The 57,671-nt window shown below is 37.2% G+C and carries 45 protein-coding genes (2 of these 45 cut by a window edge); 12 read left to right on the forward strand and 33 right to left on the reverse strand.

Translation table 11 applies throughout. The features are described 5' to 3' along the window. From ACSSV9_RS00570 to ACSSV9_RS00605, 8 genes are all read right to left on the reverse strand, one after another. On the reverse strand, window positions 1–1,046 hold the 5' portion of the coding sequence (locus tag ACSSV9_RS00570; protein ID WP_437345288.1) for a UDP-glucose--hexose-1-phosphate uridylyltransferase. 4 nt of this gene lie to the left of the window's left edge; 1,046 of the gene's 1,050 nt are visible here — the first part of the coding sequence; the start codon lies at window positions 1,044–1,046; the stop codon falls past the left edge of the window. Then, window positions 1,043–2,194 (reverse strand): galactokinase, encoded by a 1,152-nt coding sequence (locus ACSSV9_RS00575; protein WP_437345289.1) that lies wholly within the window; start codon window positions 2,192–2,194, stop codon window positions 1,043–1,045. The genes ACSSV9_RS00570 and ACSSV9_RS00575 overlap by 4 nt, the downstream gene beginning before the upstream one ends. 2 nt (window positions 2,195–2,196) lie before the next feature. Beyond that, window positions 2,197–2,397: a hypothetical protein gene (locus ACSSV9_RS00580; protein WP_437345290.1), complete on the reverse strand. Its 201-nt coding sequence runs from the start codon at window positions 2,395–2,397 to the stop codon at window positions 2,197–2,199. 18 nt (window positions 2,398–2,415) lie between these two features. Further along, a complete protein-coding gene (locus ACSSV9_RS00585; RefSeq protein ID WP_437345291.1) occupies window positions 2,416–4,077 on the reverse strand; it encodes a sodium:solute symporter family protein in 1,662 nt (553 codons plus the stop codon). Between the two features lie 129 nt (window positions 4,078–4,206). Beyond that, complete coding sequence (locus ACSSV9_RS00590) at window positions 4,207–5,214, reverse strand: LacI family DNA-binding transcriptional regulator (RefSeq protein ID WP_437345292.1); 1,008 nt, start codon at window positions 5,212–5,214, stop codon at window positions 4,207–4,209. A gap of 116 nt (window positions 5,215–5,330) precedes the next feature. Beyond that, the gene (locus ACSSV9_RS00595) at window positions 5,331–6,452 is read right to left on the reverse strand and encodes a C-GCAxxG-C-C family (seleno)protein (protein WP_437345293.1); all 1,122 of its coding nucleotides are present in this window, start codon (window positions 6,450–6,452) and stop codon (window positions 5,331–5,333) included. Window positions 6,453–6,464: 12 nt separating this feature from the next. Beyond that, window positions 6,465–6,905 carry a tetratricopeptide repeat protein gene (locus tag ACSSV9_RS00600; protein ID WP_437345294.1) on the reverse strand — a complete coding sequence of 147 codons (441 nt, stop codon included), beginning with the start codon at window positions 6,903–6,905 and terminating at the stop codon, window positions 6,465–6,467. A 163-nt stretch (window positions 6,906–7,068) separates the two neighbouring features. After that, window positions 7,069–8,367 (reverse strand): sigma-54 interaction domain-containing protein, encoded by a 1,299-nt coding sequence (locus ACSSV9_RS00605; protein ID WP_437345295.1) that lies wholly within the window; start codon window positions 8,365–8,367, stop codon window positions 7,069–7,071. 191 nt (window positions 8,368–8,558) lie between these two features. On the opposite strand from ACSSV9_RS00605, the gene ACSSV9_RS00610 reads away from it, so the two are divergent. The 4 genes from ACSSV9_RS00610 to ACSSV9_RS00625 all read left to right on the forward strand — a co-directional run bounded on the left by ACSSV9_RS00610 (window position 8,559) and on the right by ACSSV9_RS00625 (window position 16,851). Beyond that, on the forward strand, window positions 8,559–10,961 hold the full coding sequence (locus tag ACSSV9_RS00610; RefSeq protein ID WP_437345296.1) for a TonB-dependent receptor: 2,403 nt from the start codon (window positions 8,559–8,561) through the stop codon (window positions 10,959–10,961). Window positions 10,962–11,999: 1,038 nt separating this feature from the next. Beyond that, window positions 12,000–12,695: a rhomboid family intramembrane serine protease gene (locus tag ACSSV9_RS00615; RefSeq protein WP_437345297.1), complete on the forward strand. Its 696-nt coding sequence runs from the start codon at window positions 12,000–12,002 to the stop codon at window positions 12,693–12,695. Window positions 12,696–12,708: 13 nt separating this feature from the next. Beyond that, window positions 12,709–13,533, forward strand: coding sequence for an SDH family Clp fold serine proteinase (locus ACSSV9_RS00620; RefSeq protein WP_437345298.1), 825 nt, complete (start codon window positions 12,709–12,711; stop codon window positions 13,531–13,533). A gap of 66 nt (window positions 13,534–13,599) precedes the next feature. Further along, window positions 13,600–16,851 (forward strand): S41 family peptidase, encoded by a 3,252-nt coding sequence (locus ACSSV9_RS00625; protein ID WP_437345299.1) that lies wholly within the window; start codon window positions 13,600–13,602, stop codon window positions 16,849–16,851. A 16-nt stretch (window positions 16,852–16,867) separates the two neighbouring features. Here the strand turns inward: ACSSV9_RS00625 and ACSSV9_RS00630 are convergent, their stop codons facing one another. From ACSSV9_RS00630 to ACSSV9_RS00640, 3 genes are read right to left on the reverse strand one after another with little or no spacing between them, the layout of a single operon-like run. Then, window positions 16,868–19,969, reverse strand: a complete 3,102-nt coding sequence (locus ACSSV9_RS00630) for an efflux RND transporter permease subunit (RefSeq protein WP_437345300.1) — start codon at window positions 19,967–19,969, stop codon at window positions 16,868–16,870. Window positions 19,970–19,978: 9 nt separating this feature from the next. Next, on the reverse strand, window positions 19,979–21,085 hold the full coding sequence (locus tag ACSSV9_RS00635; RefSeq protein ID WP_437345301.1) for an efflux RND transporter periplasmic adaptor subunit: 1,107 nt from the start codon (window positions 21,083–21,085) through the stop codon (window positions 19,979–19,981). 12 nt (window positions 21,086–21,097) lie between these two features. Beyond that, window positions 21,098–22,447, reverse strand: a complete 1,350-nt coding sequence (locus ACSSV9_RS00640; protein WP_437345302.1) for a TolC family protein — start codon at window positions 22,445–22,447, stop codon at window positions 21,098–21,100. A 395-nt stretch (window positions 22,448–22,842) separates the two neighbouring features. Between ACSSV9_RS00640 and ACSSV9_RS00645 the strand changes: the two genes are divergently transcribed. After that, window positions 22,843–23,445: a TetR/AcrR family transcriptional regulator gene (locus ACSSV9_RS00645; RefSeq protein ID WP_437345303.1), complete on the forward strand. Its 603-nt coding sequence runs from the start codon at window positions 22,843–22,845 to the stop codon at window positions 23,443–23,445. On the opposite strand, the gene ACSSV9_RS00650 is transcribed toward ACSSV9_RS00645, so the two are convergent. From ACSSV9_RS00650 to ACSSV9_RS00670, 5 genes are read right to left on the reverse strand one after another with little or no spacing between them, the layout of a single operon-like run. Next, window positions 23,442–23,747, reverse strand: coding sequence for a thioredoxin family protein (locus tag ACSSV9_RS00650; RefSeq protein WP_437345304.1), 306 nt, complete (start codon window positions 23,745–23,747; stop codon window positions 23,442–23,444). The two genes, ACSSV9_RS00645 and ACSSV9_RS00650, sit on opposite strands and share 4 nt — an antisense overlap. 18 nt (window positions 23,748–23,765) lie before the next feature. Then, the gene (locus tag ACSSV9_RS00655) at window positions 23,766–24,248 is read right to left on the reverse strand and encodes a hypothetical protein (protein WP_437345305.1); all 483 of its coding nucleotides are present in this window, start codon (window positions 24,246–24,248) and stop codon (window positions 23,766–23,768) included. A 31-nt stretch (window positions 24,249–24,279) separates the two neighbouring features. Continuing rightward, window positions 24,280–24,729, reverse strand: coding sequence for an alanyl-tRNA editing protein (locus tag ACSSV9_RS00660; RefSeq protein ID WP_437345306.1), 450 nt, complete (start codon window positions 24,727–24,729; stop codon window positions 24,280–24,282). Between the two features lie 14 nt (window positions 24,730–24,743). Then, window positions 24,744–26,909, reverse strand: coding sequence for a S9 family peptidase (locus ACSSV9_RS00665; protein WP_437345307.1), 2,166 nt, complete (start codon window positions 26,907–26,909; stop codon window positions 24,744–24,746). Window positions 26,910–26,936: 27 nt separating this feature from the next. Further along, the gene (locus tag ACSSV9_RS00670) at window positions 26,937–27,908 is read right to left on the reverse strand and encodes an aldo/keto reductase (protein WP_437345308.1); all 972 of its coding nucleotides are present in this window, start codon (window positions 27,906–27,908) and stop codon (window positions 26,937–26,939) included. Between the two features lie 103 nt (window positions 27,909–28,011). Between ACSSV9_RS00670 and ACSSV9_RS00675 the strand changes: the two genes are divergently transcribed. From ACSSV9_RS00675 to ACSSV9_RS00695, 5 genes are all read left to right on the forward strand, one after another. Further along, window positions 28,012–28,200: a hypothetical protein gene (locus ACSSV9_RS00675; RefSeq protein ID WP_437345309.1), complete on the forward strand. Its 189-nt coding sequence runs from the start codon at window positions 28,012–28,014 to the stop codon at window positions 28,198–28,200. A 445-nt stretch (window positions 28,201–28,645) separates the two neighbouring features. Then, window positions 28,646–29,077 (forward strand): DUF5362 family protein, encoded by a 432-nt coding sequence (locus tag ACSSV9_RS00680; protein ID WP_437345310.1) that lies wholly within the window; start codon window positions 28,646–28,648, stop codon window positions 29,075–29,077. A gap of 53 nt (window positions 29,078–29,130) precedes the next feature. Continuing rightward, the gene (locus tag ACSSV9_RS00685; protein ID WP_437345311.1) at window positions 29,131–29,754 is read left to right on the forward strand and encodes a cation diffusion facilitator family transporter; all 624 of its coding nucleotides are present in this window, start codon (window positions 29,131–29,133) and stop codon (window positions 29,752–29,754) included. A 48-nt stretch (window positions 29,755–29,802) separates the two neighbouring features. Continuing rightward, on the forward strand, window positions 29,803–30,315 hold the full coding sequence (locus ACSSV9_RS00690; protein WP_437345312.1) for a hypothetical protein: 513 nt from the start codon (window positions 29,803–29,805) through the stop codon (window positions 30,313–30,315). 12 nt (window positions 30,316–30,327) lie between these two features. Next, window positions 30,328–32,493 (forward strand): TonB-dependent receptor, encoded by a 2,166-nt coding sequence (locus ACSSV9_RS00695; RefSeq protein ID WP_437345313.1) that lies wholly within the window; start codon window positions 30,328–30,330, stop codon window positions 32,491–32,493. Window positions 32,494–32,496: 3 nt separating this feature from the next. Here ACSSV9_RS00695 and ACSSV9_RS00700 read toward each other — a convergent pair whose 3' ends face one another. The 8 genes from ACSSV9_RS00700 to ACSSV9_RS00735 form a co-directional block, all read right to left on the reverse strand. Beyond that, window positions 32,497–32,889 (reverse strand): NifB/NifX family molybdenum-iron cluster-binding protein, encoded by a 393-nt coding sequence (locus tag ACSSV9_RS00700; protein WP_437345314.1) that lies wholly within the window; start codon window positions 32,887–32,889, stop codon window positions 32,497–32,499. Between the two features lies 1 nt (window position 32,890). Continuing rightward, window positions 32,891–33,193 (reverse strand): DUF134 domain-containing protein, encoded by a 303-nt coding sequence (locus ACSSV9_RS00705; protein ID WP_437345315.1) that lies wholly within the window; start codon window positions 33,191–33,193, stop codon window positions 32,891–32,893. Window positions 33,194–33,307: 114 nt separating this feature from the next. Further along, a complete protein-coding gene (locus ACSSV9_RS00710) occupies window positions 33,308–33,559 on the reverse strand; it encodes a DUF4342 domain-containing protein (RefSeq protein ID WP_437345316.1) in 252 nt (83 codons plus the stop codon). 54 nt (window positions 33,560–33,613) lie between these two features. After that, window positions 33,614–35,068, reverse strand: a complete 1,455-nt coding sequence (locus tag ACSSV9_RS00715) for a sigma-54-dependent transcriptional regulator (RefSeq protein ID WP_437345317.1) — start codon at window positions 35,066–35,068, stop codon at window positions 33,614–33,616. 12 nt (window positions 35,069–35,080) lie between these two features. Then, on the reverse strand, window positions 35,081–36,562 hold the full coding sequence (locus tag ACSSV9_RS00720; protein ID WP_437345318.1) for a sensor histidine kinase: 1,482 nt from the start codon (window positions 36,560–36,562) through the stop codon (window positions 35,081–35,083). A gap of 9 nt (window positions 36,563–36,571) precedes the next feature. Then, complete coding sequence (locus ACSSV9_RS00725) at window positions 36,572–37,879, reverse strand: extracellular solute-binding protein (RefSeq protein ID WP_437345319.1); 1,308 nt, start codon at window positions 37,877–37,879, stop codon at window positions 36,572–36,574. 59 nt (window positions 37,880–37,938) lie between these two features. Further along, window positions 37,939–38,997: a glycoside hydrolase family 5 protein gene (locus ACSSV9_RS00730; RefSeq protein WP_437345320.1), complete on the reverse strand. Its 1,059-nt coding sequence runs from the start codon at window positions 38,995–38,997 to the stop codon at window positions 37,939–37,941. A gap of 15 nt (window positions 38,998–39,012) precedes the next feature. Continuing rightward, entirely contained in the window at window positions 39,013–41,022 is a 2,010-nt protein-coding gene (locus ACSSV9_RS00735; RefSeq protein ID WP_437345321.1) for a sialate O-acetylesterase, read from the reverse strand. Between the two features lie 259 nt (window positions 41,023–41,281). On the opposite strand from ACSSV9_RS00735, the gene ACSSV9_RS00740 reads away from it, so the two are divergent. After that, window positions 41,282–42,664, forward strand: coding sequence for an AGE family epimerase/isomerase (locus tag ACSSV9_RS00740; protein WP_437345322.1), 1,383 nt, complete (start codon window positions 41,282–41,284; stop codon window positions 42,662–42,664). Between the two features lie 63 nt (window positions 42,665–42,727). On the opposite strand, the gene ACSSV9_RS00745 is transcribed toward ACSSV9_RS00740, so the two are convergent. From ACSSV9_RS00745 to ACSSV9_RS00765, 5 genes are all read right to left on the reverse strand, one after another. Next, complete coding sequence (locus ACSSV9_RS00745; RefSeq protein WP_437345323.1) at window positions 42,728–43,921, reverse strand: glycoside hydrolase family 130 protein; 1,194 nt, start codon at window positions 43,919–43,921, stop codon at window positions 42,728–42,730. Next, window positions 43,918–45,330 carry an MFS transporter gene (locus tag ACSSV9_RS00750; RefSeq protein WP_437345324.1) on the reverse strand — a complete coding sequence of 471 codons (1,413 nt, stop codon included), beginning with the start codon at window positions 45,328–45,330 and terminating at the stop codon, window positions 43,918–43,920. The genes ACSSV9_RS00745 and ACSSV9_RS00750 overlap by 4 nt, the downstream gene beginning before the upstream one ends. Before the next feature lie 15 nt (window positions 45,331–45,345). Next, the gene (locus ACSSV9_RS00755) at window positions 45,346–47,190 is read right to left on the reverse strand and encodes a sodium:solute symporter family protein (RefSeq protein WP_437345325.1); all 1,845 of its coding nucleotides are present in this window, start codon (window positions 47,188–47,190) and stop codon (window positions 45,346–45,348) included. A gap of 76 nt (window positions 47,191–47,266) precedes the next feature. After that, window positions 47,267–48,478, reverse strand: a complete 1,212-nt coding sequence (locus tag ACSSV9_RS00760) for a glycoside hydrolase family 26 protein (protein ID WP_437345326.1) — start codon at window positions 48,476–48,478, stop codon at window positions 47,267–47,269. A gap of 11 nt (window positions 48,479–48,489) precedes the next feature. Next, window positions 48,490–49,827, reverse strand: coding sequence for a glycoside hydrolase 5 family protein (locus ACSSV9_RS00765; RefSeq protein ID WP_437345327.1), 1,338 nt, complete (start codon window positions 49,825–49,827; stop codon window positions 48,490–48,492). Window positions 49,828–50,058: 231 nt separating this feature from the next. Between ACSSV9_RS00765 and ACSSV9_RS00770 the strand changes: the two genes are divergently transcribed. After that, window positions 50,059–51,369 carry an MptA/MptB family glycosyltransferase gene (locus tag ACSSV9_RS00770; protein ID WP_437345328.1) on the forward strand — a complete coding sequence of 437 codons (1,311 nt, stop codon included), beginning with the start codon at window positions 50,059–50,061 and terminating at the stop codon, window positions 51,367–51,369. On the opposite strand, the gene ACSSV9_RS00775 is transcribed toward ACSSV9_RS00770, so the two are convergent. The 4 genes from ACSSV9_RS00775 to ACSSV9_RS00790 all read right to left on the reverse strand — a co-directional run. Then, window positions 51,328–53,388, reverse strand: a complete 2,061-nt coding sequence (locus ACSSV9_RS00775; RefSeq protein ID WP_437345329.1) for a sensor histidine kinase — start codon at window positions 53,386–53,388, stop codon at window positions 51,328–51,330. The genes ACSSV9_RS00770 and ACSSV9_RS00775 overlap by 42 nt on opposite strands. Beyond that, window positions 53,388–54,239 carry an HDOD domain-containing protein gene (locus ACSSV9_RS00780; RefSeq protein WP_437345330.1) on the reverse strand — a complete coding sequence of 284 codons (852 nt, stop codon included), beginning with the start codon at window positions 54,237–54,239 and terminating at the stop codon, window positions 53,388–53,390. Before ACSSV9_RS00780 ends, ACSSV9_RS00775 begins: the two co-directional genes overlap by 1 nt. Beyond that, window positions 54,214–54,552, reverse strand: coding sequence for a hypothetical protein (locus ACSSV9_RS00785; RefSeq protein WP_437345331.1), 339 nt, complete (start codon window positions 54,550–54,552; stop codon window positions 54,214–54,216). Before ACSSV9_RS00785 ends, ACSSV9_RS00780 begins: the two co-directional genes overlap by 26 nt. 1,698 nt (window positions 54,553–56,250) lie before the next feature. Further along, window positions 56,251–57,671: the 3' portion of a putative Ig domain-containing protein gene (locus ACSSV9_RS00790; protein ID WP_437345332.1), read on the reverse strand. It continues 187 nt past the right edge of the window; 1,421 of the gene's 1,608 nt are visible here — the last part of the coding sequence; its start codon lies off the right edge, out of view; its stop codon occupies window positions 56,251–56,253.

A 57,671-nucleotide genomic window follows, 5' to 3' on the forward strand; every position in this document is an offset into this window, starting at 1 on the left:
TGTATTTCCTTGTAATGTTTCACCGGCAAATTACGTAAAATTTCTGAGCTATACTCAGGCGTAATATCTCTTTGTGGTTCTGCAAGCATTTCGTAACCTACCATAAATTTTTTGACCGTTGCTGACCTCAATAATGGTGGATAAAAGTGCATGTGAAAATGCCATTCTTTATGGTCTTTACCATCTGTCTGCGCCTGATGTAATCCTGCCGAATACGGGAACGATATCTTAAATAAGTTATCATACTTGGTTGTAATTGTTTTTAGAATATCGGCAAAGTCTTTTTTTTCCTTTTTTCTGAATTGCAAAATATTTGCAATTGGTCGGCGTGATACAATCAAAGTTTCGTACGGCCATACAGCCCAAAAAGGGACAAGCGCTACGAAGGATTCGTTGCTATAAACCAAACGTTCCTTTTTGCGTAACTCAAGTTTTATATAATCCTGGAGTAAAGTTCTTTTATTTTTATGAAAATACTTCTTGAATTGTTTTAATTCTTTGAGAGGTTCATTGGGAATTTCTTCCTGCGCCCAAATCTGGCAATGAGGATGTGGATTACTATTCCCCATAATTTTCCCTTTGTTTTCGAATATTTGAACGTATTTAATAAAAGGTTTACTTCCAAGAAGTTCAAATTCATTCTGCCAGACAGTTATAACATTTTCAATTTCTTCAATATTCATCTCCGCCAGAGTTAAATCGTGTCGTGGAGAAAAATTAACCACTCTACAAATTCCCTTCTGGCCTCTGGCTACGAGTAAATCTTTTTCATTGAAATTGAATTCAGGAGTTTCTTCAAGGAGTGCAGAAAAATCGTTAGTGAATACAAAAGTTGTTTTATAATCAGGATTTCGCTCGCCATTGGCTCTTACATTACCGGGGCATAGATAACATTCTGGATCATATTCGGGTCTTTTTTCCTCCTGTGTTTCTGATTGTTCACCCTGCCAGGGTCTTTTTGTCCTGTGAGGAGAGCAAAGCACCCATTCACCAGTTAAAATATTCAATCTTCTGTGCGGGTAATCCGTTAAATTTGAATTCTTCATAACTCGACAATTTCCGTTCCGTTGTTTATTGATGTTACATAAACTTCGACGTCAATACCGAATTTTTTTCTATAATTTTCTTTTACCTTTTGAGCGACCGAATCAACATATTTATTTTCTATCAAATTAATAGTGCAACCACCGAAACCGCCGCCCATCATCCTTGCACCGTAGACACCGTTCTGATCTGAAACCAGCTCGACAAGATAATCGAGTTCAGGACAACTTACTTCATATTCTTCACTAAGACCTTTATGAGAATAATACATATACTTGCCGAATTCCTGAAGATTATTTTCACTTAATGCACTGCATGCATTTAACAGCCGTTCGTTTTCTTCAATTACATATTTACATCTCTTATAGATTACACCATCAAGTTTATCGCGGCAATCTTCAAGCATATCGAGAGTAACGTCTCTGAGCGAATTAACATTTTCATATTTTTGTTTAATTATATCGACGCCGGTCGTACATTCTTTCCTTCTTTGATTATACTCGGAAGAGGCCAAAGAGTGTGAAACGTTTGAATTAAAAAGCACAACTGAAACATTGTCAAATTCGAAAGGGAAATAGTCGTAGTCGAGACTTCGACAATCGATTCTCAATACATTTCCTTTTTTGCCGAAAATGTTGATATACTGATCCATGATTCCGCATTGAACTCCGACGAATTGATTTTCAGCTCTTTGCGCCAGTTTAACCAATTCGATTTTTTCGAATCCAAGATTAAATAATTTATCCAGTGCAAAAGCCAGTCCTGCTTCTATTGCAGCCGAAGACGAAAGTCCCGCTCCGATCGGTATATCCCCCCCAAATACACAATCGAATCCCTTAATTTCTTTGCCAGCTTTTTTAATCTGGTCGACAACGCCGATTAAATAGTTTGCCCAACTTTTTTCCGATTTATTTATATCATCCACACTAAATTTCCATTCATCATTTAAATCGTAAGCAAATAGGTTTATCCTTTTATCATTTCTCGGCTTAATTGCGAAATAAATTGCTTTGTCGATAGCTGCAGGGAGTACATATCCCAAGTTATAATCCGTATGCTCGCCAATAAGATTAACTCTGCCGGGCGATCTAATTATGACGGGTTCACCCTTAAAAAGCTCGCTGAATTTTTCTTTAATCGACTCGATCATTTTCAGACACTCTGATTTTTAGTTTTGAAAAACATAACAGCGCCGAATATAATCATCACTGCACCCCACCACAAAGACGGATGAGTTTCTTTCAAAACCGTCTTTACACTTTCCGGATGAAGAGCTTGATAGATGCCGTTTAGAAAAATAATCCCACCCATTATTAATAGTATTAGTCCTACAAAATACCATATCGGTTTCATAATCTTTCTCCTTGGTTTTTACCAAAAGATTACATTTAGAATAATTAAAACGATTAATGAAATGACGGCATAAAACTCAGGTTTTTTTGTAAGAGGAATATTCTGCTCGATTTTTTCATTAGTCAGTCCCTTAACCAAGCCGACTAGTTGTTCTTTTGGTTTCTTTTTTGTAAATAAACTAATAATTACCGTAAGCACTGCGCAAATAAGCCATGCCCACCAGGCTCTCCAGAAATTTGCAGCCATATCGCTCTGAACACTTGACATTGTAATAATACTTTCATTAAACCAATCGAATTTCACTCCCATATACATGAAAAATGAAGAGAGCATTCCGACTACAAGCCCCCAGAATGCACCGTTTGGAGTAATCCACCAGATAAACATGCCGAGCAGCATTGTTGCAAACAGAGGCGCATTGACCCATGAGAAGATTGCCTGCATATAATCCATAATGCTCGGAAAACTTTTTGCCCAATAAGCAGTTCCTAAAGAAATTATCACTCCAACAACGGTAGATACTCTACCCATCCAGAGGAGGTGATTTTCGGAAGCATTTTTGTTAAGTACTGATTTATAAATATCGTAAGTCCATACGGTATTAAAAGCACTGATATTGCCCGCCTGACCAGCCATAAAACCAGCAAGCAAAGCCGTAACTCCAAGTCCCACCAGGCCACTCGGATAGTATCTGGCAATTAAAAGTGGCAGTGCCGAGTCATAGTTTACCTGACCACCGTCTTCAAGCAATTTAAATCCACTTGCTGGATCATTCGACAATGCGATGGCTACAAGTCCAGCTAAAATGACTATGAATGGAAGAGCCATTTTGAAGAATGATGCAAGAATTGGTGTCATACGAGCTGATCTTAAATCTTTAGCCGAAAATGCACGCTGTATAACAAGAAAGTCTGTAGTCCAGTAACCAAACGAAAGGACAAAACCAAGTCCCAAGACAATACCGGCCCAGTGAATAAGCATCCCATTTTGTGTTGGATCACTTGAAGTTGACCAGAGTGTATTCATCGATTCGGGGAGTCTGTTTAAAATGTCGTTCACACTGCCGATTTCAATTATACCCATAACTGAAACAAGGAACAGGCCGAACCAGATTAAGAAGAATTGGATAATCTCCGTGAAGATAGCGGACATTAATCCGCTCAAAGTTACATAAGCTGCCACTGTTGCAGCCGAAGCCCACATACTAACATCCCAATTCCATCCTAAAAATGTATGAAGTACAAGAGCCATTGCGTAGAGATTAATTCCGGAGACAAGGAGAGTCATAATTGCAAAAGAGATGCCGTTAAGAACTCTCGTTTTTTCATCGAAGCGTAATTTAAGATAACCCGGGATCGATTTAATTTTACTACTATAGTAGAAAGGCATCATATAAATACCGAGGAAAAGCATTGCTGGAATTGCACCAATCCAGTAAAAATGAGCGACATACATTCCGTATTTGAAAGTATTTCCAGTCATGCCCATCAATTCGAGAGCGCCAAGATTTGCCGATAAGAAGGCCAGGCCGGCAACCCAGGAAGAATTTTTTCGTCCTGCAAGGAAGAAATCCTCTTCACTCGTGGTAAATTTTTTCAGGTAGAAACCGATACCGATAACAAAGAGGAAATAGATAAGGATAATAAGCCAGTCGATAAAGGAGAGACCAATAGCTTCCATATTATTACCTTTTATTTATTCAATTATTAAATGTAGGTACAGCAAAATATGGAGAAAGAACAAATTCACAAGTCAAAATAAAGTAATAAAATCGAATTATGCAAACGTTTGCAGAAAATGATAAAAATTTTATGTCGATTTTCTCACTATTAATTCGGCATCAAGAACTACTACCGAAGGTTTAATCTCTTTTTCTGGATTTTCGATCAAATCAATCAGTATCTCCGTTGCTTTCTTCCCCATTTCAAAGGAAGGCTGGTCAACCGTTGTCAACGGCGGGTCCACCAGTGTGGTTATTTTGTTGTTCGAAAATCCAACAATCCCAACCTCTTCAGGAATTTTCATTCCCGCCTCTTTAATCCTTTGAAATGCTCCAACTGCCACAGGATCATTGACTGCAAATATTGCATCTGGTACAGTACCTTTTTTTATTAGTTTATCCATCGATGCATAACCGTCATTTTCGTGCATTCCACCGTACATTACAAAATCTTCTTTGAAAGGAATTCCTGCATAAGTTAACGCCTCTTTATATCCTTCCAGACGAGCTTTACAAATCTCAAGAGTTCTGGGCCCTGCCAGATGAGCTATGTTCCTGTAACCCCTCTCGATTAAATGCATAACAGCTTTAAATGCACTCTGTTTGTCATCGATTATAACTTTAAATACATTTAACTCATTTATTACGCGATCGAAAAATACCAATGGTATTCCTCTGTCAATCAATGCCTGAAAATGCTCGCCTGACTTTGTGCTCTGGGATATTGATACAATTAAACCGGCTACCCGCTGCTGTACCAGTGCGGTTGTATTAACCACCTCCCTTTCAAAGCTTTCGTTCGACTGCGAAACAATTATTGTATAGCCCGAATGATAGGCAACTTCTTCGATGCCGCTAATAGCCGACGAGAAAAAGTCGTGCTTGATTTCAGGCACAATTACACCAATTGCATTTGTTCGTTTAGTTTTAAGGCTTTGAGCTATTTGATTTGGTGTATAATTTAACTCGTTGGCAACCTTTCTTACTTTTTTCTTTGTTTCTTCTTTAACGTCGGGATGGTTGCTCAAAGCTCTTGAAACTGTCGAAGGAGAGATTCCTAATTTTCGAGCAATATCGTTAATAGTAGTATGTTTCATTGAAAAGTGATTCAATCATTTTTACAATAATATGTGTTATCGACTTTATTATCAAATGAGAAATAAATTTAGAAATGGAGGCTGCAGACACAATTATCTGCAGCCTGCTGTAATGATTATTTTGCGAGATTCATTTTGCGGGTAAATTGATACTGTCCTGCAGTCATTCGTGCAAAGTAGATACCGCTTGTAACTTTCCTTCCATAATTATCAGTACCATTCCATTCTACTGTATACTTGCCGGGGTTTAGCATTTCATGATCAATTAGTCTTTTAACTTCCTGTCCCATTATGTCATAAACAATAACTGATACTTTTTCATTCTTAGGGATAGCAAATTGAATTTTGGTAGTAGGATTAAAAGGATTAGGATAGTTTTGTGATAATTCATAATCCGAAGGAATTGAACCGTCAGTTTCGACTAATCCAGTTACTTCGTGGGGGTCGCCGTGACATGGTTCGCAATCCATTTGAGTCATTACTGTATTGAAAGCTGCTGGACCGTGGCATGTCTGACACCGAGTGACATAGTCGTCAGTAACGTAAGTAGACGTAAATGTACCTGCGAAATATGCATTCAATATTTCTGCTGTCTTTGCAGCGATATCTCCAGCTAATCTGGCGCATCTTTCTTTTCTTTCAACATCGCTGACTTTTTTCTTTGCTATCATACACCATTGAGATACTGAGGAGTGACATAAGACGCTGCCACTAATTGATTGAGGAAGAACATCGTTATACTTTTTATCGATATATTTACCGTCAACCGCTGCCTGGTTGGCTGCATTAGTAGGAAGTGTCTCAGTAGTGTACCAGCCCCACAATTCATTAATTAATTTTCCCGAATCAGCTTTGGAGACAACAAGACTTATAAGAGCAGCACCACCGTTTGTAACACCGCATAGAGTACCCCATCCAGCACCACCGCCACGACCGTATAGCATGACTTCAATCGGCATATAGTTCCAGGGATCCCCTATTTTTTCTCTCAGTGCTTCTACAAGCCCACCAAATACTCCTGAACTACAGTCCTTGTCGTCCCAGTATAGATGATGTGCCCGGATACGAACGTCTTCTGGATCCAGAGTTACGTAAGGCCAGGGCCATGTTGCTTCTTTGGAATTTGCTAAAATCTTTCCCCCCGATAATGCATTCAATCCAGCCACGCCTGCTATTGCGCCGATTGCATATTTAGACGTGTTCGATAAAAATTCTTTCCTTGTAAGTTCTTTTGGCATATTGGTTCTCCCTTAATTGTTATGTTTATTATATGGTTCAATTAGTTTAATAACATGTAGTATTTTTTCATCGGAGCGATATTTAAGAGCATTTTTGAAATTTTTAATCGATTCCTTTGCATCGCAGTAAAGCCAGAGCATTCCAAGTTGTAAATATTTTTCATACTGATTTTTTACGGGGATTTCATCCTTTTCAATTTTATTTACTAAATGAGGACAAGGGCAATCTTCCCAATCAGGTTTCGTATTTATTATTATTCCGATATCCTCATTTATCAAAGAATAAAAATGGTCAAATGCCTCCTCGACCTTTCCAGCTTGAGTCATGCATATAATCAGTTTTTTTCTGATCAATTTATTTCCGGGATCTTTATCTAAGGCATTTTCCAGTTCACCTAAGGCCGAGTAATAATCCCGAATCAGAAAATGATAATTTCCAAGCATTTCACTCATGCAATAATTCTAACAAACACCATGCCAAAAAAAAATTTTATATAAAACGATAAAAAGGTATTTTTATTTTTAGTATAATTGCTGCATATGCAACAATTATTGATAACTCCTTATTTTATCGTAAATTAAAGAAGTGCAACAAAATGTTGCATTTGCAGCAGCTTTAGATAAGATTACTCTCCTTCATCCAGCGCCATAAGGTTGTACGATTAATACCAAGGAGACGTGCAACTTTCGATTTATTCCAGTGGTTTTCTTCCAGTATCTGAAGTAAACGGGCGGGACTGATACTTTGATGTTGTTTTTTAATGCAGGTCGTCTTTCCCTCGAAAATAAATTCAGGCAGAGCACAAATTTTTATCGCCTCTTGACTTTTCGTTCTGATTACTGCATATTCGATCACATTTTCGAGTTCACGAATATTACCAGGCCAGTGATATGCTGTTAAAACTTCGAGTGCATCTTTGTCGATTTTTTTTATTTCTTTTTTATAAATGAAATCATATTTATTAAGAAAATGAGTAATAAGGAAAGGAATATCCTCCTTACGTTCTCTCAAAGGCGGCACTTCAATTGGAATTACATTTAATCTATAGTAAAGATCTTCCCGAAATTTACCGGCTCTTATCGCTTCTTTGATATCAACATTTGTAGCAGCAATAATTCGTACGTCGACTTTTCGTGTAATCGACTCTCCGAGTCGTTCAAATGTACCTTCCTGAATAACGCGTAGCAGTTGAGCCTGCATTTGAATTGGCATTTCGGCAATTTCATCCAGAAATATGGTTCCTCCGTCGGCTAATTCGAATCTGCCTATTCTATCCTTTACTGCATCTGTAAAAGCGCCTTTGGCGTGACCAAACAATTCGCTCGCCAGTAATGAGGGTGGTAATACAGCACAATTCACTTTTATGTATTTTTCATTTTTTCTTTTGCTTGTAGCTTGTATAGCATTGGCAATCATCTCTTTGCCGGTGCCTGTTTCACCAGTAATCAATACACTTGCATCAGTATATGCAATTTCCTGAATCAAATTAAAAATATTCATCATTACACGGCTACTTCCAACTATTCCGTAAAAATGATCTGAATTTTCGTATTCATTATCGAGAAAATAAGATAAGTCTCTGATTGTAATTACCCCTCCAACGGGATTTTGATTTTCATCTCTCAATATCCCAACATTCAACTTGACATTAACAAAAGAGCCGTCCTTCCTCTTTATTCTCGATCTTAAATCGAACAAATTTTTTCCCTTCGATAAAGCTTCCGCAATGGGACAGTTCCCCATACAAAGGTCAGACTGAAAAATTTGTTTACAAATTCTTCCTTTTACCTCAGCCGTATCGAATCCCGTAATTCTTTCAGCTGCTTTATTGAAGTAATTTACAACAAAGTTTTTATCGACAGTGAAAATCCCTTCTGCAAGAAAATCAAGAATTTCTTCATTCTTTTTAAGCATTATTGACTCAATTAATACTTATAGATAATAAGTGTCTTTTATCTTTTTTTTACAAAAATATAAAATTATTCTATGTAAGTAAATAAAAATCTAAAATGATAATTCATTGCATTAAACTCATAAGAACACTCCTCTGTCAAATGAACGAATATTTTCTGATCAATGTTTTTAATTTCTCGAAAGGAGTTAAAATGAAGAAGTTATTTATTGTGATAATTTTTTTTATTTCTCAAGTTTTTGCACAAAGCGGAGGGAAGTTAACAGGTCGAGTACTCGATGCATCGACGAGAATTCCTCTGGAATTTGCAAATTTAGTTTTATTCAACGCTTCTGATTCCACTCAGTATACTGGGACGGTTACGGATAAAAACGGTAATTTTGTTATCGAAAAAATTAAACCCGGCAAATATTATTTAAGAATTAGTTTTATCGGATACGACAACAGTTTCATAAAAGACCTTAATATCAAGCCGAACACTACTCTTGATCTTGGAATTATTGAACTATCACCCCATTCTGTGGGAATCAACGACGTGGTAGTTAGCGGAGAACGTGCACCCATTTCTTATGAAATTGATAAAAAGGTTATTAATGTGGGTCAGAATATTGTTGCCGCTTCTGGTACAGCAGTCGATATTCTCGAGAACGTTCCTTCAATCACTGTAGACGTCGAAGGTAATGTCAGTTTAAGAGGAAGCACGAACTTTCGCGTTCTAATTGACGGTAGACCCTCGATATTAGACCCTAATGAAACGCTTCAGCAAATACCTGCAAGTGAAATTGAGAACATCGAAATTATTACCAATCCTTCGGCAAAATACGACCCGGAAGGGACAGCTGGAATTATTAATATCGTTATGAAAAAAAATAAGAACATCGGTCTGAGCGGACTAGTTGAACTCAACGGCGGTTTGAAAGATAAATACGGCGGCGAAATTATTACTGACCTCAAAAGCGATAATCTCGATATAAATTTCGGATTAAACTATAATAAAAGAAATTTCGGTATGGATCAGAACCAAAACAACTGGACTAATCGCAACGATATATTTACTTATTATAATTCGATTGGAACATCTAAAAACAACAGAGAATTTTATGGAATACGAGGTTCAATTTCTTACGACTTTGGCAACAAAAAAATTTTAACCCTCGGTGGCAGAGCCGGTAGTCGTTCGTTCGGAGGCAATTCTAATCTTTATTATACTCAATGGAACTCATTGAACACGCTTCCTGAAAGTTACATAAGTAGTTCTACGAGAAAAAGGAGCGGCGATTATTATTCGCTCTCTTTAAATTACATTCACAACTTTGCAGAGAAAGGGCACCAACTTACTGCCGACCTCAGCTTCGACAGCGATAATTCCGAAGAAGAATCGCTAAATAACCTTCTACTAAGTAATACTATTGTGGAAGGAAAAATTAATACAGAATCCGGTCCAGGTAAAGAATTTATTGCTAAAATCGACTACACACTCCCCTTGGGCGGCGACAGAAAATTCGAAGCTGGCTATCAGGGACAAATCGATCTTTCTGACGAAATAATTGGTTTACTTAATTACAATCCCGTTACATACGAATATGATTTTATTGACGAATACAGTCATACAACAAAATATAGCCGAAACGAGTCGGCCATTTATACTTTGTTCCAGGATAAAATCGGAACGTTCGGCTATCAATTGGGACTCAGAGGAGAATATACAGGTAGGTCTGTTGAAATTCCCGACAGCAGCCTTGAGTTTACTCTTTACAGATGGGACTTTTTCCCATCGCTCCATATTTCCTATGAAATTTTCGAAGGCAACGAAATTATGACAAGTTACACGCGTCGTATCAATCGTCCTCGTGGTTGGGAATTCGAACCATTTTATACCTGGATGGACGCATATAACGTAAGAATTGGAAATCCATCACTTCTGCCGGAATATATCGATTCTTATGAACTCGGTTATCAAACACTGATCGGCAATACGATATTTTCGTTCGAAACTTATTACCGCGTCGTAAAAAATAAGATAGAACACGTGCGATCGGCATTCTCCGATAATGTTACTTTAATGAGCGTACAAAATGTTGGTACAGATTATTCACTGGGAACAGAACTCTTTCTGAACTTTGACTTGATTAAAAATTGGAATATTAATCTGATGGGTAATCTTTACGACTACAGAATTAAAGGGCATTTAAACGATATTCCATTCGAAAGAAAAAGTTTTAACTGGAACGTACGATTCAATAATTCAATTAAATTGACAACGAACACAACGCTTCAATTTAATTTGATTTATAACAGTCCAAGCGTTTCTTCGCAAGGCCGACGCGAAGCTTTCATGTTTACAAACCTCGCACTAAAGCAAGAATTTCTCAATAAAATGTTGAGTGTTACACTTCAGGTAAGAGACTTATTCGGCACAGCTGAATTTGAAATGCTGGAGGAATCCCACGATTTTTATAATTACAGTCATTTCAAACGCGAATCCCCAATCGTAATGCTCAATCTCCGATTCAACATAAACAACTACAAAAATAATCGTCGCGAAAATCAAGGCGAAGACATGCCACCTAATGGAGAAGTGTCCGACGAATTTTAATGCTCAGGCTGTCCTGTTAATTCAGGACAGCCTTTTATAATTCTTCCCATTCAATTAGTAGATCAGGTTAGTTGTCGTTAATTTTTTCTATTTGATCTATGATTTTATTTCCCTGAGTAATTCGATACACAAATAGTAAATAAACACTGTTTTCAATTATTTCGTAGATTCGATGTCTCTCTAACTGTGTGCTAAAAAAAGGGGACTCGATATGAGTAGGATTTGCCAACAGGATTTAATGAATATAGATTTTTCCCAAATTTTTGTGAGATGTCCCGTATACCCATCCAGTTTTAAGAAATAATTGATCTCAGCATAACGAATCTGTGGGCAATATCTTTCGTAAAAGTAGCTTCTACTTTTGTCGGGGCAAAAAGGAACCAAGATAAAATTGAAACTACTTTTGATAGCAATTCAACTTAGTTATCGAAATTCTACGCATAACAAAATTGGGCCGAAATCAATAATGCACACTCGTCATTAGCTGAAATATTCTTTGACAAAATTGATAATTTACCTTTAAGAGTGGCACGGTATTCAGACTATTGTCTCCCACATTACTTCACCTGAATCAGTCGTAAATATTTCAGTTTTTTCTATAACGTGTTTCAATAAATTCGCTTCTACATTTTCCTTTTATTTTGACTGAATTAATTTATCCCAGTATCGCCGTAATTTTCTTTTCTCGCATTAAAAATCTGAAAAATTTCTTTAGCAGCATTTACAATTTGAAAATAAATATCGAGCTTTGTTTTCATTGAGTAAAAAAACAATCTTTTTGATTTTCTTCTTCTTTGCTTCTATAATATTATCCGATCTGAATTCTTTCGGCAAAACCCTTAGATTTTCGATGGTATTAAATATTCCCTTGCTTTCCTGCTCTATTAAAATATTTCATAGTATTATTAATTCACTAATATTACAATGCAGACTATCGTCAATTATTAGTTCTTCGCTTGCAGTATGTCATTTCATTTTGTTTAATTTTGTTTTGTAATTTAAAATAATTATAATGCAAATAAAATCAGGACCACTTAAATGATTCCAATATCTGACAATATTCCTTCACGACACTTTCCCATAATTAACTGGACATTAATAACACTCAACATTATAAGTTTTTTTTTCACGTTAAGTTTAGGTGATGAAGCCGAATTATTTGTAAAACTCTTTGGTGTGGTGCCGTATCGTTTTATTAATGACTTTGACATTTACGAAATTTCTACGATATATACATCAATGTTTTTACACGGGGGCTGGGCACACATTTTTAGCAATATGCTGGCTCTTTATATTTTTGGAGACAATGTTGAGGACCGACTCGGTTCGTTCCGATATTTAATCTTTTACTTGTTAAGCGGTACAGCAGCGGCTCTTCTTCACATTTACTTAAATCAGGATTCAGTTATACCAACTGTTGGAGCAAGCGGCGCCATCAGCGGTGTTATGGCCGCATATATATTTCTCTATCCTCACGCAAAAATTATTACTCTCATCCCGATTTTATTCATCCCATTTTTCATTGACATACCTGCATTTGTTTATACGGGCGTCTGGTTTATAACACAATTCTTCAATGGACTGTTATCGATAGTTTCGAACACTGCAACTTTCGGAGGAGTGGCTTATTGGGCACATGTAGGAGGGTTTGTAACTGGTGCTCTATTGTTGCCTTTTATGCTAAAAAACAGGAAAAAAAGAAGAGTTTATATAGACGAATTTTATCCATGGTAAAAAGGAGGGGTAAATGGAGTTCCTTGCACTTTTTTGGCTGTTCATTATTATTTCCTCAATACAACCACTGATAAGGAAAAAGATGCTCGATTCGGCTCGTATAAAATTACTGGAATTAATTGAGAAACGGCGTGGTAGTCGTGTTATAGCACTTATTCATCGCCAAGAAACTTTGAGCATGCTCGGGTTTCCGCTTATGAAATATATCGACATAAATGATTCAGAACAAATTTTACGTGCAATAAAGTTAACTGATAAAGACGTTCCAATCGATATTATACTCCACACGCCGGGTGGACTTGTGCTTGCAACGGAACAGATAGCCAACGCATTGAAAAAACATCCCGCCAAAGTGACAGTTTTCATACCACACTATGCTATGTCAGGTGGCACTATGATTGCTCTTGCTGCAGATGAAATTGTCATGGACGAAAATGCAGTACTTGGACCTCTTGATCCACAAATTGGGACAAAACCCGCAGCTTCAATCTTGAAAATATTGAGTAAAAAACCAATTGATAAGATTGACGACGAAACATTGATACTGGCAGACATTTCTCAAAAAGCAATAAGTCAAGTTAAAAATGTTATTCTCAAATTAATTCAGGACAAAATTAATAATGCTGATGAAGTTGCAGAAAAATTAACTTCGGGAGTTTGGACGCACGATTATCCTATCACTGTGGAGGAAGCAATCAGCCTTGGTCTGCCCGTTACGACTGATATGCCCAATGAAATTTATCAACTAATGGCTCTCTATCCTCAAACTCAACAAAGACGTCCCTCGGTAGAATATATCCCTCTTCCCAGGACAAAGAATGAAAAAACTTCTGAATAGAAAATTCATGAGGACTTCTTCAACATAAAACGTCTAATAAGCCACACAAATTAATAAAGAGGTTCTATGAAAAAAATAATTATTACACTCTCTTTAATGTGCGTTTTTTCAATGGTCGTCTTAGCACAGGTCGACGCACGCATGTTTCAAAATCCCGACGTATCGGAGACGCAGATTGTTTTTTCTTACGGCGATGATCTTTGGATAGTCGATAAAATAGGAGGGACAGCACATAAACTAACTTCACCCAAAGGGTCAGAAATGTTTCCGCGATTTTCTCCCGACGGAAAATCAATTGCATTTATCGCCAACTACTTTGGCAACATCGACATTTTTATAATTCCTTCGACGGGAGGTACTCCAAACAGAATTACTAATCATGGTTATACCGATCGACTGATCGACTGGTATCCGGATGGAAAAAATTTGATTTTTGCTTCGATGATGCACAGTGGGCGGGAAAGGTTCAGTCAATTTTTCAAAGTAAGCAACGAGGGAGGTTTGCCCGAACAACTTCCAATACCATACGGTGAAATGGCTTCAATCTCTCCCGACGGTAAAAAAATTGCTTATACTCCTCGTACTCGTGCATTTAGAACTTGGAAAAGATACAGAGGCGGAATGAATGCTGACATCTGGATTTTCGACCTCGAAAAAAACTCTGCTGAATTGATTATCAAAGGGGATTCGAACGATGAGTTCCCGATGTGGCATGGCGACAAAATTTATTTCCTATCCGATCGAGGAAGCGAAAATAGATTCAACATCTGGCAATATGACATCCCGACCAGAGAATTAAAACAGATAACTTCATTCAAAGAATACGACATTCACTTTCCTGCACTCGGTAAAGACGAAATTGTATTCGAAGCAGGAGGCGCAATCTATCTGCTGAATTTGAAAGACGAATCAACACGAGAAATAAAAATTAAAGTAGTAACCGACAACATAACACTTTTACCCAAAGAAGAAAATGTATCGAAATATTTGAGTAACGGCGATATCGCTCCTGACGGCAGTAGATTACTTTTAGAAGCACGTGGCGAAATTTTTTCTGTACCTGTAAAAGAAGGTGTCACTTACAATCTTTCCAATTCCTCTGCCTCCGCTGAAAGATACCCTGCATGGTCACCCGATGGCAAATATGCAGCATACTGGAGCGATGCTAAAGGCGAGTATAATCTTACTGTTTATGATTTTGTAAATCCTGCTAAAACAAAAATTTTGACCGACTTTCAAGATGGCTACAGATACAATATTTACTGGTCGCCCGACTCTAAAAAATTAGCTTTCATCGACAAAGCTATGCAGATTTATATTTACGATATGGAGAAGGATAAAACTATCAAAGTCGATCAGTGCAACTATCTTTATCAGGGTGAACTCGATAATTTCAAAATAAACTGGTCGCCCGACAGTAAATGGATAGTTTATTCAAAAGATTTGACCAATCGCAGCAGCGCACTGTTCTTATTCAATTTGGAAAACGGAACTGCTTACCAATTAACCTCCGGTTATTATTCCGATTTCAATCCAGTGTTTGATGTAGATGGAAAATATCTTTTCTTTACGACAAACAGGGAGTTAAATCCAATATATTCAGACCTGGACAACACCTGGATTTATTCAAATACCACAAAGCTGGCTGTAGCGACTCTATCGAAGGATACAAAATCTTTAATGCTTCCAAAGAACGATACTACTGCCATTAAAAAAGAAGAAAAAGATAAAAACGACGAAGTAAAAGAGGAAAAGAAGAAAGAGGAGAAGAAAGATGAAAAGCCAAAAGAAGTGAAGATAGACCTACAAAATTTTGAAAACCGTGTTGAACTATTACCTGTAGAAGCAGGAAATATCGTCGGCATTGCAGCTGTTAAAGGTAAACTTATATATCATCGTTACCCAAATACTGGTTCATCGTCGAAAAACAAGCCTTTGAAATATATCGACTTTGAATCACTAAAAGAAAAGGATATCGTTGACGATGCAGATGGTTTCAAAGTAAGCGCCGACGGAAATAAGATATTAATAATTAAAGATAGAGCTCTTTATGTAATAGATACAAAAGAAAACCAAAAACTTAGCGAGCGTATTTCAACAGATAATTTAGTTATGAACATAGTTCCTAAAGAAGAATGGAAACAAATATTTAATGACGTCTGGAGATTCGAACGCGACTTTTTCTACGATCCTAATATGCACGGTGTCGATTGGGAAAAGATGAAAGAACATTACGGTAAATTAATCGACAATTGTATTACGAGAGGAGACGTCAATTATGTAATCGGCGAATTAATTTCTGAATTGAACGCCTCGCATACATATCGCGGCGGCGGTGACATCGATTACCCAGAATCAAAAGATGTGGGTTATCTCGGAATTGACTGGACAATTGATAATGGTAGGTTTAGAATAAAAAAAATAATAGATGGTGCTCCGTGGGATGTTGAAGTTCGCTCTCCTCTCAGTCAACCCGCACTAATCGTTAAAGAAGGTGATTATATTCTTGCTGTAAATGGAATTGAACTCAACACCCGAAATGCGCCCTGGGAAGCATTTACAGGACTGTCAAACAAAACTGTTGAACTAACCGTCAACGACAGACCTACTTTTGAAGGTTCCAGAAAAATTTATGTTAAGACCCTTTCCACAGAAAGTCGGCTAAGGCATCTCGCCTGGATTGAATCCAATCGTAAATATGTCGATAATAAAACAAACGGCAAAATCGGTTATATATATGTGCCCAATACCGGCACTGAAGGACAAACAGAACTCGTTCGTCAATTCCTGGCTCAAATTAATAAGGAAGGATTGATAATAGACGAAAGATTCAATAGTGGAGGGCAAATACCAGACAGATTCATTGAATTACTCGACAGAAAACCATTGGCTTATTGGGCAGTACGAGACGGGAAAAATTGGAAGTGGCCGCCAATTGCACACTTCGGACCTAAGGTTATGTTAATAAATGGATGGAGTGGTTCGGGTGGCGATGCATTTCCAGATTATTTCCGAAAAGCAGGGCTTGGACCATTGGTCGGAACGCGCACATGGGGCGGATTAATTGGCATTACTGGTGCCCCTCAACTAATTGATGGCGGTACAGTAACTGTCCCCACTTTCAGAATGTACGACCCCGACGGTAAATGGTTCCGTGAAGGTCACGGTGTCGATCCCGACTATGAGGTGATCGACGATCCAGCACTACTTTCAAAAGGAATCGACCCTCAACTGGATAAAGCAATTGAAGTCATTATGGATTTAATAAAGAAAAATCCTGTAAAATTCCCTCAGCAACCGCCATACGAGAAAAGATAATTTATGAAATGGCTGCTCAGTTAGCAGCCCTTTTTCTTAATTTATTTTTTATCTTTTCGCCCATCCTTTCGAATACAATATAAAGCACTGGAATTACAATCAAAGTAAGAACCGTCGTCGTTAACAATCCTCCAATTACAGCACGGGCTAAAGGGGACCAGGTCTCGGCTCCGGAACCGAGTTCGATTGCAAGCGGAACCATCCCTAATATTGTTGTCAGTGCAGTCATTAATACAGGGCGCAATCTTGTTTTGCTACCCTCTTCAACGGCTTCAAACAATTCCATTCCTTCTTTTCTTAATTGATTAATGTAATCAACAAGTACAATTCCATTATTAACGGCTATACCTACAAGCATTACTATTCCAACCAACGCCATAACACTTAACGAAGTCCCAGTAATTGCAAGAAAAATTAGCACCCCGATAATCGACAACGGCACCGTAAACATAATAATTAAGGGATCCACGAATGATTCGAATAAAGAGGCCATAATCATATAGACAAGTAAAATTGCAGCAATAAATGCGAGACCCAAATAAAAGTATGCTTCCTGTTGATCTTCTGCAGTTCCACCAATAATAACTTGATATTCCGAAGGTATTGGAGTTTGCTGGATAATTCTATTGATTTTATCGACTGCAGTCGAAAGGTCAATTCCAGATAACGCACATCCGACCGAAACAACCCTACTCTGATTCTCCCTGAAGATTGTAGGAGTCGATTCTTCTTCGGTAATTTCAGCCACGTCCTTCAGTTTAATTCTGCCGCCAGCAGGCAGAACTAATTCCATATTTTCAAGCGCGTCTTTCCTTTTACGATAATTTTTGTCGTACTGAACGTAGATATCGTATTCATCTCCCTTTTCCCGATATATTGCAGCAACTCTTCCCTGAATGGCAGTCGATATATTACCTGCCACCATTAAATTCGTTAGCCCGAAATCATTCAATAGTTCTTTGTTAAGGTGAACCTGCAACTCGGGTGTTGTTTCTTTTGTATTTAAGCTGATATCGACCAGTCCGTCAATTTTTTCCATTTCGGCTTTAATTTGATTTGCAATTGCTTTTGCTCCGTCAATATCGAATCCAATAATCTTCACCTCGATATCTTTTTCGGTAGTAAACGACCCGCCCTGTTGAAAAGCGTAAGTGATGCCGGGAATTTTATCGAACTTTTCTCTCAATCTGTCCTCGATTTCGAATTGAGATACTTTTCTTTCTTCAACAGGCTTTAGTCTAACAAATAGTTCGATGGTATTTGCAGTCGTACCGTATGCGCCAATTCCTTCACGTGTTCCAAAAAAGAGCGATACGGACTCGAGGTCCTCCGGCGCCACAGTTTCCTTGATTATCTGTTCGATATTATGAGCATATCTCCTTGTAACTTCAATTGGTGTTCCCGAGGGAGATTCAATCAAAACATTGATTAAGGCTTCATCGCTTCTAGGCAAAAATTCTCCGCCTAACAAACCCAATAAAGAAAGAGATATAATAAATAAAAGAGTCACGGCAATTAAAACTTTTTTTCGATTATTGATTGACCAGTGAAGCCAGTTTTTATATTTCACCGATAAACTTTCGAGCATTATCCCCACTTTGTTTTTCCAGCTACTTCCATTACTTTTTTTGACTGAGCCGAACTTTATTTTTAGTAATTGGGAAGACATAAGTGGAACAAGAGTTAGAGCTACAAGAAGGGAGACGACCAGACTAAAAGAGATAGTCAATACCATATCTTTAAAAAGTTGTCCTGTAATATTCGGCACAAACAATACCGGTAGAAAAACGCTGACGGTGGTCAATGTAGAAGCTGTAATAGCAATTCCAACTTCTTTAGCGCCAAGTTCAGCAGAAGTTTCCGCATCTTTTCCCAATTCCCTGTGACGGTAAATATTCTCCAGAACCACAATCGAATTATCCACTAACATACCCACAGCCAGAGCCAGTCCTGCCATCGAAATAATATTCAGCGTTAGATCGGTAGCATACATTACAGCAAATGTAGTTACTATCGACACTGGAATCGAAATCCCCATAATTATACTGCCTCGTAAATTTCTCAGGAAGAAATAGAGTACAATAAATGCCATTACAAAAGCAATAAAAGCAGAATTTCGGAGATTATTAACTGCCCTTAATATAAATTCAGACTGATCCCATAAGATTGTAAATTTTGTTTCCTGAGGCAGTCGTTTTGTAATATCAGGCAAAGCTTCTGCAATTCTTCTGCTGGTGAGAACTGTATTAGCATCGGATTGTTTGTAAATCATTACCATAACGCCTTCCGAGTAATCCGAGCGCACTTCAGTGGCATTTTCTTTGTAGCCGTCTATAACTTCTGCCACGTCTTTCACATAAATTGGCTGCCCGTTTTTATATGTAATTATTGTATTTCTTATCTGCTCGATTGATGTATATTCACTGAACACTCTCAGGTTATAACTCTTATTTTCGGTTTCAATATTTCCTGCGGGTTGCAAGCCACTGCCTGTTTGAATTGCCATAAGAACTTCATTCGGAGATAAATTGTATGCGGATAAATAAACTGGATTCATATTTACATTAATTTGCCTTCTCAAGCCACCTTGTGTTACAACGGATGCAACACCTTCCACCCTTTCAAGCAGCGGTTCAATCACATCTTCTGAAAGCTTTCTGAGTTCGGCCGGACCAAGATAGGGCGAGCTGATATTGATAAAACTTACCGGCATCATCGAGGGATCGAACACAAAGACGAGCGGCTCTTCTGCATCGTCGGGTAAATATTCTCTTATGTAGTCAAGATTCTTCCTTATGTCATTTTCGGCCTTGTCCATATCTGTGCCGTATTTGAACTCAAGCGTAACAATCGAAGATCCTTTGAACGATTGTGAATTTACTTTTTCTATATTTTTTACTGAAGACACTGTTTCTTCAATAGGTCGTGTAATCAGGTTTTCTATATCTTCTGGACCTACCCCAGGATAATTCGTAATTACTCCAGCTATCGGGAAAGTAATATCTGGGAAAAAGTCGATTTTCAACTGAGAAAATGAGAACATACTGAAACCAATAATTACGCTGTAAAGCATTACGAGCGTAACTTTTCTTTTTAATGAAAATTTTGTTAACGTCATTTGCAGTCCTTATTTAATTACATTTACTTTTTGACCATCTTTAACTATATTTTGACCAACTACAATAATAGTATCTCCTTCGGTCAATCCGCTGGTTATTTCGGCTCGTCCTGCTTCTTCAATTCCTTTTGTCACTTCTTTTAATTTTGCTTTACCATTTTCGACCACGAAAACGAAATATCTTTTTACTGTATTCTGAAGGCCGGTTTCGAGATTTGTTTGAACAATTGTTTGAGGTATAAGAGCCGTCTGAGGTATTGTAATTACATCCTCCTTTTTTTCTACTTCAATGTTAAATTCTGCAAACATACCAGATTTGATTTCGTCCTTACCGTTAGCCAGTTCAATTTCGACTTCGACACTTTTGGAGAAGTTATCGAGTGCATAGTCGATATTTACAACTTTACCCTTGAACACTCTATCTTTAAGTACGGGAATTTTAATCATCGTCTCCTGTCCGAGTTTAACGCGGTAGATATCACTGCCTGTAACAAATACTTTTGATTTCATTTTATCTGGACCTACAACTCGCACAAGCTGTTGTCCGGCGCCTACCATCTGATTTTTTTCAACATAAACTGATGCTACAATCCCGTCGATAGGCGACCTGACATAACAGAACTGCAACTGTTCTTCTGCAAGTTTTGCCTGGGCCTCGGCCTGTTCAAGCAATAGTTTTGCATTTTTAAACGTAGTTTTAATCTGGTCGAACTGTTGTGTAGAAATTGCATTTTCTTCGTACAATTTATTCTGTCGTTCATACTCTTTCTGGGTTAATTCAAGTTGAGCTTTAGCCGAATTAAGAGCAGCAATAGCTACATTATAATTTTGTCTTTGGATTTTATCGTTCAACTTTATCAACAAGTCACCTTTTCGTACTTTTTGCCCGGGCTCTGCTATTATATCTTCAACAGTCTCATTTACTTTGCTTATCAAAACGGCGTCGTTATTTGATTCAAGAGAGCCAGTAACAATAATATAACTCGATATAGAAGAGGGTTTTGCAACATAGACTTTTACAGGGACGGACTTTTCTTCTACAACTTTTTCTTCTTGAGTACAGCTTATACCCACAAACAAAATTATTGTAGCATATAATAATGATAAATGTTTCATTTCAACTCCAATCTAATTTAATATCTTGGTAAGAATACCTGCCGATTTCAGTATCGACATTTGACTCAAGTTATACTTATAAATACCTTCTAAGTATTCAGTTTTACTTTTGCTATAGAGTAATTGCGCATTAAGGACATCGAGCTGATTGGACATACCCTGCGAATAAAGAAGGCGTGCAATTCTGAGGGATTCCTGTGCGTGATCCAATGCATCTTTCAAATTCTTCAGATTTTTCTCCGATTCGAGATAGTTATAGTAACTTTGTTCGACATCCAATTGCACCGCATACTCCGTCTTTTTTTTCATGACTTCAATTTTATCTGAATTTATCTTAGCAATCTGCCAATCGATAATTCTTCTACCGCCTTCAAACAACGGAACATCCACCGTTAGCACAATCGACTTGGAACGAATGTAATCTTTCCATTGCACTTTAGAGTTCTCCATAGGCGCAGCATGATCGACACTGGCAGCCAGCGACACGACGGGAGCAAATTTGCTAAGAGCAAGTTTTTCACCTGCTATACTTGCATCCGCCTGGTAGTTTGCAATATTGAGCTCCGGGCGATTTTCATTGGAGAGCAATTTCAGACTTTCGAGCGAGATATCTTCCACGTCATTTAAAAAGTTTTTAATTTCGAGTGTATCGTTTATTACGAGAGAGTCGCTAAGAGAAATATTCAAAATGCTTTTTAGCCGTTGCTTGGATAATTTTATATTGGTTAAAGCAGATTCCAGTACTGGTAAAGTTGAAGAATACTGCGACCGTGCTCTTTGTATATCCAGTTCTGTAGCCATGCCAGCATTGTAGAATTTTTTCACCTGTTCGAGATTTTCGTATGCTACTTTGACTGCTTCATCAGCTGTTTTAATTAATTCTTTTGCAAGCAAAACAGAATAATACGTTGCGATAGCATCGTAAATAACCGACTCCTCTTTCCCTTTAAGTTCTTCTTTTAACGACTTCCTGAGCTTTTTTTGCAAATCGTAATTGAACCATCTGGCTCCGCCTGTAAACAAAGGCAACGATGCAACTATCGAATGCTGGAAATTATAAGGTGTTCCAACAGTGAACCTTTGACCCATAAAGACAAAAACGGGCAGTTCAATACTACGCTGAAATATTCCCTGATAATTCAACGACGGCATAAAGCTGGATAATGATTTCCAGGTTTCTAACTCCTGAATATTATAGTCGAGTCTTTTGTTTTGCAGTTCCAGATTATTTACTTTGGTAATTTCAATTACGTCTTTCCAACTCAAGTAGACAACATTTTTACTGCCCTGCGCAAATAAAAGATCAACTGATGATATAACAATAAACAACACTCCTGCGGCAAGGCTAATTACATTTTTCATTCACTTCTCCCGTGTTTTTTAGGATTAATCAAAATTTACATAGGTTAGACGACATAAACTTACAAGAGTTCATTTATAATGACTAAATAGTCAGTCAAAAATATAAATTACCCTCTAGTAATGCAAGTAAAGAAATCATTAAAATTTATATGCTTAACTGAAAATTGAAATTATGTCCCATTTTAAAATTTCTTCTGCTAAAAATAGCTTTCTAAATATTATTTTTGATAGTTTTTTTTTTGCTGCTTATTATTTTTATTTAATCTATCGTGAAAGTTTGTATCTATATTCGAATAACTATAAAAACCCACACAAACTGGAATGCGATGGAAGAAGTTTTGTATTCGTAGAAAAAATAAAATATATTTTTAATTGAAATCTCAGTTAATTATAAAATGCCTAGATCAAAAGAACAAAACGAAATAATTAGAGCCAGGACACAACAACTAATTATTGACAAAGCACTGGCTTTATTTTCGCAAAAAGGATTCGCTGCCACTACTGTAGACGATATCGCCCACACTGCTGGTATTTCGAAGGGTCTTATTTACAATTATTTTGAAAGTAAAGAAGCTATTCTAGATACATTATGGAACGAGGTCTATCAGATTGCAGAAACCATCGATTCAGAATTAAGCAAACTGAAAAATCCCTACGACAAAATAAAATACTTTATTAATTTCACCTTCGATTTTCTCGCAGAGAACGAAAACTTCTGGAAGCTTTATGTATCAATAGCACTTCAGCCTAACATGCTAAAAAAGACCCAGCAAATTACCTTTGAAATCAGCCGAAAAATGATGCCGAAAGCTTTTGAAATTTTCAAGGAAGCCGGATTTAAAAATCCTGTCGAAGAAGCCTATTTTTTTAGCGCAGCTCTTGACGGAATTGCTCTCAATTATTTCTTCGACAAAAAGAATTTCCCGCTCGATAAAATGCGGAAATTTCTCCTCGATTACTATTCTGAAAATTCAATTCGTAAAAGGAACCGGAATTAAAAATAAAGATCGTAAATTCTGCTTATTCTGTCTCTTAATTCATCAAGTCCAACAAACCTCGAGAGACGGAAATTTTCTTTGCCGTCGACAAACAAGATTAAAGTGGGCACGGCAAAAACATTTAATTGTGCAGCCACTTCTCTGTCAACCGATACATCAACATATTGAAATATCACTTCGGGATATTCCTTTTCAAGCAATTCTTTAACTTTTGGCTTCAAGACTTTACATACTTTGCAGTCAGGGGTACTAAAATAGCCGAGAACAATTCCGTTATTTTTAATCAAGTTAACTTCACTCATTATTTTTTTTTGAAATATTCAGGATTTAGTTACCGCAAAAACATCCGCCTCTCTGTAATAAATTACCTCGCCATGGTAAAGAATGGTTTCGCCCAGATTTATTAAATTACCTTTACTGTTGATTTCCTCAAATTCAGCTACCGATTCAATTCTATCATAGCGATTAACATTTATTACAAAGTAGATATGGTTGGTATGGGCAAGATTAAGATATTTTTCGAGCTTGTCGTTACTCTTAATTCTGAGATAACTTATTACACCTTTTCTATTATTGATTATTGCGTTCAAATATTTGCAATGATTTTTTTGAGTGGTGCCAATAAGCGTGGTGTCGAACAATACTCTCTTTCCGAGATAATTTCCCGGCTCTTCCTCTGCGAAAACAATTTCATGAAATTGGAGAGCCGCAAATTTTGAAATCGGTTGTTTATCACTTACCAAATTCATCTCTTTTGAATTAAAGAGTGAAAGCGCAAATAAGGTTATTACGATAATCGGCATAGAATATTTTTTAATAGCAGTGCTAATGATTTTATGCTCCAATTTTAAAACGGACTCTCAATACACCTTCCTGATAGCTCGTCGAAACAATCCGGAAACTTTTAATTTCACTCGTGGAATTTACGTGTACTCCACTGCAGGGACAAGCGTCGTAATCGCCAATTTTAATGATCCTGATTACTTCACCTGCTTCTTCTGGCAACCGCTCTAAATTGAATTGTGTTTCTGCTTCAGACCTGTTCATAAATTTCTCCTCGACTATCAGATCCTCTTGAATCAACTTATTAATAATTTCTTCTATTTTTTTAATTTCATCTTCAGTTAAATTTCTATCGAATTTATAGTCGCACTTGGATTTTTTCTTTTCGATATGTGCGCAAAAAGCTCGGCCGCAGTTATAAATTTTATTCATCGTTCCATTCAAAAGATGCTCTGCAGTATGCATCGGCGGATAATATTCTTTGGGATTTTCGTTATACAAATTCTTTCCTCCTCTTATTCAATTACCAGTTCTTTATTCAATAATTTTTTAAAGATAAATTCTGCAATAGTCTTTTGTGCATGAAAATAATGAGGCGACCTGATACCGTGTCGTTGATTCGGATAGAACATCATTTCAAAATTCTTATTTAACTGCTGTAATTTATCAATGAGTTGAATTGAGTTTTGCATATGTACATTATCATCCATCGTGCCGTGAATTATTAACAACCCCCCTTTATAATTATCCACGTAATTGAGGACTGAAGCATTTTTATAACCATCAGGATTTTCTTCCGGTGTATCCATATATCTTTCAGTATAAACATTATCGTATAATGTCCAATCCATAACTCCAAATTCTGCAATGCCGTAATTAAAATACTCCGGTGCAGATGTAAGAGCGAGAGCTGTTACATAGCCTCCGTAACTTCCCCCGTTAATTGCAATTTTTGTCGTATCGACAAAGGGCAGATGTTTCAGCCATTTCACGGCTTCGATATAATCGTGCATTTCCCAAGTACCCAATTTTCTGTGCATTAAGTCGGTTCCGGATTTTCCAAAATGTCCGCTACCTCGGTGATCAACGCTCAGATAAATAATCCCGTTTTGAGCCAGATAATAAGGTTCCAGTCTATAAGGGAAAGAGTTTCTAACCGTAGGCGAGTTTGGCCCACCGTAAATACTTAATAAAACAGGATATCTTTTTGTAGAATCAAAATCGGTCGGCAAATACCACAATGCAGGCAATTCATAACCATCTTCAGTTTTTATTTTAAATAATTCGGCTTTGGGTAAATTGTATTCGTCAAAAATTTCGGCTTTTGAATTTCCTATTTCTCTTATCAATTCTCCTTCTTTGTTACACAAAAGAAGTACTGGTGGTGTATCAATGCTACTGAATCTGTCAATAAAATATTTACCACTTGGAGAAAGATTGCATACGTGCGTTCCCGCTTCTTTGGTTAATTTTTTTATTTTATTGTTATTTATGTTCACAACATAAAGATGACGCTCAGTTGAGTTATTCGACCATCCATGGAAATAAACCAGTTTGTTTGTTTCGTCTACAAATTCAAGTGATGTAACGTTTATGTTTGGATCGCCTGTTAGTTTCTTTATCAACTTACCATTTCCGTCATAAAGATAAAGACGATAATATCCATCGATGCCGGTGCGAATAATAAAGTCGTTACTATTCTTCATAAAATAGATATCTTCATACCATTCGACCCAGGTTTTCTGGTGTTCGGTATGAAGAAGTTGCTTATTACCGTTGTTCAGATCAATACGATATAGTTTTATTGTATCCTGTTTACGATTCATCCATTGAACAGTAAGTTGTGAATCGTGTGTCCACACTGGCCAGGCGATGTACTGGTCGTTTGTGTCGGGGAAATCAGCCCACACTATATTATTCTTTTCAATATTTACAATTCCTAATTTTACGAAAGGATTTGGGTCGCCTGCTTTAGGATATCTCTGTCTTTCAATTGAGCCGTGCTGTCCGTCTGCTTTGAACAGGATAAATTCAGGGACGGGAGAATCGTCGAATCTGAGGAAAGAAATTTTTTTTGAATCCGGTGCCCACCAGAATGCTGCATAATTTGTCGAGCGGCCGAGTATTTCTTCCATATAAACCCACGAAGCCCAGCCATTGTAAATTAAATCGCTGCCGTCTTCCGTCAGCCTGAATTCTTGTTCGTTTTCTATATCGTAATAATAAAGATCATTTTCTTTTGTGTAAGCTACTTTTTTTCCGTCGGGCGAGAATTTTGGATTTTTTTCTTCAGCTTTGTCTTCGGTCAGTCTTTTAAATACATTTTCTTTCACCGAGAGATAGTAGAGATCATTATCCTGTATGAAGATAAACTTAGTATAGTCGTTGTTATTAGTTAACGCTTCGTCAATATTAAAACCTTCGGGCAAATCAAGTTCTGAATAATCCAGGTACTTCACTCTTTCATTATTCGTTACGTTTACTTTTTCAATTATTTTTTTCCCCTCCTTAACGCTCAATTCCAGATGATATTCATCGTCGAACCATCCTTTAATTTGAGGTAATGATTTTATAAGTCTCGGTTGACCATAATAATACGCCTGTTGAAAAGTAAGGTTTTTATTTTGTCCATAAATTAGAGAAGTAACAATAACAAGAAGTAAAAAATTTTTTGATTTCATTTTCAGCCTCAGAATTTATTAATCAATTTACCAGGCATAAGCTTCAGGAGCTTGATTACCCGGTCCAGGCCATATTTCATCGAGCTTTTTGAGTGTGTCTTGGTCAAGTTTTAAATTCAATGCGTTGTAATTATCTTCAAGTTGTTCAACGGTTCTCTGTCCAATTATGGGCGAAGTTACTGCTGGATTTGACATAACCCATGCTAAAGCAACGTCGGCTGGTCTTTGTCCAATATCTTTACACAATTTTTCATAAGCTTCCAATTGAGAGCGTAATTTTTCGACCGATTTACGCAGTGGCTCTCTGGTTCTTCTTCCCTCTTTAGCATTTTCGAGTACGCCACATAGAATTCCTCCGCCCAAAGGGCTCCATGGTATTAAACCGATGCCAAATGCCTTGCAGGCAGGAATTACTTCTAACTCGATATGTCTATTGCGTAAACTGTAGATGCTCTGTTCTGAAATAATACCCAGGAAATTTCTTTCCTTTGCTTTATAAAACGCTTCGGTTAAATTCCAGGCTGCAAAATTTGAACTGCCTAAATAAATAATTTTTCCTTCTCTCACCAATTGTTCCATTGCCTGATAGATTTCGTCCCACGGAGTATTTCTGTCAATGTGGTGCATCTGATATAAATCAATGTGGTCAGTTTTGAGCCTTCTTAAACTATCCTCGCAGGCTTTTTTAATATGATAGGCAGAGAGACCCGAATCATTAGGACCGTCTCCCATTTTTCCATATACTTTAGTTGCAAGTACAATTTTATCGCGTCTCGAAGGTTCTTCAGAAAGCCATTTACCGATCAATTGCTCGGTATAACCAGTACCTTTATCCCACCCATAAACATTCGCAGTATCAATAAAATTTATACCCAACTCAAGAGCACGGTTCATTATTCTAAAACTATCTTCATCGCTTGTATAAGGTCCGAAATTCATAGTACCAAGACATAATCTGCTTACTTTTAGACCCGACCTGCCTAAGTGAGTATATTCCATAATTCCTCCGTTCTATAACCATTAAGCTCTTTCTAATTTACTAAAGATTTTCTTTTTAGCACAAAAAAATTTATTTTCTTATAAACTTTTTAAGGAAAATAAGATGGGCTCTTTCTCCTGTCAATATATCGATAGTGAAAAAGGTTATTGCCTCAGAATAAAACAAGACTGCATACCGGGTAGACCAGGATGTGTGTTGAAAGGGAAATATGTATTCGCAATACCAATCGAAGAAAGGTTACCCAAAAATAAAGAGAAAAAAGACGATAAAAATAAAAAATCCGGGAAATAATCTGTTATTACTGATTTTTACTTTTTGTTTGTAAAAATCAAAAAACTTGACCAATGAAACGATTTGTCCTCAACTCCCCAAAATATTAGCAGAAATATATGTTCTTGAATATATAAAAAACTACATTTTATATAGCAAGTTGAAAATAAAATCAGATCAGATTATATTCCGAAAAATTGAGGAAGACATAATTTATATAAAGAGACACAGCAACATTGAAAACAACAAACATGCTCCGTAAAATTACTGACAAAATATCGCAACATAGTTTTTCCTGCAGCAGCGAATCCGTTTTTATGACAATAAAAATCTATATGACCTAAGTAAGGAATGGGAAAAATATTATTTGAATTTGTAGACGATACTAATTTGTTCTGGATTGAGGCAAATGCTACATTGACTGATGAATTTTTCGATTATTTACAATTACAATAAAGAGGTAATCATGGATGAATTCAGCGAATTAAATATCGAAGAAACACCACAACCAGTAAATCTATTCAAACTTAATTTCGAAAAGATGATCCGTGATATGCGCTTTGTGGGTATCTTTTTAATCATTTACGGAACATTAACATGCCTTTCGATAATCGGCGCAATAATTGGGATACCGATCATTATAATCGGATTGCGAATTCGCGAATCTGCAGAACAATTCGAAATTTATAAATTGACTAATCAAAGTGCAGCTTTGCGTCTGGGCTTCGAATTACAGGGTAAATATTTTCGTCTTGCTAAGATTATTATCATCGTTTCATTAATATTTACCATTATCTGGTTCGTCATTATTTTCGGATTTCTAATATCGAGTTTTCACACTCTCTATCAACTGGATAAGATGGAATATAACTCGATTAGCCTGTTTGGTAGGCTGTAAAACTCTAATAAATTACCTATATTTAGATAGCATATCTTTAATAACGAAACAATATGAATAAAAACTATAAGGTTGCTTTTCTTTTGACATATATTACAATCGGGTATAATATACTCGAAGGACTAATATCGGTTATCTGGGGTATTGAAGATGAAACTCTCTCGTTACTTGGATTTGGAATCGACTCATTTGTCGAAGTAATGTCGGGTATCGGTTTGCTGCATATGCTAATTCGAATAAAAAACAATAACGGTCAGACAAGCGATAGGTTTGAAAGAACGGCTCTCAGAATTACAGGAGTGGGATTTTATATTCTTTCGGCAGGTCTGATTGTCGGCTCTTTAATAAATGTTTTCTCAAGCCATAAGCCAGATACAACGGTTGTAGGAATTATTATTTCTGTGATTTCTATTTTTACAATGTCAACATTAATTTATTATAAAATGAAAATAGGCAAGGCGCTCCAGTCGGATGCAATAATTGCAGATGCAAAATGTACTAAAACCTGTCTTTATTTATCCATAATACTGCTGGCAGCAAGTGCCGGCTACGAATTAACGGGCATAGGCGGAATCGATTCGATTGGCGCTGCTGCGATTGCCTGGTTTTCGTATAGAGAAGGGAAAGAAGCTTTTGAAAAAGCAAGGGGCAATTTAATTTGTTCTTGTGAACATTGATAACGAGTAAAAATTAGAATAAATAATTACACTAATGTTTAGTCTTCAATGAAAAAGAATCTACTTATAATAGTGTTCTCGGTTCTCTTTTTATTAAAATGCGACGGCGGAATTGAACCAGAACCGGTTAAACCAGAAGGTCCTACCGGCTTCAAAGGCACGATTACATTCACCGGCATCTGGCCTGAAGGTGTAAAAAGGACCCATCTGGTTGTATTTAAGAAGCCTATTGAAAAAACAGAAGATTTTTTCCCGCCTAATCTCAGCTTCGTTTCCGATTCGATACCGTATGGCAGTTCTGTATTCAATTACAGTTCAATAGAAAATAATTTTTTGCCAATACTTCAACTGGGCGAAGGCACATATTCGTATGTTGTTGTGGCTCAGTCGAAAACTGAAACAATCTCATTCGAAAGAAAGGATTGGTACGTGGTTGGAGTTTACTGCAACAACAACAATCAATCGAGTCCAAAAGAACTAAAATTACGTGCCGGTGAAATTACAGAAGGAGTAAACATAAACGTTGACTTTAACAATCCGCCTCCTCAGCCTCCATATTAAAGGAGATAAAACATGTACAGATTTTTTTTATTTATTTTTCTTTTAGGAAATTTATCGCTTGCCCAGAAGGGAAAAATAACAGGCAGAATTGTTGAAGAAGATTCACAACCAATTATAGGCGCTAACATAATTATAAGTGGAACATCTTACGGAGCAGCAACTGACGAAAAAGGAAGGTATGAAATCAGAGGCATTCCCTATGGCCACTATACGATAGAAGTCTCCTGCGTCGGATATCAAAAAGTCAGCAAAAAAATTACTATTAACAAAGAACTAACTGAAATTAATTTTATTTTACAGGAATCAGCCGTTGAAACTGAACAAATATTGATAACCGCCTCAAAGTTCGAGCAAAAGAAAGAAGATTTATCGGTAAGTGCATTTGTAATTAAACCCGATTTAATATCTCACAAGAATTATCTGGCTTTCGATGAATTACTTAGAGATATTCCCGGCATACAAGTAAATCTTGAGCAGGTTAGTATCCGTGGTTCGAGTGGCTACAGTAAAGGAGTTGGTGCAAGAGTACTTGTGGCAATTAATGGAATACCATTTTACAGTGGTGATAACGGAGATATTGTCTGGGAAATGATTCCAATTTCTGATATTGAACGCGTAGAGGTCATTAAAGGTCCGGCAAGTTCACTCTATGGCACATCGGCTATTGGAGGCGTTATTAATATAATTACCAAAGATGTTGCACAAATTCCAGTGACTTACATCAAATCTTATGCAGGTTTTTATGATAATCCTTCTTACGATATTTGGAAATGGAATAATAACCTGCGTACTTTCTACGGCACAGAGATATCTCATTCATCGTCGGTAGCAGGAGTTGGATATACAGTATCCATAAAGAAGTTCGACAACATGAGTTATCGCCAAAATGATTTTCGGAAAAATTATCTCGGATATTTTAAAGTAAACAAGACAATCGACACAAATCAATCGATACTTTTATTTGGCAATTATTTATACATGGACAGAGGTAATTTTTTATACTGGAAAGACTCTCGCAATGCGTTAGTACCGAAAGACGAAGATAACGGCAACACGGTAAAATCGAACCGCTTTTTCAGCGGATTGGTATATAACAACAGGCTAACGGAAAATTTGAATTCAACATTCAAATTGAGTTATTATTATACACGATTCGACGGCTACGGTATCGAAGTAACAACATCAACAGCCAATCTTTATAGAACCGAAGCCATTTTTAATTATTCGAACAAAGGTAATTTTAATTACACTGGCGGAATCGAAATATCCGGGGCGACAGTAAAATCGAATATTTTTTCAGACACACGATTCGGAGGAGGGGCACTTTATTTTCAAACGGAATACCGAGGTATTAAAAATTTAATTGCCACTTTAGGGCTCCGTTACGACTACATTAAACTCGATACAATAAAAGGAAAAAATGCCATAACACCTCGTATTGGATTTAATTACAAAATAACGAGCAATCTAATTTTAAGATCATCTATAGGCACAGGTTTCAGAGCACCAACACCTGCCGAAGTGTTTACAACGGCAGGGATTGCAGGAGGCATAGACGTCGAGCAAAATCCGGATTTGAAATCGGAAACAAGCTTTTCTTTCGAAAGTGGTCTCATTTATAACCCGACAGACTATTTTTATATCGATATGGCTTTTTATCAGACCAATTACAATAACTTTATAGAGCCGAATCTTACAAAAACAGGCGATATAAAATTTATAAACCTAACTAAGGCAAGAATACAGGGTACAGAAATATTGTGCAACTGGACGCCCATTCCTTCATTATTAAACTTAACCGTCGCATACAATTATATGTGGGCAAGAGATATCGAAAAGAACCGACCAATGAAATATCGCCCGCGCAACACTGTTAATTTACATATTGGTCTTACCAAGCAGCCGTTTGAGTTGAGTGCCGATTTCAGGTACTCAAGCAAAGTAGAAGAAATAGACCTCGAGCTGACCGAACCACCATTAGCTCTTATAAAAGACGGTTATAAACGAGTCCCTGTTTATGTAGTTGATTTAGCAGGTGGGGTTAATTTTATTTTTAGTAATATAGCTGCTTCATTAAAATTGAGTGTTAAAAACTTACTCAATTATAATTACGTCGAGTTTATCGGGAATTTAGCACCCATTCGTAATTATTCGATCAGCGCAGAGGTCTATTTCTAATTTTCAGTGCCTGCCGTGATGGCAAACATTATCTTCTCTTTCTATTAATTGACCCGCCAGATATTTTTCAACTGCACTGTCGGCATTTTCTTCGTCAGTCATAAAAGGTTTTATGCCGTTAGCCTCGAGGTCTTCCACCAATCTCCAGCCGCCCGATGTAAAAATTAAAACATCTACTCCTTTCAGCGCTTCTATCAGTCTTTCGTGTCCGTACCTATGACTCTCGCCGTGATGATGCTCGCCCCTGCCTTGACGACCGTGATTAGTAAAAGTGTTCTCGAGATACTGTTTGCCGAGAATTTTCCCTTCAGAGCATTCGTAAATGATAAAACCGTTTACACGTCCGATATGTCCGGACACATGCAAATTGTCGTCTGATGCAACTGCTATTTTCATTTTATTCCTCCTTTAATTTGTTAAAATAATCCTGTTTAATTCTGAGCGCCTTACCGTTGATAATTGCATCTGCAATTTTTCTCCTTGCAGATTTAAGAATTCGACCAAAAGTAGGTCGGGATATTTCCATCTTCTCAGCTCCAGTCTCGTGGTCGTAACCATTATAGTCAGCCCAGTAGATTGCCTCGACCTCGTCTTCAGCCAGTACATTTTCTAATAATTCATACATTGGAATTCCACGCGGTTTGAAATAATATGCTGTCGGATAACACTTTATTCTTCTATTTTTTTTAGGTCTGGGCATACAATAATTATGAGCATATGTTCATAACAAAATTATAAAATACTACTATAATAATCCAGCAAATTATTTGGTGTTTGTTAATCGTGGTTGACGAAATTACGTCAGGATAATAATTTAAGGATTGATATCTTCTTCATGCCTTCTGATGACTTCAACAGTAAAATTTGCAGCCATTCCGGCGAGTGCGCCAACGGCAGCCAATACTGGTGCGAAGAAAGCTCCAAGCACTGCAACAGTTACAGGTATTTCGATATACGTATTCCCTTTTTCATCTTTTATTATTATTCGCCTTACGTTCCCTTCTTTGATTAACTCTTCTATCTTAGCAAGAAGCTCCTTTCCCTTTACTTTGAATTGATTAATCATAATTCTCCCGAAATTTTAATAAATCAGACGCATACAATAAGCCAGAAGTTCTGTTTATTTTAAACCAAGTTCTTTACACATACGATAAAAGTTGGAAGGTGCCAATCCGAGCTTTTCTGCTGCAGCAGAATCCGAACTTGAGATGCTCCTTACATACTTGAAATACCGTATTCTGAATCTCCTTTCCACTTCTTTCAAAGGCAGCACCTGTCCTTCGTATAAATCTTCAAAGCCCGATTCTTCTTTCGACACGATATTATTGCCAAGTATCATTGGATTGCTAACATCCTTAGCAGTGATGCGGTCGGGACAGTTCAGCACCAATCTTTGTACTACATTTCTCAATTCTCTAACATTGCCAGGCCACTTGTAATTCAACAAGATTTCCTTAGCGCTTTCTTCCACCACCGGCCTGGTAAATCCGAGGTCCTGACTGAAGTAGTCGAGAAAATGTTCAAACAACAAAATGATATCATTACCGCGCTGACGCAAAGGGACTATTTCAAGCGGCACAACATTTAGTCGATAATATAAATCTTCCCTGAAGCGATTATTGTTAACTTCGTGAGCAAGATTTTTATTCGTAGCTGCGATTATTCTAACATTAACCGATATTTTTCCAGTTCTGCCAATCTTTTCAATCTCTCCCTCCTGCAACACTCTCAATAATTTTACCTGAGCCGTTGGAGAAAGTTCACCCACTTCATCGAGGAAAAGAGTTCCATTATTAGCAACTTCGAACAATCCAGGTTTTTCTCTGTTTGCACCTGTAAACGAACCTTTTTCGAAACCGAACAATTCGCTTTCTAACAAGTCACTCGGAATGCTTCCACAGTTAATCGGTACAAAATTCTCGTATTTCCTTTTGCTTCTCAGGTGAATATTCCATGCAACCAATTCTTTGCCTGTGCCCGACGGACCGTTGATCAATATATTTACATCACTTTTGGCATACTTTTCAATGTTTTCTTTCAATTGAAGCATCGGTTTCGATTCGCCGATTATTTTTTTTGCTTCCAGTAAATTTTCTATACTCTTCTTAAGTCTTCTGTCGGATTTCAATTTTTGTTTTTCGAGTTTCTTTTTTTCGTATGCGTTGAAAATACTTAGAATAAAATCTGTAGGTTGATAAATGTATTCTTCGATGTTACCCGGATATTTTGTACAATACCAGAAAGCTCCAGCCTGAAGTAACTTATTGGCAAAGTCATAATTGGTAATGTTAATTGTCATTTTTGTTACTACGATAATCTGAATGAGTGGGTCGTAGCTCTTCATTTTTGAAATCAGCTCCTCCCCTTTCAAGCCACCCGATATTTGATAGTCCATAATAACAACGTCGTATTTATCAGGATTATCCCTGATTAAAGACAGGGCAGCCATACCATTTGAAACAGTGTCAAGCAATCTTATTCTGGAGTTGTAGTAGTCGAGCGTATTTTTTACTCTTCTTACATCAAATTCTTCGTCTTCAACAAGTAAAATGTTAATCATATCTTGTTTCTGCATACGATATCTTCCTTAATTTTTTATTTTAATAGTGAATCGGCAACCGCCTTCTTTTATATTTTCAACGTCGAGTTCCCATCCACATTTTTCAACCGCCATCTGATATGCAATATAGCAACCATAACCCGAATTAGTAGCTTCAAGTTTTTTGGTGGAAATATTTTCAAGAAATATCTTTTTAACACCTTTTGAATCGACTTCTAATAATTCGCTTTTTATTCCAACGCCATCGTCTTCAATAGTTATAATCGTTTGGCCTTTATCCTTATCACGTTTTGTTTTTATTTTAATTTTTACCGAATCTTTTTGACTGTGGTCAATACTGTTATGTATCAAAGGTTCAAGAATTTCCCATACCACAAATTCATTAACATTAACCGGAGGAATATCGTCGTCAAGCAATAATTCAAAACTGAACATGTCGTTGCGACTTGAGATTCTAAGGAAAATATTCTCCACTATGAATTTTATTACTTCGTTAATGTTAGTATGGAACATCGGGTTAATAATTGTATTGATTTCCTGGTCGTACCATTTCATGTCATATATAATTCTCGAAATGAAATTCGAATATGTCAGCACTCTCTTTTTCAATTCATCGATTCCTTCGCTGTTCATCTTGCGGACATCTTCCTTGATAAAACCAATTATCTTTTCGGCTTTATGATGAGTATGGTAAATTCTTTTTGTAAAGAGCGACTCCTTTTCGAGTCGGATTTGTTTTTTGATATTTTCTTCGTGCTCCTGGAAAAACTTTTTCTGAGCTTCGTTCCTTTCTTTTACTGCCTGTGAAGAAATGTAAAAGATAATCACAAGTCCAAGAAAAATTAAGGACGTATAGATTACAGCAACTTTATCGAAATTCGAAGTTACTTCATTTGTAAGAAACGTAAAGTCAGGTGTAATCTTCATATACATTACACCGAGATATTCGCCGTCGGGTACGAAGGGCACAAGTATTTTAAAGGTTTTATTATTTTCCAGAATCGAATAAATGGTTTCCGAAGCCCTTATTTCATCTCTATAATCGAGAAATAGTTTTACCGCTTCGGAATGACTGTTAACGCCCGTTTCGTAGGGTGCGAGTTTGTTCGTAAGGAATGCGTAGAGTTTTTGTCCACTGTCAATAACATATATGCGATGGTTCTTTAGAAGAATCAGACTTATATCTTCCACACTTTTCTGGATTAACTGCTGTTTGAAGATTACGTTAAACGAGTAAGTGATTTTCCTCTGGTCGTACTCGGACATTGGTTTTTCCATAAAGAGATTTTCATAAAGCAATTCCATACTAGTCGTAGTAATAATAGCCAGCCGTTCGGTGGAATATTTTTGATACCAGTCCTGAGTTTCATTTAAGAAATCGCTAAGCGATGATTTTTGAACAAAAGCCATTACGAGCTGAAAAATAATAAGTACGAACAGGAACGCCGAGATATGCCTGATTTCGAATCGATATTTAGTAAACTTATTTTTTAATTTTTGTCGTACCATAAATTTAAGTCATCGCTCCTGTAAAATATTTTTCTCAAGTTGAATTGCATTGGTAGCTTTGATGAGCGCTTCTTTAACGGAGATACGATTTTTTAAAGCCTCGTCGATATAGTACGACATAATTTTAGAAAATCTCGTATAGTCAGGATGTGCTGGTCGATGTTTTGCCGTTTTGAGATATTCTTTGATTTTCGGTATTTCAGGATATTTACTCAAATACGACGGATCTTCATAAAATCTTTTAATTACAGGATAATGCCCACTTAATTTATAAAAAATTTCCTGGGCTTCGTCGCTCAGCAAAAATTTCAGGAAATCGATTGTCTCTTTCTTCTTCGTAGAAAATTTAGAAACCATCAAATCCCATCCACCTACGATCGATGTAGGCACGCCGCCCTTAAAATACGGTATCCACATTTTTTTGAGTCTCGATTGCTTCTCTTTATCGTAAGCTTCATTAATAAAGTCCATATCGTAAGTGGGCCAGCCGTGAATTACAAAACCGTCATTATTAATAAAGTATTCGTAACTTGATATCTCGGTAAACTTAGTGACATCGGGCGGTGTCGCATTATATTTATAAATCAGGTCGACCATAAATTGCAAAGCCTTTTCGGCTTCAGGTCTATCGAGGTTAAAACCATATTGTTGAAAGTAATTTGGATTCTGGCTTAAAAGGAATTCCATAAAATTACAAATCATACCTTCGTAATCGGCGGCGGGGAAAATATAAAACGGTTTATCACCTTTATATTGGCTTCTGTAGTCAAGGAATTCTTCCCAGGTAATATTTGTACTATCGAACTTGTTTATCATTTCTTTACCATTGGGGAGCGTTTCGACCAGATCTTCCCGATAATAGCAGATACTGTTCACAAGAACTAACGGGACAGCAACAAGTTCGCCGTTGTAATAACACGATTCGACTGCCAGAGGCAGCAGTCGCTTTTTTTCTTCTTCGGTCAGATATTTGTCGAGTGATTCTCCCCATTTTGCAAATCTTTGCACCCAGATAATATCAACGGCAAAGAGATCAATCCCGTCGCCAGTGCCTCGTAACGAACGAGCCAGCACTTCCTTTCTTTCATTCGTACTAAAATCAAAATTGGGAAAGTCGATTGGTACAATGCGTACTTTCCCTTTATTCCTCTCGTTATAAATTTCAATTAATTTTTCATGAGCGGCAGTAATTCTGTCGGCAAAATAAATTTCGATTACCTCATCGCCTGCACGCCGATTAACATAATAGTTAATCGCATAATAAGCGAAGACCGAGACAATCAGTATACCAAGCGCCCATTTAAATTTAGTATTCATAAGTTATCTGTTCTGCTTGCATTCGTAAAATAATATTCGCAGCACTTTTATTCATCGCATTATTTTTTCTCTTGCATTACTGCTTTATAAAAGTTACCGCTGTCGGTGAGTTCATATGTGTCCCACGACTTGAACATTTTCGGATGCCATTCCGGATCAAATACCCACCAGACCCAGCTAATGCCTCTGGATTCAAGATAATTAATAATTGCCTCACCATATTCGCCGTTTGAATTAATGGATTCATTATCCATTGTAAAACCAATTTCAGTTGCAATAATTGGATATTTCTGAGCGGCAAAACCAAAATTTTCTTCCCATTTCGGTTCCCACGGTTTCGTGCGCTTATGAGGATATGGGTGCGTTACGTATCCGATATTTTCAGCTTCAACTGGTTCAATTAATAAAGGAGTAAGGTCATAAGCCCAATCGAATCCAGCTACCAATGGAATCGTTTCGTTATCATAAGCTCTGATCAACGTAATCATTTTTTCATTGAGTTCTTTCCATTCTGCCCACGACATCGTTCCGAGCTGATTAAAAAAGAGAGTCGGTTCGTTGAACAATTCATAAAAAGCCACCGTATTATTACCACTGTATCTTCGTGCAATAGTTCGCCAGAATTCGAACGTTTCTTTTTTAGTTGTCTCGTACATGGGATCCTGAAACAACTCCATACCGAGATTTCCTATTGTATGCCAATCAATAATAACATACATTCCCAATTCTGTGCACCAATCGATGGCCTGATCGAGCAGCTTCAAATAATTTTCGGCTCCTCGTTCCCGCCAGGCAACTGGATGAACTGGAATACGGATAATCATTGTACCAAGTTCTTTAACTTTTTCGAAATGCCTTTTATTCCAGTGTCCTTGTTTTTCAATTTTATCGGGATCGGAAATTGAAACACCTCTGAATAAAATTGTATCACCAGTTTCATCTACAAAACGATTGCCTGCTACTTTAATCAGAGGGAGTTTTTTCTTGTTGGGGGTTTCGAATGTTTCTCTTAAATATGTATCGTGCCACCAGGCATGATACTCGGTTTTTTGTGCATTTGTAAAATTGATTCGACCGATTAATAGAAACAACGCAATTAACTTAATAATACTTCTCATTTTTATTCCCATCTCTTAATCCCAGTTGTCTGTTCTAAATGAAGAAGCAGGCAGTCCCGCTTTGTTGAAAAGAGTGGCTTCGGAAATATTATCCCAGCAATAACGCACCGCCACAGGATTTTCAATACTTTCAGAGAAGACAATTAATTTATCATCCTTAATTTCTACTCTGGCTTTTTTAAATACTTTGTCGTTACCTGCAATAAGGAAATTGTTCTCACCGTTGATTTCTTTAATAATCAAGCCGCCGTCAGTATGATCGAACGACAGAATTATTTTATTACCTTCCCTTTGCATCGATTTAAAGATTGGACCTGAAAAATCGATTTTCTTGCCGTAATTTTTCGCCAGCGCCCATCTTGCAAGTCGTTCGCCTACCTCTTTTTTGTTTGCTGGATGAATATTATTCGGATTGCCAATGTCGAGTGTAACGGCCATCCCTGTATTGGGTACCGAAAGACTCATTAATTGAGCTTCCCTTAACTTCTGGGATTCAGCGTTGGGACCATAGTTGTATGGAGCAATTTGAACATAGTAAAATGGGAAATCGCCCAAACCCCATTCTTCTCTCCAATTTTTAATCATCAATGGGAAGAGTGTTTTATACAATTCGGGATTTCCAACATTTGATTCTCCCTGGTACCAGATGGCGCCTTTTATTCCGTATGGTATCAACGGGGCAATCATTCCATTAAAAAGTAAAGTGGGCGTATAAGATGAATATTCAATGGACAATTTCGGGCGACTATTGTATTCTGCATTCTTTACGTCAAACAAATATAATTTTCCGCTGTAATATTCGGCAACCGGCAGATATTTCCACGCACCTGTGAGAGAAATTGATTCTTGTGAGTCAAGCGGATGAATTTTCATTTTCTCAGAGGATCCCCAAATTCCTCCACCGCCCTGAGTATCGATAACGCGTACGGCAATTGAAAGATTTTTACCTTTAACCAAATCTGCAGGTACTTTGTAAATTCGGTCTGTCTGCCAGTAGCCGCCTTCTTCGTAACCTCCCAATTTAACTCCGTTAACATAAGTCACATCCATGTCGTCTATCGGTCCGAGTTCAAGTACAAGTTCTTTATTAATCCATTCTGCTTTAATTGTCACGTTTTTTCTGAACCAAACGACACCGTCAAAATTACCTATTTCAGTCGATTCCCATTTAACAGGTAAATCCATAGTTTTCCAACTCGAATCGTCAAAGTCAGGTTTAGAACATTCGGAATCGTTTAGGTCAAGACCTTTCCAGGGAGTTGGCGATTTAATTGAATTAATATCAATAGTCGGTTTTTCTGAAAGCCATGCTCTAAGGTGATCAATTTCTTTCCGTGCATCTTTTAGCTTTTCAACAATGTCTTTGTATTCATCGACAGAGGAAATATATTTAGCTCCTGTCCATGCTTCCACTGGAGTTCCTCCCCAGCTCGAATGAATTAATCCAATGGGTATTTTCAATTCGTCGTACAATTTTTTTCCGAAGAAGTAAGCCGTTGCGCTGAATTTAGCCGCAGTTTCAGGATTCGATTCCTCCCAGTGTCCGATACAATCGTATTCCGGATTTTCCGAAAGTGCTCTGCTGACGGTAAAGAATCTAATATTTTTATTCGTTGCACTGGCAATTACTTCCTTGCTGTTTGAAACAGTATCGCTCGGAGGCCAACCTTCCAGCGGCATTTCCATATTCGACTGCCCCGAACAGAGCCATACTTCTCCTACCATTACGTTTTTAAATTCTACATTGGATTTTCCGTCTGTCACCTTTAATACAAAAGGTCCTCCAGCTGAAGGTGTTTTAATGTAAGCTATCCACTTTCCATTCTCGCCTGCTTTTGTAATTGCCGATTCATTCCAGGAAGCCTTGATAGTAACTTCAGCCCCCGGTTTGCTCATACCCCATATTGCAACTTTTGAATTCTGTTGCAATACCATATTGTCCGAAAAAATAGAAGGCAAGTTTAATTCTTTTTCATTTCCAGCTAAGGCTAAAGAAGCCATCAAAAAAAACATTAAGATTCTCATTAATATCCCCCTTATTTAATAGAAGTTGTAAAAATCAGTCCATTATATTATATCTTTTAATAGCAAAAACTACGCCTGGAGAAATAATTTTTTTAATGTCAAAATTAAGTGATGACTTTCTCTTTTTTTATCAATTTGATAAAAATATATCATTATTGTAAAAACAAATATAATTTTTGCGTCAATAACAAACGAAAAAAATAGCATAATATTTGCACTACAAAATTATCAATCAATTAAGCGTTAAAGTGAATAATATATGGGTATCATGGCCGATATGCTAAATGAATTCGAAAATAATTTAATCTACAAATGGTATCCTCTGGTTATCGATAAAGAATACGGGGGCTACTTCACAAATCTTGCATACGACCTCAGTTTAATGCCCGAGCAGGAGAAGATGATTGTAACACAATCGCGTCATGTGTGGACGACATCCAAAGTGGCAAAATTTTTAAATAGTAGCATGTTGTACGAAGCGGCACTACACGGACTGGATTTCCTTAAAAATAAAATGTGGGATTTGCAGTATGGGGGTTTTTATCAGATCCGAAGTCGAGATGGAAATTTATCCGATGTAGAAGGTTGGTTCGATGAAAAGCGAACATACGGCAATGCTTTTGCAATCTATGGTTTATCGGCTTTATATGAATTGACTAAGAATAACGACGCACTCGAACTTGCAATTGACACATTCAACTGGCTGGAAGAACACGCCCATGACCCTCTTCATAAAGGTTACTTTCAATTTTTGAGACGTGACGGAAAAACCATAGAAAGAAATGATTCATACAGAACAAAAGCAACAGATGCTGTCGAAGTAGGTTTTAAGGATCAGAATTCTTCGATCCACTTGCTGGAAGCCTTTACCGAACTCTATGGTATATGGCCAAATGAAAAATTACGCGAACGTCTGGAAGAACTATTAATTCTTATAAGAGATAAGATCACACATCCAAAAGGTTATCTACAATTATTTTTCGAACGCGACTGGACACCTGTTTCTTTCAGACATGCACAACCTGAAATACGTGAGGCAAATTATCGATTGGACCATGTATCATTCGGTCACGATTACGAAACTGCTTTTTTGATGCTCGAAGCTTCATATAAACTCGGTATAAAAAACGACATCGAAACATTAACAATCGCAAAAAGAATGCTTGACCACGCAATTGATAATGGTTGGGACAATTCGAGTGCTGGATTTTTCGACGAAGGTTATTACTATTCAGAAGACGGCGAGTGCAGCATAATTAAAGATACAAAAAATTGGTGGGCTCAGGCCGAAGCGCTGAATGCACTTTTACTCTTTTCAAAAATTTTCCCGAACGAAAAGCGTTACTATAAACTTTTTCTTCAAGAATGGGAATATGTTAAAAGATACCTGATAGATCATCAACACGGCGACTGGTACTGGGGCAGTCTGGAAAAAGAACCACATTATAAGACCGCTCCAAAAGGGACGATCTGGAAAGCCACTTATCATAATGGCAGGGCACTGATGAACTGCATCCTTATGCTTTCCGACGAAGATTCTGACATCTATCAAAGAAATCCAAATTTCAGGAAGTTAAAATTGGAATTCGACCTTTTCATAGACCACTGGCAAAAAGTTGCCGTGCAAACTGTGGAAAAATAAAAAAGCCATGCTAAACTGAGAAATTAATTTTAGCATGGCTTTAGGAGGCGTCGTAGCTAAGAATCAGAGTTTAAGCTTTTTCATTATCTCCAGATTTTTATTTATCAATTGATATCTCTGCTTTACGCATTCTGCGCTTCTTAAGCCGTCTTCAGGAGTGTTAAGAACATAATCGAGCAGCCTATCGACGGTTGAACGAGCAACATGCATACGTGTATCTGAGGAAGCATAATAAATCAATACATCGCCGTTGTCTTTTTTAACCCAGCCGTTACTGAAAACAACGTTAGAAACATCTCCCACTCTTTCTTCTCCTTCGGGAGCAATAAAGTATCCACCTGGCCGTGCTATTACCTTCGATGGGTCATTTAAATCGGTAAGGAATAGATAAAGTACATATCTGAGACCCGCAGCTGTATTTCGAACGCCGTGAGCTAAGTGTAGCCAACCCTTCTCGGTTTTAATTGGGGCAGGCCCCAAACCATTCTTAACTTCTTTGATTGTATGATAAACCCTTTCGTCGATAATTTTTTCTTCTTCTATAACAGGATTTTCAATTGATTCCGTCAAGCCCCACCCGATACCGCCACCTGTGCCTGTGGTAATAAAACCATCTTGAGGTCGAGTATAAAAGGCATATTTCCCGTTTACAAATTCGGGATGTAGCACTACATTCCGTTGTTGCGGGGATTTTGATTTTAAATCCGGTAGTCTTTCCCAATTAACGAGATCCTTCGTTCTGGCAATTCCCGCCTGAGCAACTGCAGCTGAAGTATCAGTTTCCGGGGCTTGTGGATCTTTTCTTTCAGTACAAAAAATTCCGTAAATCCATCCATCTTCATGCTTAACCAAACGCATATCGTATATATTTGTATCGGGATTTTCAGTTTCTGGCATTTTAACCGGATAATCCCAGAATTTAAAATTATCGATACCATTCGGTGATTCTGCAATTGCAATAAACGATTTTCTGTCGACACCTTCGACTCTAACGGCTAAAATTATTTTCCCGTTGTATTCCATTGCCCCTGCATTAAAGGTGGCATTTATTCCCATTCTCTCCATTAAATACGGATTGGTTTCATAATTTAGATCGTATCTCCAGAACAAGGGAGTATGTTCTGCGGTAAGAATTGGATATTTGTAACGGTTAAAAACGCCGTTTGTACTGGGAAGTTGTCTGTTTTTTCTTTTAATTAATCTCTCATGTTCTTCGAACAACTCTTTCAATCTCTTATTAAATGCACTTTTAGTCATTTTATCTCCTCGTTATTGTTTCTTTTTTGTTCGAGTTCAATTTCAATTTTTTTCATAAAATCTTCGGACAATGGATAGAAGAAAATAAACAATGCAGCGAGAAGTGCGCCCAAACCCGCAAAAACACTGATTATAAGACGTATACCCAGTAAAGATTGCGGAGTCTGATCGACATTAGCCTGGAATCCAAAGAAAGCCAGTAGCCATCCTGTTAAAGCGCCACCAAGTGTCCAGCCAAATTTTTGTGACATTGAAGATGACGAAAAAATCAATCCGGTTGCGCGCCTACCATTTTTCCATTCCGAATAATCAGCGATGTCTGCATACATCGACCAGATTAAAGGTAGCACAATGCCCGCGCTAATACCAATAAATATATTGAGCACAAAAATCGAGATCAATTGCTCTGGCTTTAGAAAAAAGAGGAGAAAACTGAATCCCGCAGAAAGGAGAGTTGCAACAATAAATGTTTTTTTCTTACCGATTATTGACGAAACAGGCTTTGCCAATACAACACCAACAATATTAGTAGCAAGCCAGAGAGTCATGTATACAGAAGCAAGTTCAGCCTGGTTAAAATTGTATTGCGAACCGAATAATTCTACTTTTTGGTCCTTGATAAAATATTTAAAGTAATAAAGAATTGAACCGTCACGGAGCGAATTAAAGATTAGAATCGATACACCCGAAGCCAGCATAATAAACCATGGACCATTCTTCAATATATCTTTCAAATCATCTTTAAGAGATGAATTCTTAATCGTTGTGGACTTAAGGCGCTCCTTTGTGCCTGCAAATGTGAGCAGGAAGAAAATTGCAGCAAGTATTGCATAAATACTTACCGCCAATTGATAACCCTGTGCTGGATTTGCCACTCCTCCAAAATATTCCACAAGATATGAAGCAGTTGCTGTTACAAGAATGCCACCCGAAAATGCTCCCACGAATCTGAAGGAAGCAAGTGAAGTTCTTTCCAATGGATTATTGGTCATTACTCCCATCAGCGAGGAATACGGAACGTTAACAGCAGTGTATACCATCATCATTAACGTGTAAGTAACGTATGCATAGATTAATTTACCAGAAGGACTAAAATCCGGGGTACTGAAAGTAATTATACCGAGAATTGCAAAAGGGACAGCACCGAATAAAAGATAAGGACGAAATTTGCCCCAACGGGTTTCTGTACGATCGCATATCATACCCATCATCGGGTCGTTAATTGCATCCCATATTCTCGTAACAAGAAACATTGTTCCCACAGCTGCAGCAGAGATTCCAAAAATATCTGTATAGAAAAAAAGCAGGAACATCGAAAAGAGTTTCCAGAACATCGAAGATGCAAAATCCCCACAGCCATATGCTACCTTTTCGATCAATCTTAGTTTAATACCATCGGTGTTATTCATATTTCTCCAGCATTATCATTCAATTTTCGATGCCATTTCTCTATACATTTTTTCCGATTCCTCACCACAAATTTCATCGAGTTTATTCCACCATGTAAATTTGAGTATTAATGACGTTATAGCAGTAATGCAGAGAGTAATCGCAAAGTATAGATATTCATGGATTACAAGATAAATGGGCGCAGCAAGCAGAGTTGTTTGCCAGATAATACCTATTACAACGTTGAACATATCTCTTTTGAAACCGAAATTTGGATTGAATTCCGGAAAGCGAGCTTTAACTTTTTCATGAATTGGTTTCCATAATCCCCATGGGCGAACCGTTATATAAAATTTCATCAATACATTATCGGGCTCTGGTTCACTCAAGTAACTACCAAGTATAGAGCCGAGAATTGAAATGGCGAGTACATAAGGAAATGCATTGAGTGTCGGCAACGAAGGGAAAAGCAGAGGCATAATTAAAGCAGCCGCTATACCGATAACCATTCCCCAGAAGTATCCATAACCATTCATCCTCCACCAATACCATTTCAAAACATTTGCCGCTGTGTAACCACCCCAAAGTCCATTTACAATCCAGAGTGTTACTTGATTAACCGATTGCGCCATGATGCCGAAAATAAAGCCTAGTATAACAAAAAAGATAGAGACAGCTATACTCATGTGGACATATTTTTTCGGATGTGCGTTTGGATTAATAAATTTCTTATAAATATCGTTGACAACATAAGCAGGAGCTGCATTGATTGTGGCTGCGTATGTTGACATAAAAGCAGCAAGAAGACCTGCCAGTAAAACGCCTACCAGTCCAACCGGAATCAGTTTCCTTAAAGCCAGTGGCAATATCATTTCGAAATCGACGTTTGGCCCCATTGCATTTAATTCTGGCATCAGAAAAGCGAGAGCCAGCACAGTAAGACCCGCTATCATCATATATCGGGGGAAAAAGAGAACGAGCGAAACCAGCCAGCTCATTTTCGAAGCTTCTTTAGGATTCCTGGTAGCTAAAATTCTCTGCATATCATAATTAGGCGCTGGACCAGCTGCACTTACAAGTATACCCTTAAATAATACCATCATCATAAAAATCATAAATAATTCGTAACCGTCTTCAGTAATTTTGGCATTAACCGATTCCATTATTCCCGACCAGTTTAAATTCAAATGCCATCCGAAAAAAAGTTCTTTCCAACCTTCTGGTACAACGGCATTTAGCGCTCCAGGCGCAACGGCATTCATTGCAACAATACCCACTGCAATTGAAGCTACGGTCATTACAAGAAATTGAAGCACTTCCGTTGCAACCACGCTCACCATCCCCCCTTTGACAGCGTAGATAGCTGTAATACTCATTAAAATTATTGCATACATATCGGGCGACAGATCCCACGGTAAAAATATTTTAGCAAACTTTCCAATTCCTTTAAAGTCATAAGCTATAAATCCCACAACGCTAACAAGCGCAAAACAAACAACAATAATGTGTGCAAGGCGGGCGCCTTTGCCGTTTCCAAATCTGGTCTCGATCCACTGCGCTCCAGTCATAACATTTGACCTTCTCAACCAGATCGACAGATAAGCAAAGAGAAACACTTGATTGAATATTGGCCAGAGCCACGGAATCCAAACGCTTTTCATCCCGTAGACGAACAATAAATAGACAAGCCACATGGTGCCGGTTATGTCGAACATTCCCGAGGCGTTTGAGATACCAAGCATCCACCAGGGCAATTGATTGCTGCCAAGGAAATACGAATCGATATCTTTTATCGATCTTTTTGATACTAGTATCCCAATGGCAAGCACTACAGCAAAATAGAGTATTATGATTACCAAGTCGATGATATGTATCTGCATAATTTTCCTGTAAATTTATTTTCAATATTTTTCATTACAGTCCAGAATTCCTTCGCTCCTAATTTTTTATCATTTGTTACATAACTGGATAAGTCAATACAGCTTTTAGTAATTCAATCTTTTGTTTCTGATTGACTTGCTTAATAATTTCTTCGTTAATTGGCTTTGAATACAAATCCGGTAAATCTCTTTCAAGCAAGACTTTTTCGGTTAGTGTAAACTTTACAAAATCATCTTCGCCCGGATGACCTTTATAAGGAACATAGTAATGTTTTTCATTTGCATTCCGCCATACCATCAGATATGCGATTTTAACGGAATCTCCCCCAATGGTTTTATAGAGACGACCAGTCCACCAATTAAAATCGACAATTCCTTCCAGGCCGGTTTCTGTAAATGCAGCAATTTTGTTTTTCCGTTTTGCAATGGAAGTGACAATAGCCAGTTTCTTTTGAATCCACTGAATACCGTCGCCATCGGGCATAAAGTCATAATAGTCGTCAAATCCAAGAATATCTACATAATTGTCGCCAGGATAACGTTCCAGATATTCTTCTTCTGAATAAAAATTTCTATCCGGAGAGTATGCATAAAGAATATTTCTCAATCCCCTTTTATCTCTGAGGTACTCAACAGTAGTTTTCCACAATTTTTTAAATTCATCGGGAGTACAGAAATTTTTTCCCCACCAGAACCAGCTGCCGTCGAATTCATGAAATGGACGAAAGATAATTGGAATTGGCTTGCCCGCTGTATCTTTCAGAGTTGCAACGAAATCGGCAATCTGATCGAGCATCCTTAAATACTTTAAATAATATCCTCCTCCTGGCAATATTTTGGGAACAGCGATAGTAGTATCATAAAACGATTTGTCGGTTACGGGATTAGGTGCATGCCAGCAGAATGTATTTACTCCTCCCCTCGAATAAGCTTTGCGTACAAGCCTCGTTATATTTCTGTTTTCATTTTTAATGTTAGGCTCCCATATCAATTCTCCGAAGTCCCATCCGTATAGACCGGGATAGGAGCCGGTTATATCTTTAACGTCTGATCTTCCTTCTTTACCGTACCAGCCAATACCATAAGCTGTTGCGTCATGATGACCAAAAATTGTGTTTGTATTAGATAGCATTTTCAAATTATAATAAAGCATTGCTGTCTCTTTTGTTGCACTTGTATCGACGAGTTTTATTTCATTCCTTTTAAGAAATTCGACAGTATTGAATTCCATCATGCATGCATTTATTGTTATTACAATTATCGACAATAGACTGAGTTTACGTATCATAAAAGGTTACTTTAATTGCGTACAAGGAGTTTCATTTTTCGGATACGATTCATATCCGCAGCATGTTTCGAAATTATTTCAAGAGTCGATCCATCCGAAATAAAAACAGAATTAAGACCTTGCGGTTCTTGTGGGGGATCACCTGTAAACGGATCCCCTTTTTTCCAGATATAGTCATCGTTGTTGCGTTTTCCTTCGCCGCCCCAAGCCCAGAAATTGGTTCCAGCAATTGGAGCTCCTGCCTTAGCACTGTCTGCTACCAACTCGAATATTTTCAAAAAATATCTGTCCCTTGCTGTTACTGGTGAACCAGGCCTATACTCTTCGTAGTCTCTGGGTATTCCGAATTCTTCAAGTGTAATTGGTTTATTGAGTCGTCTCGCAAGTAACATGTGTGCATTAAAATAGTCGATTGCTTTTTTTTCTGTTGATGGATAGGTTTCTTCGATTTTTTTAGCATCAAACCATCCCCAATTTTTTGCCCAGAGATGGAATGTGGCATAGTCAATATTTGGACTTTTATGGGCATTTATAAAAATCGTATCAGAATCGAGACATCCGCCGAGACCTTCGTTGCCTGTTGTAATAAGATGATTGGGATCAATCGAGCGGATAAAGGCTGCCGTTTCATCGATCCATTTATAAAAATTTTTTGCATTTCGAAAACCCTCTTCGCCCCAGCCTGGTCTTGGTTCGTTTGCTAATTGCCAGGCCATTATTGTTGGATCCTCATAATAATAATCACCTGTATATTTATTCTTCCTTGTTACTATATGCACAATGAAATTTCGGTAATATTCATTTGCTCTTTCGTTCGTATAAAACTTCGCTGAATAGTTCATAAATTTAGTCCAGCCCTGTTCTGGATTATGCGGATCAACATAATTCGAATCACCCGACCATTTATTATAGACGGCAAAACCCCCCGACCATTCCCAGTAATTGCTCAAAAAAATTACGGCGAACATTTTCCTTTTACGCATTTCGTAAAGCAGAAAGTCGAGCCCGTCAAGCAAATCTTCATTAAATTTACCCGGCTCTTCCTGAATAGATGGATCGAGCGAAGCTTGAATGTACGACTTTTCGGATGCCGCCAGTATCCTTAAATTTGTAATTCCGAGTTCTTTTAGATAGTCGAGTTCACGCTTTAAGCGTTCTCTGTCGCCGTCTCGACCTTCACGTCCCAGATAACATCCGTACCAGAAGTTCGTCCCGACAAAATAATACGGCTCGCCCTTGTATTCAAAATGAGTATCGACGACTCGAACATATTCAGTTTTAGTTAATAGAGAAGTGCTGCATGCCGAAAAAATTAATAACGAAATAAAGAACAACGCATATTTTTTCATTAATATTCGAACTCCGTTTTGAGAACATAACCACCAAAGTAAGTGTACAGAAATTATGCCACTTAATAAATCAGATATCCGTGTGTTAATCGCTCCTTTTAATACTAATTATTTATAAGGATAATAAAATTTTATCAAAATGATAAATGCTACAATTAATTCTATTTTTTTTGCAGCGTTTTGAATTTCCTTATTTTTCCAGTATTAAAATTGGTATTAATCTAATTACGAATGAAAAATACGTTCAATCATACTATCAAATTCATTATTCTTGTTCAGCTTGTTCTGTATTTTTATTTATTCATTCATTACGACATTATTCATTTCAATTATATTTCCCTTATTTCCTCTTTACTCTATATTCCATTTGCCATAATAATACTTAAGTACGAGATTGACAGGAAAACAATTTATTTCGGACTGACGGTAGCTATTTTAATCAGAATATTGTTCATTAATAACTTTCCACTGGGAAGCGACGACATTTATCGATATATATGGGACGGCAAAGTTCAATACAACGGGATTAATCCATATCTATACCCTCCAGATGCAAGTCAGCTGAGTCACCTTTCGAGCGAGATGCTTCCAGACAAAGTCAACTTTCCGGATATGAAAACAATCTATTTCCCGCTAAGCCAGTGGCTTTTCTATACAGCATATTTAATAAGTGGAGAATCTGTCTGGGGATTAAAGCTTCTCATGATACTTTTTGAAATAATAACTATGGCAAGTACTTTATATCTTCTAAAACTAAGGGGATTAAATTTCAGTTTCGTTTTACTCTATGCATTGTGTCCACTAATTTTAATTCACATTGGAATTGATGCACACCTGGACGGATACGGATTTACATTTTTCGCGCTTTTTCTTTTTTTCTATTTACAGTCAGCTCAAAAGAATAGATGGTGCAAAATAATTTCTTTAATATTTTTAGGTTTTGCGCTGTCGATTAAACCCGCTTTCTTGATTGCGTTACCAGCAATTTTTTGGTATGAAACGGATGTCAAAAGAAAGATTATTTATCCATTAATCCCCGTGGCAATTTTAGGTATTCAATTTATTCCTTATTTATCCACGCCCGACTTATTCCAGGCACTGCAAAAATTTGCAAGAAACTGGACATTTAACGGAAGTATTTTCAACATAATAAATGCTTTCCTCGAACACAATCAAAAATCGAGACTGATTTGTTTAATCCTCTATGCAATTTCATTTGCAGCTTATTATCTTTTTATGAAACGAAGAAAAATAGAAATTGATCTTTATTATACGTACTTATTGTTGTTGTTATTTTCTCCTGTGGTGCATCCCTGGTACATTGGCTGGTTAATTGTATTATTGCCTGTTGTACCGAGATTGAGCGGAATTTTCTATGCCTCTTTAAGTAGCACAACGATTATTACTGTAATGAACTATCAGCTTTACGGTTACTGGAAGGAATATCCTTTGTTGCTTGTTGTAGAATATCTTCCAGTATTAATTTTTCTGATGCATGATTTAATTTTCGTCGACGGCAGGAATATAGATAGTAAAAATTGAGCCTTTCCCTTTAACGCTCTCAATTGATATATACCCATTCATAAATTCAATCATCTTTTTTGCTAAAGTAAGTCCCAGACCCGTACCTTCATAATTTCTCTTATGCCCTTCGCTTCCCTGACGGAATTCTTGAAATATTAATTCAAAATCTTTTTCGTCGATGCCAATTCCGGTGTCGGATATTTTAATAGCATTCCAGTATTTTTCATTGTGATTAACATTTTCCGCACTAACTTCGATCTCCCCTTTTGGAGTGAATTTAATAGCATTGTCGATAATAAAAGCCAGTGCTTTTGAAAAAAGATCGTCATCAATTTCAGAGACCAATGAGATAGTCGGTAAATTTAGTTTAAATTGCAGACCTCTTGAAACAGCAAATGGTAAATATTGTTCATAAGTATCACGTATTAATTCATTTAAAGAAGCTTTCGATAATTTAAGATATTCTGAAAGCGACTCTAATTCCGAAAGTTGAAGGACACTATCGAGCGTATTCAAAAGTCGTTTTCCAGCAGAATTAATATCAGCAATTATTTCTTTGGCTTCCTGGCTTAAGTCGTCTTCTAAAAGAAATTCGGTAAAGCCGAGAATGCCTATTAATGGTGTACGGAATTCGTGACTCATATTTGCCAGTAAAGAAGATTTCAAACGTGCTGCCTCTTCAGCTTTTTCTTTAGCTTTGATGATTTCTTCTTCGGCTTTCTTTTTAAGCGATATATCCTCATAAACTGCAAGGTAATGAGTTAGTTTCCCTCTATCATTAACAATTCCAGATACAGACGCCGACACCCATATAAATTCACCACCTCTCTTTTTAATCCTGATATCTTTCTTCCAGATTTTTTCCTGTCTGATCATCTGGGCAATTTCTTTAATGTAATATTCATCATTATCTGAGACTATTACATTTACTATTTTTTTTCCAAATACATCATCGAAATAAAAACCGGTCAATTCACTGAATTTTGGATTTACATACTCGATAAAACCCTCCTGGTCAACAATTACCATAGCCACTGGGCTCTGATAAATGGCGTAATAAAGCTTTAGTTTTTCTTTTTCTAACTTTGTTCTGGCATCAACTTCAGCTTTTAATTTATCGTATGCCTTTTTTAATTCGTGCGTTCTTTCTTCAACTTTTTGTTCCAGGTTGAATTTGAACTCAAGCAGTTCAATTTCCAGATTTTTTTGCTCGGTTATATCCGAAAACGTAGAAAGAATAAATTGTTCATTGCCGAGTTTAATTTTTTGCTCAGTTAATAATATTGGAAGTACATCACCATCTTTTTTATTAAGTAACGACTCGGAACCTAAAAGTTTTCCAAATTCTTTGTAATCCCAAGAATTTAGAAGAAATAGTTCTTCTCTTCGCATACCAATTATATCATCTTTCTTCCAGCCCGATAATTTCTCAGCCATCTTGTTGGCATCTACGATCTCTTGAGTTTCTGGATTGATTATAACAATGCCAGCCTGTATCGAATCTAAAATGTTCCTCAAATTTTTAATGCCTTCTAGTAAATCCTTACTATGCTCCTGGTTATACTCTACAAAATTTTTTTTGAATAAATTTTCTTTCCTTCGTTTATTATACTTAAACCAATTACTTATCAATTTCCCTACTGCAGTATAAAATTCAAGTAGAATTTCGTCAATTGTATTTTCCGAATCGTATCTTATTATCACAAAACCATAAATTTCCTCACTTGAAGAAAATCTAATAAATCTACTTTCACCCGAACAATAAACTAAAGAATTAGCATTCAAAATTTTTGCAATAGTACCGTCTTCGATCAACAGTTTATACTCAGTTTCTATTAAATCATTATGATTTGTAGGATGCGACGCTACAAGATGAAATTCATAATTACGATTGTTTAGTAGATAAATTGCGATCCACTTTATGGCATTATCCACTTGCATTAATGAATTAATGACAGAATTTAGTATCAACTCATCATCTTCCGAGTCGATCGCATTTATTATTTCGGATAGTATGTGTAGATTCAATGTGTTCATTAATTAATCATTAACATCTTAAAAATATGTTCGTATTCATGAATAATTTTTTTACGGTTAATTGTAAAAAATTTTTCAGACAGTTTTATTTTTTGCCAGACTGAATTTGTAGGCTTTTTAACAATATTATCGCCCGAATAGCCCAGAGCAAGTAGTTTAGATACAATATCTGCAATATGAACGGCTGCTACTAAAAAATCATTATTAGAATTGTTCGATCTACCTTTGTGATGGTTCCTTAGAGTATCAATTATAATATCCGGTAGTTTCCATTTTTCTGCTAATTTAGCTCCCAATTCCGAATGAGTTATACCTAATTTATCTGATTCAACAACGGATACCTCAACATTAGTATTCTGAGAAATCTCAAGTACTTCTGCATATTCTTTATTAAAATATTCGATCAACAGAATTTTACCGAAATCGTGCAACACACCCGCAAGGAAAAAATTTTCTATCTGTCTGTCATTAATTTCTGCACCAATAATTCTGGAGATAACCCCCGTAGACACTGAATGCGCCCATAAATCGGCGGGTTTCAGTTTAGTAAGTATTTTGCTGCCGGGCATTATTTTTAGCAATGATATTGTAAATAAAATGTTCTTAACTTCATTATGTCCAAGATAAAAAATTGCTTGTGATATCGTATTTATTTTTCCTCTAAATCCAAAGAATGGTGAATTTGCCACTCTCAATATCTTAAAAGAAGAAGATTGGTCGGCTGATATCAATTCAGCTATTTTTTCATTGGTTATATATGGATCATCCATTGCCCTGGATACCGTTGTATAGATTGTTGGTAAAGTAGGGATAGAATGAATCTGTTCAAGAATTTTTTCTTTTGTTATCATAAAATTTTATTTGTTCTAATTTGTGTTCGACCACCATATTTATTAAATCTTCTTCATATTCATTTTCAATTGTCCAGTTAATTTGTTTGAGAAGTTCTTCTCTTTCTGTCTTCTTCTCTTCTTCTGTAAAAGTAATTTGCTCATCCTCTGATTTGATTGAAACTACAGTTATCCCCCAGGTTTTAAGAAGTAGTTTATGCTTCTGGCTTAATACTGTTTCGGCAGGGATCAATAAATGGCCGTATTTATTTTTAACATCTTCTGCCAGTACCATTCCATCTTCTATCCCTTCTATAGATACAATTTCTCTCATTACTCGCTCACTCAACTTAGGAGAAGAAATAAGTCACATATTATTATCGTATTAAATCATTATTTATTAAAGACTTTTTTCATTTTGGGAGAATATCATTAAACTTCTGAAATATTTTTTGAATTTCTTCCAGGTTATCATTTGTAGTACTAAATATATTTTAATTCAGCGGGGTTGGATGTTAATACTAAAAGTGTGAAAATGAATATTATTAACATGAATTTTATTTTTAATTATGGATAGGAATAAGAGGAGATTCTTATAGTGAATATTTTTCACGAATCATAAAAATACTATCTAAAGCAGTTACAATATGCAAAAGTTATTCCCAAACTTCGACTTACTGACAAAATGGAAATGGAATGATTACTTCTTTGACATTCGATGGATTTTGATGTGCTTGCTTAGTTTGCATGCAAAACATGGAGATGTCAAAAATTTGCTTCGGAGGCCCTTAAAGACGAGTGTGTTGTGTGTATAGAGTTTGCTTCGCTCACTCCATTCGCTCGCAAAGACAAGTAAGTAAATGTCATCACGAGGAATCACTCCGCCTTTTGGGGGATGACGAAGTAATTTAAGAAAGCATTTGTTAGAGTTTACTTCGTTCGCAAAGACAGGGTGATTCATTCTGTCATTGCGAGGTCCAGCGAAGCGGGGAGGAAGCAATCGCCCGAAAAGCTCGTCTCGATTAGCACTTCGTGCTACTCGACGAGCGTAGAAATTCACGGTTGCTGAGCCTGTCGAAGCAACCGTTTTCATAAATGAGAATTTTTAAGATTCTTCAGAGTTTGCTTCGCTCGTTTCACTCGCTCGCAAAGACTGGATGGCTCAATCTGTCATTGCGAGGTCCAGCGAAGCGGGGAGGAAGCAATCGCCCGAAAAGCTCGTCTCGATTAGCACTTCGTGTTACTCGACGAGCGTAGAAATTCACGGTTGCTGAGCCTGTCGAAGCAACCGCCCCAAGCTTGTCTCAAAACACAATTTGTGCTACTTCGATGAGCGACTCCATCCTGCGGTCGTTGAGTGTTCTTCGATAGAAGAACATATCGAAATGACCGCCTGAACTCGTTTCAATACGAACTTCGTTCTACTCAACGAGCTTAAAAATCCGCAGTTGCTGAGCTTGTCGAAGCAACCGCTTTTGTAAAAGTGAACTTTTAATTATTCAGAGTTTGCTTCGCTCGTTTCACTCGCTCGCAAAGACGAAAGACTTTCGTAACTTTAGTTTGCTTCGCTTACTCCGTTCGCTCGCAAAGACTGGGTGACTCATTCTGTCATTGCGAGGTCCAGCGAAGCGGGGAGGAAGCAATCGCTCCGACGCTCGTCTCGATTAGCACTTCGTGTTACTCGACGAGCGTAGAAATTCACGGTTGCTGAGCCTGTCGAAGCAACCGCCTCAAGCTTGTCTAAAAACACAATTTGTGCTACTTCGATGAGCGACTCCATCCTGCGGTCGTTGAGTGTTCTTTGATAAAAGAACATATCGAAACGACCGCCATCATATAAAAAAATTTAAGGATTCATTAGACTTGATTACCGTGGTTAACTACGATAAACATTTCGCTCATTAGCAAATAATAGCTGTTATTCTTACGCATCTACTCACTAACTTCTTTTCATATTTAATAGAGCCTGAACGTCAATTAGCGAACTAATTTTAAACGAGAACCCAAAAAAGAATTACAAAGAACAAATTGCTTATTTTACTAACATCATTTGTTTGACATAAGTGAATTTATCTGTAGTCAATTTATATAAATAAATCCCGGATGTTAGCTTAGAAGCATTAAATGGCAAATTGTAAAAACCTGCCTGTTGGAAATTATTAACGAGTGTTTCTATTTCGTTGCCCAGCAGATCGTAAACCTTAAGGTTGACAAACGATGCTTCAGGAAGTTGATAACTAATTATTGTAATAGGATTAAACGGATTTGGGTAGTTTTGATGCAAAGCAAACTCAGAAGGAAGTTCGTTTTCATTAACCGAAACGACAGGACTTGTTGTAACCACAGATGTATCGTTAACAAATGTGTGAGTATCGAAAGCTACAACAATGATTGTAAAAGTCTTGTTAGCCTGATCTTGCGTGGGAGTCCATGTAAATAATCCAGTGGCGGTTATGCCAGCGCCGTCAGGAACCTGAAGAGCTGCATAAGTTATCGGATCACCTTCGGGGTCAGTAGCTTCATATTGAAAAGAAAACTCAACCGGTACATTATGCACTGTTACTATCTTCCCGTCCAATGTTTTTGTAAATACCGGGGGTTGGTTTGCATCATTTACAATAATCATTAAGTCCTTTGAATCCTGAGCATTGTGCCCATCCATTACGGCAAACTTAATAGTATATGTTCCTGCCTGGTTAAATGATGGTGTCCATGTAAATAAACCATCGGCAGTCAGTTCTGCACCCTGTGGCAAAGTACCTAAAGAAAAAAAGCGAAATGTTTCACCTGAATCCGGATCTGTGGCTGTAAGCTGCAATTCAAATGTTTCCCCCTCGTCGATAGTCACGGGACTGGTTGTATTCAAATTAAGAGTTGGAGGAACGTTAACATTGTTAACTAAAATATTTACTGTTATTACAGAAGAAGAGTGACCATCGTTTGCAATAAAATCCACTTCATACGTTCCTGCCTGGTTAAAGCCGGGCGTCCATGTAAAAGTCTTTGTATTTACATCGAAAGAAGCTCCTGCAGGCAATTTATCAGCGGAATAGGTTATCGGGTCACCTTCTGCGTCAGTGGCGTTTACCGTAAAAATTAAAGCTTCTCCTTCATTTACTGTTTTATCTTCAACAGGGTCAAATACAGGAGGGTTATTCACTGTACTTACCGTTGCCGATCCATTAACCCAATTTACAGTAAGAGAAGAAGGTCCAAAAGATTTCGGGTTTATATTACCATTATCATAAACTATATCACCAAATTCCAGAGGGGTAGTTCCACTCGTCTTAAATTTAATTTTAATATTAAGCAATACACCATCACCTGATAATGGTGACGAACTCGCCCAGGCAACTCTTAAATAGCCCTTTGAAGTATCAACTTTTATCGTAGGACTATTACCCGATACTTTTGTGCCCGTTGTACTAATTCCAGTTATATAAGCAGGATCGT

This window comes from Melioribacter sulfuriphilus (assembly GCF_051488685.1).
Lineage (GTDB): Bacteria > Bacteroidota > Ignavibacteria > Ignavibacteriales > Melioribacteraceae > Melioribacter.

Bases quoted from the DNA above. Each gene is read 5' to 3' on its own strand.
- ACSSV9_RS00760 (WP_437345326.1), bottom strand. From the start codon at position 48,478: ATGATACGTAAACTCAGTCTATTGTCGATAATTGTAATAACAATAAAT.
- ACSSV9_RS00735 (WP_437345321.1), bottom strand. From the start codon at position 41,022: ATGAGAATCTTAATGTTTTTTTTGATGGCTTCTTTAGCCTTAGCTGGA.
- ACSSV9_RS00585 (WP_437345291.1), bottom strand. From the start codon at position 4,077: ATGGAAGCTATTGGTCTCTCCTTTATCGACTGGCTTATTATCCTTATC.
- ACSSV9_RS00750 (WP_437345324.1), bottom strand. From the start codon at position 45,330: ATGAATAACACCGATGGTATTAAACTAAGATTGATCGAAAAGGTAGCA.
- ACSSV9_RS00615 (WP_437345297.1), top strand. From the start codon at position 12,000: ATGATTCCAATATCTGACAATATTCCTTCACGACACTTTCCCATAATT.
- ACSSV9_RS00745 (WP_437345323.1), bottom strand. From the start codon at position 43,921: ATGACTAAAAGTGCATTTAATAAGAGATTGAAAGAGTTGTTCGAAGAA.
- ACSSV9_RS00725 (WP_437345319.1), bottom strand. From the start codon at position 37,879: ATGAATACTAAATTTAAATGGGCGCTTGGTATACTGATTGTCTCGGTC.
- ACSSV9_RS00680 (WP_437345310.1), top strand. From the start codon at position 28,646: ATGGATGAATTCAGCGAATTAAATATCGAAGAAACACCACAACCAGTA.
- ACSSV9_RS00580 (WP_437345290.1), bottom strand. From the start codon at position 2,397: ATGAAACCGATATGGTATTTTGTAGGACTAATACTATTAATAATGGGT.
- ACSSV9_RS00700 (WP_437345314.1), bottom strand. From the start codon at position 32,889: ATGAAAATAGCAGTTGCATCAGACGACAATTTGCATGTGTCCGGACAT.
- ACSSV9_RS00755 (WP_437345325.1), bottom strand. From the start codon at position 47,190: ATGCAGATACATATCATCGACTTGGTAATCATAATACTCTATTTTGCT.
- ACSSV9_RS00655 (WP_437345305.1), bottom strand. From the start codon at position 24,248: ATGCCGATTATCGTAATAACCTTATTTGCGCTTTCACTCTTTAATTCA.
- ACSSV9_RS00720 (WP_437345318.1), bottom strand. From the start codon at position 36,562: ATGGTACGACAAAAATTAAAAAATAAGTTTACTAAATATCGATTCGAA.
- ACSSV9_RS00685 (WP_437345311.1), top strand. From the start codon at position 29,131: ATGAATAAAAACTATAAGGTTGCTTTTCTTTTGACATATATTACAATC.
- ACSSV9_RS00630 (WP_437345300.1), bottom strand. From the start codon at position 19,969: ATGACGTTAACAAAATTTTCATTAAAAAGAAAAGTTACGCTCGTAATG.
- ACSSV9_RS00605 (WP_437345295.1), bottom strand. From the start codon at position 8,367: ATGCTTAAAAAGAATGAAGAAATTCTTGATTTTCTTGCAGAAGGGATT.
- ACSSV9_RS00695 (WP_437345313.1), top strand. From the start codon at position 30,328: ATGTACAGATTTTTTTTATTTATTTTTCTTTTAGGAAATTTATCGCTT.
- ACSSV9_RS00730 (WP_437345320.1), bottom strand. From the start codon at position 38,997: ATGAGAAGTATTATTAAGTTAATTGCGTTGTTTCTATTAATCGGTCGA.
- ACSSV9_RS00600 (WP_437345294.1), bottom strand. From the start codon at position 6,905: ATGAGTGAAATGCTTGGAAATTATCATTTTCTGATTCGGGATTATTAC.
- ACSSV9_RS00770 (WP_437345328.1), top strand. From the start codon at position 50,059: ATGAAAAATACGTTCAATCATACTATCAAATTCATTATTCTTGTTCAG.
- ACSSV9_RS00590 (WP_437345292.1), bottom strand. From the start codon at position 5,214: ATGAAACATACTACTATTAACGATATTGCTCGAAAATTAGGAATCTCT.
- ACSSV9_RS00785 (WP_437345331.1), bottom strand. From the start codon at position 54,552: ATGAGAGAAATTGTATCTATAGAAGGGATAGAAGATGGAATGGTACTG.
- ACSSV9_RS00665 (WP_437345307.1), bottom strand. From the start codon at position 26,909: ATGAAATCAAAAAATTTTTTACTTCTTGTTATTGTTACTTCTCTAATT.
- ACSSV9_RS00775 (WP_437345329.1), bottom strand. From the start codon at position 53,388: ATGAACACATTGAATCTACACATACTATCCGAAATAATAAATGCGATC.
- ACSSV9_RS00595 (WP_437345293.1), bottom strand. From the start codon at position 6,452: ATGCCAAAAGAACTTACAAGGAAAGAATTTTTATCGAACACGTCTAAA.
- ACSSV9_RS00705 (WP_437345315.1), bottom strand. From the start codon at position 33,193: ATGCCCAGACCTAAAAAAAATAGAAGAATAAAGTGTTATCCGACAGCA.
- ACSSV9_RS00610 (WP_437345296.1), top strand. From the start codon at position 8,559: ATGAAGAAGTTATTTATTGTGATAATTTTTTTTATTTCTCAAGTTTTT.
- ACSSV9_RS00765 (WP_437345327.1), bottom strand. From the start codon at position 49,827: ATGAAAAAATATGCGTTGTTCTTTATTTCGTTATTAATTTTTTCGGCA.
- ACSSV9_RS00670 (WP_437345308.1), bottom strand. From the start codon at position 27,908: ATGGAATATACTCACTTAGGCAGGTCGGGTCTAAAAGTAAGCAGATTA.
- ACSSV9_RS00740 (WP_437345322.1), top strand. From the start codon at position 41,282: ATGGGTATCATGGCCGATATGCTAAATGAATTCGAAAATAATTTAATC.
- ACSSV9_RS00635 (WP_437345301.1), bottom strand. From the start codon at position 21,085: ATGAAACATTTATCATTATTATATGCTACAATAATTTTGTTTGTGGGT.
- ACSSV9_RS00625 (WP_437345299.1), top strand. From the start codon at position 13,600: ATGAAAAAAATAATTATTACACTCTCTTTAATGTGCGTTTTTTCAATG.
- ACSSV9_RS00675 (WP_437345309.1), top strand. From the start codon at position 28,012: ATGGGCTCTTTCTCCTGTCAATATATCGATAGTGAAAAAGGTTATTGC.
- ACSSV9_RS00780 (WP_437345330.1), bottom strand. From the start codon at position 54,239: ATGATAACAAAAGAAAAAATTCTTGAACAGATTCATTCTATCCCTACT.
- ACSSV9_RS00620 (WP_437345298.1), top strand. From the start codon at position 12,709: ATGGAGTTCCTTGCACTTTTTTGGCTGTTCATTATTATTTCCTCAATA.
- ACSSV9_RS00690 (WP_437345312.1), top strand. From the start codon at position 29,803: ATGAAAAAGAATCTACTTATAATAGTGTTCTCGGTTCTCTTTTTATTA.
- ACSSV9_RS00645 (WP_437345303.1), top strand. From the start codon at position 22,843: ATGCCTAGATCAAAAGAACAAAACGAAATAATTAGAGCCAGGACACAA.
- ACSSV9_RS00640 (WP_437345302.1), bottom strand. From the start codon at position 22,447: ATGAAAAATGTAATTAGCCTTGCCGCAGGAGTGTTGTTTATTGTTATA.
- ACSSV9_RS00650 (WP_437345304.1), bottom strand. From the start codon at position 23,747: ATGAGTGAAGTTAACTTGATTAAAAATAACGGAATTGTTCTCGGCTAT.
- ACSSV9_RS00715 (WP_437345317.1), bottom strand. From the start codon at position 35,068: ATGCAGAAACAAGATATGATTAACATTTTACTTGTTGAAGACGAAGAA.
- ACSSV9_RS00710 (WP_437345316.1), bottom strand. From the start codon at position 33,559: ATGATTAATCAATTCAAAGTAAAGGGAAAGGAGCTTCTTGCTAAGATA.
- ACSSV9_RS00575 (WP_437345289.1), bottom strand. From the start codon at position 2,194: ATGATCGAGTCGATTAAAGAAAAATTCAGCGAGCTTTTTAAGGGTGAA.